This is a genomic window from Catellatospora sp. NPDC049133, assembly GCF_040648455.1.
Classification (GTDB): Bacteria; Actinomycetota; Actinomycetes; order Mycobacteriales; family Micromonosporaceae; genus Catellatospora; species Catellatospora aurea.
Genome location: NZ_JBEZDT010000001.1, coordinates 74,731 through 128,662, shown reverse-complemented (window position 1 = coordinate 128,662; position 53,932 = coordinate 74,731). Strand labels below are relative to the sequence as shown.

Annotated in this window: 58 protein-coding genes and 1 tRNA gene (1 of these 59 cut by a window edge); 29 read left to right on the top strand and 30 right to left on the bottom strand. The window is 72.9% G+C overall.

The annotated features are described in order from the left end of the window. Window positions 1–7 precede the first annotated feature (7 nt). Window positions 8–406: a hypothetical protein gene (locus AB0B35_RS00590; protein ID WP_361038939.1), complete on the top strand. Its 399-nt coding sequence runs from the start codon at window positions 8–10 to the stop codon at window positions 404–406. Window positions 407–451: 45 nt separating this feature from the next. Here the strand turns inward: AB0B35_RS00590 and AB0B35_RS00585 are convergent, their stop codons facing one another. The 5 genes from AB0B35_RS00585 to AB0B35_RS00565 form a co-directional block, all read right to left on the bottom strand. Continuing rightward, the gene (locus tag AB0B35_RS00585; RefSeq protein WP_361038937.1) at window positions 452–928 is read right to left on the bottom strand and encodes a hypothetical protein; all 477 of its coding nucleotides are present in this window, start codon (window positions 926–928) and stop codon (window positions 452–454) included. 15 nt (window positions 929–943) lie between these two features. Next, window positions 944–1,630, bottom strand: coding sequence for a nucleotidyltransferase domain-containing protein (locus AB0B35_RS00580; RefSeq protein ID WP_361038935.1), 687 nt, complete (start codon window positions 1,628–1,630; stop codon window positions 944–946). Window positions 1,631–2,076: 446 nt separating this feature from the next. Next, complete coding sequence (locus AB0B35_RS00575; RefSeq protein WP_361038933.1) at window positions 2,077–2,517, bottom strand: hypothetical protein; 441 nt, start codon at window positions 2,515–2,517, stop codon at window positions 2,077–2,079. A gap of 156 nt (window positions 2,518–2,673) precedes the next feature. Then, window positions 2,674–3,822: a glycosyltransferase gene (locus AB0B35_RS00570; RefSeq protein WP_361038931.1), complete on the bottom strand. Its 1,149-nt coding sequence runs from the start codon at window positions 3,820–3,822 to the stop codon at window positions 2,674–2,676. Further along, window positions 3,819–4,982 carry a glycosyltransferase family 1 protein gene (locus tag AB0B35_RS00565; protein WP_361038929.1) on the bottom strand — a complete coding sequence of 388 codons (1,164 nt, stop codon included), beginning with the start codon at window positions 4,980–4,982 and terminating at the stop codon, window positions 3,819–3,821. The genes AB0B35_RS00570 and AB0B35_RS00565 overlap by 4 nt, the downstream gene beginning before the upstream one ends. 147 nt (window positions 4,983–5,129) lie before the next feature. Between AB0B35_RS00565 and AB0B35_RS00560 the strand changes: the two genes are divergently transcribed. Then, entirely contained in the window at window positions 5,130–5,507 is a 378-nt protein-coding gene (locus AB0B35_RS00560) for a VOC family protein (protein ID WP_360530510.1), read from the top strand. A gap of 6 nt (window positions 5,508–5,513) precedes the next feature. Here the strand turns inward: AB0B35_RS00560 and AB0B35_RS00555 are convergent, their stop codons facing one another. Further along, entirely contained in the window at window positions 5,514–6,008 is a 495-nt protein-coding gene (locus AB0B35_RS00555; RefSeq protein ID WP_361038926.1) for a MarR family transcriptional regulator, read from the bottom strand. A 75-nt stretch (window positions 6,009–6,083) separates the two neighbouring features. On the opposite strand from AB0B35_RS00555, the gene AB0B35_RS00550 reads away from it, so the two are divergent. Together AB0B35_RS00550 and AB0B35_RS00545 are read left to right on the top strand one after the other, a co-directional pair. Continuing rightward, entirely contained in the window at window positions 6,084–6,560 is a 477-nt protein-coding gene (locus tag AB0B35_RS00550) for a cupin domain-containing protein (protein ID WP_361038924.1), read from the top strand. Between the two features lie 9 nt (window positions 6,561–6,569). After that, window positions 6,570–7,187, top strand: a complete 618-nt coding sequence (locus AB0B35_RS00545; protein WP_361038922.1) for a DsbA family protein — start codon at window positions 6,570–6,572, stop codon at window positions 7,185–7,187. 98 nt (window positions 7,188–7,285) lie between these two features. Here the strand turns inward: AB0B35_RS00545 and AB0B35_RS00540 are convergent, their stop codons facing one another. Then, window positions 7,286–7,426: a hypothetical protein gene (locus AB0B35_RS00540; protein WP_361038920.1), complete on the bottom strand. Its 141-nt coding sequence runs from the start codon at window positions 7,424–7,426 to the stop codon at window positions 7,286–7,288. 106 nt (window positions 7,427–7,532) lie between these two features. Continuing rightward, entirely contained in the window at window positions 7,533–8,057 is a 525-nt protein-coding gene (locus tag AB0B35_RS00535; RefSeq protein ID WP_361038918.1) for a DUF4142 domain-containing protein, read from the bottom strand. A 151-nt stretch (window positions 8,058–8,208) separates the two neighbouring features. Here AB0B35_RS00535 and AB0B35_RS00530 point away from each other — a divergent pair. The 3 genes from AB0B35_RS00530 to AB0B35_RS00520 all read left to right on the top strand — a co-directional run bounded on the left by AB0B35_RS00530 (window position 8,209) and on the right by AB0B35_RS00520 (window position 10,826). Continuing rightward, window positions 8,209–8,280 (top strand) — tRNA-OTHER (locus AB0B35_RS00530). A 36-nt stretch (window positions 8,281–8,316) separates the two neighbouring features. Further along, window positions 8,317–9,534: an ankyrin repeat domain-containing protein gene (locus tag AB0B35_RS00525; protein ID WP_361038915.1), complete on the top strand. Its 1,218-nt coding sequence runs from the start codon at window positions 8,317–8,319 to the stop codon at window positions 9,532–9,534. Between the two features lie 227 nt (window positions 9,535–9,761). Next, on the top strand, window positions 9,762–10,826 hold the full coding sequence (locus tag AB0B35_RS00520) for a LacI family DNA-binding transcriptional regulator (protein ID WP_361038912.1): 1,065 nt from the start codon (window positions 9,762–9,764) through the stop codon (window positions 10,824–10,826). On the opposite strand, the gene AB0B35_RS00515 is transcribed toward AB0B35_RS00520, so the two are convergent. From AB0B35_RS00515 to AB0B35_RS00505, 3 genes are read right to left on the bottom strand one after another with little or no spacing between them, the layout of a single operon-like run. After that, complete coding sequence (locus AB0B35_RS00515) at window positions 10,775–12,838, bottom strand: hypothetical protein (RefSeq protein ID WP_361038910.1); 2,064 nt, start codon at window positions 12,836–12,838, stop codon at window positions 10,775–10,777. The two genes, AB0B35_RS00520 and AB0B35_RS00515, sit on opposite strands and share 52 nt — an antisense overlap. Continuing rightward, entirely contained in the window at window positions 12,835–14,826 is a 1,992-nt protein-coding gene (locus tag AB0B35_RS00510) for a hypothetical protein (RefSeq protein ID WP_361038907.1), read from the bottom strand. The genes AB0B35_RS00515 and AB0B35_RS00510 overlap by 4 nt, the downstream gene beginning before the upstream one ends. Further along, window positions 14,823–16,613 (bottom strand): HSP90 family protein, encoded by a 1,791-nt coding sequence (locus tag AB0B35_RS00505; RefSeq protein WP_361038905.1) that lies wholly within the window; start codon window positions 16,611–16,613, stop codon window positions 14,823–14,825. Before AB0B35_RS00505 ends, AB0B35_RS00510 begins: the two co-directional genes overlap by 4 nt. Before the next feature lie 135 nt (window positions 16,614–16,748). On the opposite strand from AB0B35_RS00505, the gene AB0B35_RS00500 reads away from it, so the two are divergent. Then, window positions 16,749–19,163: a DUF4132 domain-containing protein gene (locus AB0B35_RS00500; protein WP_361038903.1), complete on the top strand. Its 2,415-nt coding sequence runs from the start codon at window positions 16,749–16,751 to the stop codon at window positions 19,161–19,163. Window positions 19,164–19,235: 72 nt separating this feature from the next. Here the strand turns inward: AB0B35_RS00500 and AB0B35_RS00495 are convergent, their stop codons facing one another. The 6 genes from AB0B35_RS00495 to AB0B35_RS00470 all read right to left on the bottom strand — a co-directional run bounded on the left by AB0B35_RS00495 (window position 19,236) and on the right by AB0B35_RS00470 (window position 24,151). Continuing rightward, on the bottom strand, window positions 19,236–19,700 hold the full coding sequence (locus AB0B35_RS00495) for a hypothetical protein (protein ID WP_361038900.1): 465 nt from the start codon (window positions 19,698–19,700) through the stop codon (window positions 19,236–19,238). Between the two features lie 201 nt (window positions 19,701–19,901). After that, entirely contained in the window at window positions 19,902–21,152 is a 1,251-nt protein-coding gene (locus AB0B35_RS00490) for a hypothetical protein (RefSeq protein ID WP_361038898.1), read from the bottom strand. An 84-nt stretch (window positions 21,153–21,236) separates the two neighbouring features. Continuing rightward, on the bottom strand, window positions 21,237–22,103 hold the full coding sequence (locus AB0B35_RS00485) for an AraC family transcriptional regulator (protein WP_361038896.1): 867 nt from the start codon (window positions 22,101–22,103) through the stop codon (window positions 21,237–21,239). A gap of 95 nt (window positions 22,104–22,198) precedes the next feature. After that, a complete protein-coding gene (locus AB0B35_RS00480) occupies window positions 22,199–23,113 on the bottom strand; it encodes a hypothetical protein (protein ID WP_361038894.1) in 915 nt (304 codons plus the stop codon). 130 nt (window positions 23,114–23,243) lie between these two features. Next, window positions 23,244–23,903 (bottom strand): flavodoxin domain-containing protein, encoded by a 660-nt coding sequence (locus AB0B35_RS00475; protein ID WP_361038891.1) that lies wholly within the window; start codon window positions 23,901–23,903, stop codon window positions 23,244–23,246. After that, complete coding sequence (locus AB0B35_RS00470; protein WP_360530562.1) at window positions 23,900–24,151, bottom strand: dsRBD fold-containing protein; 252 nt, start codon at window positions 24,149–24,151, stop codon at window positions 23,900–23,902. Before AB0B35_RS00470 ends, AB0B35_RS00475 begins: the two co-directional genes overlap by 4 nt. Before the next feature lie 372 nt (window positions 24,152–24,523). Between AB0B35_RS00470 and AB0B35_RS00465 the strand changes: the two genes are divergently transcribed. The 5 genes from AB0B35_RS00465 (at window position 24,524) to lexA (ending at window position 27,872) form a co-directional block, all read left to right on the top strand. Further along, window positions 24,524–24,997, top strand: coding sequence for a hypothetical protein (locus tag AB0B35_RS00465; RefSeq protein ID WP_361038888.1), 474 nt, complete (start codon window positions 24,524–24,526; stop codon window positions 24,995–24,997). Then, complete coding sequence (locus AB0B35_RS00460; RefSeq protein WP_361038885.1) at window positions 24,990–25,214, top strand: helix-turn-helix transcriptional regulator; 225 nt, start codon at window positions 24,990–24,992, stop codon at window positions 25,212–25,214. Before AB0B35_RS00465 ends, AB0B35_RS00460 begins: the two co-directional genes overlap by 8 nt. 51 nt (window positions 25,215–25,265) lie before the next feature. Then, entirely contained in the window at window positions 25,266–26,378 is a 1,113-nt protein-coding gene (locus tag AB0B35_RS00455; protein WP_361038883.1) for a beta-eliminating lyase-related protein, read from the top strand. 13 nt (window positions 26,379–26,391) lie between these two features. Continuing rightward, on the top strand, window positions 26,392–27,003 hold the full coding sequence (locus AB0B35_RS00450; RefSeq protein WP_361038881.1) for a nucleoside/nucleotide kinase family protein: 612 nt from the start codon (window positions 26,392–26,394) through the stop codon (window positions 27,001–27,003). Between the two features lie 239 nt (window positions 27,004–27,242). Beyond that, window positions 27,243–27,872, top strand: a complete 630-nt coding sequence (lexA, locus tag AB0B35_RS00445; RefSeq protein ID WP_361038879.1) for a transcriptional repressor LexA — start codon at window positions 27,243–27,245, stop codon at window positions 27,870–27,872. On the opposite strand, the gene AB0B35_RS00440 is transcribed toward lexA, so the two are convergent. Further along, window positions 27,873–28,667 (bottom strand): SHOCT domain-containing protein, encoded by a 795-nt coding sequence (locus AB0B35_RS00440; RefSeq protein WP_361038877.1) that lies wholly within the window; start codon window positions 28,665–28,667, stop codon window positions 27,873–27,875. Between the two features lie 95 nt (window positions 28,668–28,762). Here AB0B35_RS00440 and AB0B35_RS00435 point away from each other — a divergent pair, with 95 nt between their 5' ends. Further along, window positions 28,763–29,878 carry a sigma factor gene (locus AB0B35_RS00435; RefSeq protein WP_361038875.1) on the top strand — a complete coding sequence of 372 codons (1,116 nt, stop codon included), beginning with the start codon at window positions 28,763–28,765 and terminating at the stop codon, window positions 29,876–29,878. Between the two features lie 82 nt (window positions 29,879–29,960). On the opposite strand, the gene AB0B35_RS00430 is transcribed toward AB0B35_RS00435, so the two are convergent. Then, the gene (locus tag AB0B35_RS00430; RefSeq protein ID WP_361038872.1) at window positions 29,961–30,956 is read right to left on the bottom strand and encodes an ROK family protein; all 996 of its coding nucleotides are present in this window, start codon (window positions 30,954–30,956) and stop codon (window positions 29,961–29,963) included. Window positions 30,957–31,101: 145 nt separating this feature from the next. Here AB0B35_RS00430 and AB0B35_RS00425 point away from each other — a divergent pair, with 145 nt between their 5' ends. Beyond that, complete coding sequence (locus tag AB0B35_RS00425) at window positions 31,102–32,091, top strand: LacI family DNA-binding transcriptional regulator (RefSeq protein ID WP_361039648.1); 990 nt, start codon at window positions 31,102–31,104, stop codon at window positions 32,089–32,091. Between the two features lie 134 nt (window positions 32,092–32,225). Here the strand turns inward: AB0B35_RS00425 and AB0B35_RS00420 are convergent, their stop codons facing one another. Further along, window positions 32,226–33,491 carry a Clp protease N-terminal domain-containing protein gene (locus AB0B35_RS00420; RefSeq protein ID WP_361038869.1) on the bottom strand — a complete coding sequence of 422 codons (1,266 nt, stop codon included), beginning with the start codon at window positions 33,489–33,491 and terminating at the stop codon, window positions 32,226–32,228. Between the two features lie 115 nt (window positions 33,492–33,606). Beyond that, a complete protein-coding gene (locus tag AB0B35_RS00415) occupies window positions 33,607–34,410 on the bottom strand; it encodes an SGNH/GDSL hydrolase family protein (RefSeq protein ID WP_361038867.1) in 804 nt (267 codons plus the stop codon). 295 nt (window positions 34,411–34,705) lie between these two features. Between AB0B35_RS00415 and AB0B35_RS00410 the strand changes: the two genes are divergently transcribed. After that, complete coding sequence (locus AB0B35_RS00410; RefSeq protein ID WP_361038864.1) at window positions 34,706–35,050, top strand: cupin domain-containing protein; 345 nt, start codon at window positions 34,706–34,708, stop codon at window positions 35,048–35,050. Window positions 35,051–35,099: 49 nt separating this feature from the next. Beyond that, window positions 35,100–35,750, top strand: coding sequence for a hypothetical protein (locus tag AB0B35_RS00405; protein ID WP_361038861.1), 651 nt, complete (start codon window positions 35,100–35,102; stop codon window positions 35,748–35,750). Here AB0B35_RS00405 and AB0B35_RS00400 read toward each other — a convergent pair. Then, window positions 35,747–38,092: a hypothetical protein gene (locus AB0B35_RS00400; RefSeq protein WP_361038859.1), complete on the bottom strand. Its 2,346-nt coding sequence runs from the start codon at window positions 38,090–38,092 to the stop codon at window positions 35,747–35,749. The genes AB0B35_RS00405 and AB0B35_RS00400 overlap by 4 nt on opposite strands. Before the next feature lie 111 nt (window positions 38,093–38,203). Between AB0B35_RS00400 and AB0B35_RS00395 the strand changes: the two genes are divergently transcribed. Both AB0B35_RS00395 and AB0B35_RS00390 read left to right on the top strand, forming a co-directional pair. Next, entirely contained in the window at window positions 38,204–39,139 is a 936-nt protein-coding gene (locus tag AB0B35_RS00395) for a nucleoside hydrolase (RefSeq protein ID WP_361038856.1), read from the top strand. Window positions 39,140–39,168: 29 nt separating this feature from the next. Continuing rightward, the gene (locus tag AB0B35_RS00390) at window positions 39,169–39,354 is read left to right on the top strand and encodes a hypothetical protein (RefSeq protein ID WP_360530614.1); all 186 of its coding nucleotides are present in this window, start codon (window positions 39,169–39,171) and stop codon (window positions 39,352–39,354) included. A 3-nt stretch (window positions 39,355–39,357) separates the two neighbouring features. Here AB0B35_RS00390 and AB0B35_RS00385 read toward each other — a convergent pair whose 3' ends face one another. Then, the gene (locus tag AB0B35_RS00385) at window positions 39,358–40,386 is read right to left on the bottom strand and encodes a DNA polymerase IV (RefSeq protein WP_360530617.1); all 1,029 of its coding nucleotides are present in this window, start codon (window positions 40,384–40,386) and stop codon (window positions 39,358–39,360) included. A 79-nt stretch (window positions 40,387–40,465) separates the two neighbouring features. Here AB0B35_RS00385 and AB0B35_RS00380 point away from each other — a divergent pair, with 79 nt between their 5' ends. Continuing rightward, a complete protein-coding gene (locus AB0B35_RS00380) occupies window positions 40,466–40,690 on the top strand; it encodes a hypothetical protein (RefSeq protein ID WP_361038853.1) in 225 nt (74 codons plus the stop codon). Between the two features lie 134 nt (window positions 40,691–40,824). Then, window positions 40,825–41,550, top strand: coding sequence for a hypothetical protein (locus tag AB0B35_RS00375; protein WP_361038851.1), 726 nt, complete (start codon window positions 40,825–40,827; stop codon window positions 41,548–41,550). Here the strand turns inward: AB0B35_RS00375 and AB0B35_RS00370 are convergent. From AB0B35_RS00370 to AB0B35_RS00355, 4 genes are all read right to left on the bottom strand, one after another. Then, window positions 41,513–42,805 carry an MFS transporter gene (locus AB0B35_RS00370; protein ID WP_361038848.1) on the bottom strand — a complete coding sequence of 431 codons (1,293 nt, stop codon included), beginning with the start codon at window positions 42,803–42,805 and terminating at the stop codon, window positions 41,513–41,515. The two genes, AB0B35_RS00375 and AB0B35_RS00370, sit on opposite strands and share 38 nt — an antisense overlap. 73 nt (window positions 42,806–42,878) lie before the next feature. Then, window positions 42,879–43,484 carry a hypothetical protein gene (locus tag AB0B35_RS00365; protein WP_361038846.1) on the bottom strand — a complete coding sequence of 202 codons (606 nt, stop codon included), beginning with the start codon at window positions 43,482–43,484 and terminating at the stop codon, window positions 42,879–42,881. A 347-nt stretch (window positions 43,485–43,831) separates the two neighbouring features. Then, the gene (locus tag AB0B35_RS00360; RefSeq protein ID WP_361038844.1) at window positions 43,832–44,077 is read right to left on the bottom strand and encodes a hypothetical protein; all 246 of its coding nucleotides are present in this window, start codon (window positions 44,075–44,077) and stop codon (window positions 43,832–43,834) included. A 9-nt stretch (window positions 44,078–44,086) separates the two neighbouring features. Beyond that, window positions 44,087–44,752: a DUF3159 domain-containing protein gene (locus AB0B35_RS00355; RefSeq protein ID WP_361038842.1), complete on the bottom strand. Its 666-nt coding sequence runs from the start codon at window positions 44,750–44,752 to the stop codon at window positions 44,087–44,089. A gap of 110 nt (window positions 44,753–44,862) precedes the next feature. Between AB0B35_RS00355 and AB0B35_RS00350 the strand changes: the two genes are divergently transcribed. The 3 genes from AB0B35_RS00350 to AB0B35_RS00340 all read left to right on the top strand — a co-directional run bounded on the left by AB0B35_RS00350 (window position 44,863) and on the right by AB0B35_RS00340 (window position 47,108). Continuing rightward, on the top strand, window positions 44,863–46,170 hold the full coding sequence (locus tag AB0B35_RS00350) for a M20/M25/M40 family metallo-hydrolase (RefSeq protein WP_361038839.1): 1,308 nt from the start codon (window positions 44,863–44,865) through the stop codon (window positions 46,168–46,170). A 59-nt stretch (window positions 46,171–46,229) separates the two neighbouring features. After that, entirely contained in the window at window positions 46,230–46,880 is a 651-nt protein-coding gene (locus tag AB0B35_RS00345; protein WP_203693421.1) for a hypothetical protein, read from the top strand. A 78-nt stretch (window positions 46,881–46,958) separates the two neighbouring features. Next, entirely contained in the window at window positions 46,959–47,108 is a 150-nt protein-coding gene (locus AB0B35_RS00340) for a hypothetical protein (protein WP_361038836.1), read from the top strand. Between the two features lie 88 nt (window positions 47,109–47,196). On the opposite strand, the gene AB0B35_RS00335 is transcribed toward AB0B35_RS00340, so the two are convergent. Next, window positions 47,197–47,388 carry a DUF5703 family protein gene (locus tag AB0B35_RS00335; RefSeq protein ID WP_166384643.1) on the bottom strand — a complete coding sequence of 64 codons (192 nt, stop codon included), beginning with the start codon at window positions 47,386–47,388 and terminating at the stop codon, window positions 47,197–47,199. 255 nt (window positions 47,389–47,643) lie between these two features. Continuing rightward, window positions 47,644–48,612 carry an aldo/keto reductase gene (locus tag AB0B35_RS00330; protein ID WP_361038833.1) on the bottom strand — a complete coding sequence of 323 codons (969 nt, stop codon included), beginning with the start codon at window positions 48,610–48,612 and terminating at the stop codon, window positions 47,644–47,646. Window positions 48,613–48,777: 165 nt separating this feature from the next. Between AB0B35_RS00330 and AB0B35_RS00325 the strand changes: the two genes are divergently transcribed. From AB0B35_RS00325 to AB0B35_RS00310, 4 genes are all read left to right on the top strand, one after another. Continuing rightward, complete coding sequence (locus AB0B35_RS00325; RefSeq protein ID WP_361038830.1) at window positions 48,778–49,860, top strand: acyltransferase; 1,083 nt, start codon at window positions 48,778–48,780, stop codon at window positions 49,858–49,860. Window positions 49,861–49,945: 85 nt separating this feature from the next. Then, entirely contained in the window at window positions 49,946–50,998 is a 1,053-nt protein-coding gene (locus AB0B35_RS00320) for an LLM class F420-dependent oxidoreductase (RefSeq protein WP_361038827.1), read from the top strand. A gap of 6 nt (window positions 50,999–51,004) precedes the next feature. Then, window positions 51,005–51,835 (top strand): undecaprenyl-diphosphate phosphatase, encoded by an 831-nt coding sequence (locus tag AB0B35_RS00315; protein WP_361039645.1) that lies wholly within the window; start codon window positions 51,005–51,007, stop codon window positions 51,833–51,835. Window position 51,836: 1 nt separating this feature from the next. Further along, window positions 51,837–52,529 carry an MSMEG_4193 family putative phosphomutase gene (locus tag AB0B35_RS00310; protein WP_361039642.1) on the top strand — a complete coding sequence of 231 codons (693 nt, stop codon included), beginning with the start codon at window positions 51,837–51,839 and terminating at the stop codon, window positions 52,527–52,529. Between the two features lie 224 nt (window positions 52,530–52,753). On the opposite strand, the gene AB0B35_RS00305 is transcribed toward AB0B35_RS00310, so the two are convergent. Then, window positions 52,754–53,380 carry a helix-turn-helix domain-containing protein gene (locus AB0B35_RS00305; protein ID WP_361038824.1) on the bottom strand — a complete coding sequence of 209 codons (627 nt, stop codon included), beginning with the start codon at window positions 53,378–53,380 and terminating at the stop codon, window positions 52,754–52,756. 176 nt (window positions 53,381–53,556) lie between these two features. Between AB0B35_RS00305 and AB0B35_RS00300 the strand changes: the two genes are divergently transcribed. Beyond that, on the top strand, window positions 53,557–53,932 hold the 5' portion of the coding sequence (locus tag AB0B35_RS00300) for an LLM class flavin-dependent oxidoreductase (protein ID WP_361038821.1). The gene runs 611 nt beyond the window's last position; 376 of the gene's 987 nt are visible here — the first part of the coding sequence; the start codon lies at window positions 53,557–53,559; the stop codon falls past the right edge of the window.

Genomic DNA, 53,932 nt, shown 5'->3' with positions numbered 1-53,932 from the left:
AGGGGCTTTGTCTTCCGTCGGTTCCTGGGACGGCCCGAAGGTGAAGGCTGCGCTGTTCGCTGCCCTGATCACCATGCCACTTCTCTTCATCAGGTGGTGGTTGCTCGTCATCTGCTGTTTCGTGGTATGGCTGCAGGCAACCATGTTCGGACTGATGAAGAGACGTGCATCAGGAGGAGAAGCAGGCGATTTGCGGTTATATGCCCAAAGGGTGGTAGGGGCAGGTGTCGGCATGACCGCAGGTTTCCTCGTGCTTGCCCAGGTTGCTCTGGTGTTCCGGCGGGCGTTCGAATTCTGGCTCTATCCGATGCTTGGGATCGCCCTGCTGGCCATCACGCAAACGGGAATCGCCCTGGTGAGAAGCCATTATCGAAAAGCGGGGCACGACATGAGCGGGTTCGCCTGACGTCCTCATGGTCCAGTCTGGTAAGTCATCCGACGCCGCGGCACCTCACCGCACGACGACCGCCCAGATGGGGAAGGGCGCTTGCTGAACAGCCCCGTCGTCCGTCGAGCTGTCGGACCTGATCACGTCGTCGAAGGTCACCAGGCCAGGGGACGGGTCGGCAGCGGCGAGTGCGACGATCTCGGCGGCGTCGGATGTGACGCGATACGTCCCGCCGAACGGCAGCCGGTCAGGGGAGGCAGAGGTCAACGAGCATCTCAACTGCCCGGCCTGCCCGTCGTACCAGGCATAGAAGGTGCCGCGGCGCGGCTGGTCGGAGAGACGGCGGCCCAATCCCCGCCGGACGAATTCCAGCGCCTGCACGGTCGCCTCGACGTCGACCGGGCCGCCGTCGGGGCCGTACCCCCAGGTGTTCAGCCGGACCTCTAGTTCCGGAGCGTCGGGACGCAGTGCCACCTCGGGGTCGTCGAGATATGCGCGGACCATTTCGGCCAGTGTCCGGGCGCGGTCACCATCGTGCACCGTCGGCTCCCTGTCTCACGTTCGTCGCAGCAGGTCGAGTTCGCCGCCCCAGGCGTCGAGCACGTCGCCATGGCCGCGGTCGCGGGCGAGCCGCTCCAGGTCGGGAAAGAGGCCGGCCGGGTCGTCGGCGACGCGGACCGGCAGGGTGGCGGCGTCCCACGGCTCGCCGAGCGGGAACGTCTCCAGCTCCCAGCGCAGGTACTTGTTGTACGGGCGCACCCGGCCGTGCAGCGCGAACAGGGTGAACAGGAACCAGGAGACGCTCTCCATCTCCTCCAGCCGGGCCAGGTCGGCGCGGCCGTCGCGGTGGTTCTTCGCCGCGCGGTAGATGAAGTTGACGTACCCGTCGAGGTACTCCCGCGACCACTCGGCCGACTCCGCCGGGGTCGGCGTCGCCTGCGCGTGGGCCAGTTCCGTGATGAGCCCGTCGAGCCGGTCGAGCAGCACCTGCGCGCCCCGGTACACGTAGCGTTCCCAGATGTTCGACGTGTCGGCCAGCTCGTCGACCGTGCACACGATCTCGTCCATGTCGGACGTCTTCCGGGTATGCGTCCACTGCCCTGCGCGCTCGTCCACCACCACGATCACGTCATGGTCGGAGTGGACGGTGGCCATGCCGCGCGCCATCGAACCGGTCAGGATCACACCGCGAACGGCGGGATCGGCCTCGGCGCGGGCGAGGAGGTCCTCATACGCTCCCATCCGGCCAGCATCCCAGCGGTGGCAACCGGTTTCGGCGGGACGGCGGCACTCGGTCCGGCACGAACGTGCCGCGGCCGGGGAGCCGACCACCACGCCCCGGTCCCGGAGCAGCGTCATCACACGGGCGATGGTGGCGAAGTGGACGGAGTGCCGCCTGGTCAGCTCGACCGCGCACACGTCGTGCTGAGGATAGGGGCCTGTCCGAGGGGTTCTCGGCCAGGCCCCAACCTTGTACGGGTGTACGGCTGCGTGCGGCGAAAGTCGGGGTTCTGCGGGTCTTCGCGGGGAAGGCCGCGAGCCGCTGAGCGGCCTGAATCCCACCTCGGCAGCCGCACCGGGGCTGCCTGCGCGATCCCCGTCCCGGACTTTGCGCGATGCTGTGGCAACCGCCGGATCACCGTCCCCCGGGCCGATCACTCGCGCCAGGAGGGCGATGCGGGCAGGAGTCAGCGGTAGTAAGACCTCTCGTCCTCCGGGTACAGGTGCACCGTATTGCCGTACGCATCCACCTCTTCCGGCACGATGTCGACCCTGGTGATGGCCTGGTTGGCGGGATCGGTGCTCTGGCCGCCGGCGAGGGTGACCGGGTCAAGGTCGAACCACCTGTTGACACTGCCGGCGCACGTTGTGGGCACCCAGCCGTAATCCCAGAGGTAGTTGTTCGCGCTGTGCCCCTCGAAAGAGCCGCTAGCGCAGTATCCAGCACGCACGTAGAGGCGAACGTTGTTAAGTGATACCGACCGATTGTGCCACGTGAAGGTGCCTTCAATTCGGACGATCAGCGTCGCGCCGCCGCCGTGATAGTGGCTGACGGAGAACGATGCGGCGCTGGCCTGTGCCGGCGTCGCTGCGACTGCACTGGCTGCGAACGCGGTCATCAGGCTCACGGCGAATCCGAATAGCCGTCGCTTCAAGGAAACCTCCATAGCTAGGGATGATCGATATCTTAGGTATCGATCAGTGAGCCGTGTGCCCCGTCGACGGGCCGACAACCGCTGGCCGCGCTTTATGGTTGAGCACTGAGCCCCCGATGGCGCTGATTGCTACCGAGTCCGGCTCGCCACCGGTCCGGCGGCGCGGTCGAGGGCGGTGTGCACGGCGAGGAAGCCGCGCACGGCGGTGTCCCAGCCGAAGAGTTCGGCGCGGGTGCGGGCGGCGTCGCGGCGGCGGCGTTCGTCGCGGTCGAGCAGCCGCAGCACCCCGTCGGCGAGGTCCTCGCCCGCGACCGCGACCCCCGCGTCGCCGACCACGGCGGGCAGCGCGCTCGACGCGCTCACCACGGCCGGGGTGCCGCAGGCCATTGCCTCCAGCGCGGCCAGGCCGAACGTCTCCATCGGGCCGGGCGCGAGCACCAGATCCGCACTGGCCAGCAGCGCCGCCAGCCGTTCCCGATCACTGATCCACCCGGTGAACGCCACCGGCAGCCCCGACGACGCGGCCTGGAGCCGGGACCGCAGCGGCCCGTCGCCCGCGATCACGAGCCGGGCGCGCACGCCGCGGTCGAGCAGCGTGCGCAGCGTGGTCAGCGCACGTTCCGGCCGCTTCTCCGGCGACAGGCGTACGCAGCAGACCAGCAGCAGTTCGCCGCCGGGCACGTGTTCGCCGCGCACCAGCGGGTCGCGGCGGTCGGGGTGGAACAGGTCGAGGTCGACGCCGAGCGGCACCTGCGTGACGTTGTGCGCGCCGACGCCCGTGAACTCGCCCGCTGCCCAGGCGGTGGTGCAGACCACCTGGTCGTACGCGGCGGCGCTGGCGCGGTTGAGCCCGGCCGCCACCCGGGCGCGCACCGGGGCGGGCAGCTTCACGACGCCGAGCAGGCCGTCGACGCTCTCGTGCGACACCATCACCGACGGCACGCCGTGGCGGCGTGCCCAGGCCCCGGTCCAGCGCAGGGTGGTGCGGTCGGACACCTCGATCCGGTCCGGCGCCAGGTCCGCCAGCAGCCGGGCGAGCGGCGCGCGACGTACCAGCATCCGGTAGCCGCCGCCCAGACCGGGCGCGACCGGACCGGGCAGGGTGATGACGCGGCCCTGCTCGTTAGGCTCGTCGGTGTGCCGCGGTCCGGGCACGACGAGCACCGGCTCGTGCCCCGCCGCCGCGTATCCGCGGCCCAGTTCCCGCAGCGCGGTGCGCAGGCCGCCGGAGCTGGGCGTGACGAAGTTGGCCAGGCGCACGATGCGCAGGCCGGTCACGGGGCGGGCACCGGGACGGCGACGGGCGCGGCGAGCCGGCCGGGCGCGCGTACCGCGTCGGCCGCGGCGGCATAGTGGCCGATCAGCTCGTCGCCCAGCGCCGACCAGGTCCGGGTGCCCACAGCCGCCCGGCCGGCCTGCCCGTAGGCGCGGCGTACGGTGGGGTCGGCGAGCGTCCCGACCGCCGACGCGAACGCGGCGGGGTCGTCCGGGGTCACCAGCAGCCCGTCGACGCCGTGGCGGACCAGGTCGAGCGGGCCGCCGATCGCCGGGGCGACCACGGGCACGCCGCTGGCCTGGGCCTCCTGCACGGTCTGGCAGAACGTCTCGTGCGGTCCGGTGTGGACGAAGACGTCGAGGCTGGCGTACAGCCGGGCCAGGTCGGTGCCCCGGCGGGTGCCCAGGAAGGCCGCCTGCGGCACGGCGCGGCGCACCGCGTCGCGGGTCGGGCCGTCGCCGACCACGACGACGCGCACGCCGGGCAGCGCGGCGGTCTGCGCGAGCAGGTCGACCCGCTTCTCGCGGGCCAGCCGGCCGACGTAGCCGACGATCAGCTCGCCGCCGGGGGCGAGTTCGGCGCGCAGCGCCTCGTCACGGCGCGACGGGTGGAACAGGCCGGTGTCGACGCCGCGGCCCCACCGGCCGACGTTCGGCACGCCGTGCGCGACGAGTTCCGCGCCGGTCGTCGACGACGGGGCGAGGGTGAGCGCGGCGCGGCCGTGCACGTGCCGGATCCAGCGCCAGGCCAGCGCCTCCCCGGTGGCCACGCCGTACGCGCGGGCGTAGCCGGGCACGTCGGTCTGGTAGATCGCGACGACGGGCACACCGAGGTCGGCGGCGGCCTTCGCGCCCCACGCGCCGAGCACGAACGGGCTGGCCAGGTGCACGACGTCGGGCCGGTGCCCCGCGAGCGCCTCCCGGAGGCGGCGCGTGGGCCAGGCCAGGCGCACGTTGCCGTAGCCGGGCAATGGCAGTGAGCCCAGCCGGACCACGGGGTACGGCTTGCCGGTGACGGCCCGGCTCGCCCGCGGAGCCGGCTTCGGCGCGATCACCATCGGCTGGTGGCCGCGCGCGAGCAGATGGTCCGCGACGCGGGCGACGGAGTTCGCGACGCCGTTGACGTCCGGGGAGAACGACTCGGTGATGATCGCCACGCGCATGGCGGTGACGCTAGGTTCGCCGTCCGGACGCGGGGCGAAGAGCCGGAGTCGCGACGGCGAAGACCAGTGGAACGGTGGAGCCGCGGTGGCGGGTTCCGGGCGGTCGGCGGACGGTGGTGCGGGCATGGTCGGCCTAGGATCGGGGCCATGCTGGCTGAACTGCAGTGCGTGGTGCTGGACTGCCGTGACCCGAAGCGGCTCGCCGAGTTCTACCGGTCGCTGCTCGGCGGCGTCGTCGACCAGCCCGACCGGCGCTGGTCGCTCGGCGACGACTGGTCGACGCTGCACGCCCCGAACGGGCTGGTGCTCGCGTTCCAGCGGGTGGCCGAGTACCAGCCGCCGCAGTGGCCGGACCCCAGCAAGCCGCAGCAGTTCCACCTCGACTTCGGCGTGCCGGACCTGGACACCGCCGAGGAGGAGGTGCTGGCCTGCGGCGCCGCCGTGCTCGACGCGGGTTCGCCGGGCCAGAGCTGGCGGGTGTACGCCGACCCGGCCGGTCACCCGTTCTGCCTGGTCCGGCACTGAGCCGTGTCAGCGGGCGACGGCGGCGGCGAGTTCGCGCAGCAGGTCGCCCAGGCGGCGGGCGTCGGCGGGGTCCAGGCGGCTGAGCGCCTCGCGCTGCACCGCGAGCCCGGCCGCGACGGCTTCGTCGATCAGTTCCCGGCCGGCCGGGGTGAGCTGCGCGCGCAGTGAGCGCCGGTCGCCCGGATCGGGGGTACGCGTGATGAGCCCGGCCGTCTCCAGCTTGTCCAGCCGCCCGGTCATGCCGCCGGTGGTGAGCATCAGGGTGTCGGACAGCTGCTTGGGGGAGAGGTTGAACGGCTCCCCGGCGCGGCGCAGCGTGGCCAGCACGTCGAACTCCCCGCGTCCGATGCCGAGGCGCTGGTAGGTCCGCTCCATACGGTCGCCGATGGCGGCGGCGACCCGGTAGACGCGCCCGAAGACCTCCATGGGCAGCAGATCGTCGAGGTCGGGGCGCTCGTCGCGCCACTGGTCGATGATCACGTCGACGGCGTCCTTGGTCATGAGCAGATGGTAACTTGACGGAAACTAGCTTAGTGGTAAGTTACTTGTAAGCTAGTTGATGAGAGGGAGGCAGCCATGACGTACACCGGCGACCTCGGCGCGGTCAGCGCCGCGTACCACCCGTCCGGCGCGGCGGAGCAGGCGGTCATGGGCTCGGGCTCCACCGGGCGCTTCGTGGCCCCGGGCAGCGTCACCCAGGGACGCTTCGGCCTCTACGAGTGGCACATGCCGGCCGGGGCCGGCGGAGCCGACGCGCACTTCCACCGCACCTTCTCCGAGTCCTTCTACGTCATGACCGGCACGGTGCGGCTGTTCGACGGCGCGCGCTGGGTCGACGCCTCGGCCGGCGACTTCCTGCACGTGCCCGAGGGCGGCGTGCACGGCTTCCGCAACGACAGCGGCGCCGCCGCCTCGATGCTCATCCTGTTCGCTCCCGGCATCACCCGGGAGACCTACTTCCGCGAGCTCGCCGACATCGCCACGAGCGGGCGGCAGCTGTCCGAGGACGAGTGGACCGACCTGTTCGCCCGCCACGACCAGTACCGCGCCTGAGGAGGCCCGATGACGACGTACGCCGACATGTGGTTCGACCCGAAGTGCCCCTGGGCCTGGAACACCTCGCGCTGGCTGCTGGAGGTCGAGCAGGTCCGCGACGTGCGGGTGCGCTTCCATGTGATGAGCCTGTGGCTGCTCAACCACGGCCGCGAGGTCGACCCCTGGTATCGCGGCTGGCTGGCCGACACCCTGGGCCCGGTCCGCGTGGTCACCGCGGTGCAGCAGAAGTTCGGCGACGATGTCGTACGCGACTTCTACACCGCCCTCGGCGACCGGATCCACCGCGACAAGACCCCGATCGGCCCCGACCTCTACACCGCGGCCCTGTCCGACCTGGGCCTGCCCGCCGAACTCGCGGCCGCGGCCGACGTGCCCGACCACGACGAGGCCCTGCGCCGCAGCCACGACGCAGGGCTGCACCCGGTCGGCGAAGACCTCGGCACCCCCACGATCCACGTCCCCGGTCCCGACGGCACGCTCAACGCCTTCTTCGGCCCGGTCGTCACGCCGGTGCCCCGCGGCGAGGCCGCCGGCCGCCTCTGGGACGGCGTCCTGCTCGTCTCCGCCACCCCCGGCTTCTACGAACTCAAACGGGGCAACCGCCCCCGCCCGACCGTCTCCTGAACCCACCCGAGAGCAAGGAAGGGCACCTTCTTATCGCTCCGCGATAAGAAGGTGCCCTTCCTCTCCGGTGGCTGCTGTCTTCGCAGGACAGGGCGAGGTCAGTAGTCCTCGTCGTCGTCGTACGGCGCGAAGCCCTCGGCCGCGCTCAGGTCGATGGTGTCGTCCGCGGAGGCCACGAACTCCTCGAGCTCGTCGTCGTCGATCAGGTACGGGTTGTCTGCCTGCTGAGGTTCGCTCACGGTACGGCCTGCACTTTCACGGTCAGTGAACAGTGGTGACGCCCTCGATTAGAGCGCTGCCGTTCGGCCCGCGCGAGCTGACACTCCGTGCGTGGCCGCCGCGGGATCAGCCGGTCTGCACCTGCGCGTCGGCGCGGTTGAGCTCGGTGGTGTGCGCGATGAACATGTCGTCGGCCTGCCGGGCCAGCTCCTTGACCCGAGGGTCGAAGCCGAAGTTCAGCTCGGTGCGGGCCGCCTGCAGGCTGTCCCCCTGCGTCTGGATGTCCCGAGTGATCCACATCTGGTCGAAGGTGCCCCCGGCCGGCGTGGCCGCCAGCTCCTTGAGCGAGTCCAGCTGCTCCTGGGCGGGCTGCTTCGGCAGCGTCACCTTGACCTGGTCGGCGACCGCGACGACCGCCGCGTCGAACTTCGTGTGGTCGTCGACCATCATCTGGCCGAGCCGCCGTACCTCGTCAGACGTGCCCTTCTGCGCGGCGAGCGCGCCGGCCGCGATCTCGTACAGGTTCGCCTGGTGGATGCCGATCAGGAAGGAGGCGTCCTGCGGTGACGGCACCGCCGCCGCCGGGCTCGCCAGGCCGACGGCCAGCGCCGCCGCGGCGAGCAAAACGAACAGCCCTCTGCTCCGGTTCATGACCAAGCCTCCATCCCCCGGACCGCGCGGCGCAGCCTGATGCCGCGGGTGGCGCACGGCCGCCTGCGCCCTGGTCAGTACCCACGAACGCCGTCGCCGACACCTGCGGGCACCCGAGCGGCGATCTTCCTGCCTAGACTGCTGCGCGAGCGGGGCTGTAGCGCAGAAGTCGTCGCGCCCGCCGTCAAACGGGATGACGCCGGTGCGAATCCGGCCGGCCCCGCTCCCCATCCCCCGGCAACGCAGGAGGAGCCCCGCGATGGCCGACGCAGCACCGGCCCTGGGCGGCTGGTGGGTGCCGCTGCACCACCCGCACCCGGCCGTGGTCGCCGAGTGCACGCGCTTGCGGGAGGCCGGCGACTGGGCGGCAGCCTGCCGCGCTGCGGGGCTGATTCCTGACGTCGATCTCGCCGAGGTCGCGGCGACCTTCGGCGGGGACGTCGCCCGGCGTGTGCAGCACGACCTGCGGCAGTTCGCCCCGGATCTGCTGCGCACGTATCTACCCGACGCGCACACCGGCCATCGGTCGTGGCCGCAGATCATCGTCTTGACGGACCTGGCCGCGGTTCCCGCGGCAGGCGCGGTGCAGCCGCCGACGGAACACGTACTGGCGCTGACGTGCCTCCCGTCTGAACAGGGAGGGCCCGGCAAGGGCAGCTATCTGCGGGTGGTGACCCAGGACGCGTTGGGTGAGGTGACCCGGGGCGGGCGGTGGACGGTGATCCGGGACGACGAGCATTGGCTCAGCGACGCCCTCCTGGACGAGTTGCGGCTCAGCTACGCGGTGCTGCCCGCGTGGTGCTGGCGCGCCGACGCCCACGACGCGCGACGCGAGGCCTACCAGCGGGAGCATCCGCAGGCCGTCCGTGACCTCGTGGCCCTGCGCAACGGTGTGATGGCCCCACACCAGCTGCACCCGTTGGCCTTCGCCTCGCTGTACCCGGGCGAGGTGCAGGCGCCTTCCGTACCCGGCCAGGGGTTCCCCGCCGTACGCGTGCGCTGCGCGACCGTGTGGCACGAGGTGCAGGTCATCGACGGGAACCTGATCGCACGAGAGCACACCGAGCAGGAGGTTCGGCGCGAGCTGGCGCTGGGTGCGCTGGGCGGGCCGGTCAACGGCTGCACGGCGGTGCTGCGCACCTGGCGGACGGGTCGGGGGCGGCTGCCCAAGCGGCTGCGGTGGCAGCGGGAGTTCTTCTTCCGCTGCGCGCGGGAGGGGCGCGGTGACGTGGTGCTCGCGATGCTGGACGCCGGGTTCGATCCGGCGGTCGTGGACGGCAGCGGGGCGACGCTGCTGCACCTGCTGTCCGGGCTCGACCACGAGCGGGTGCTGCCGAAGCTGCTCGCGGCGGGCCTGCCGGTCGACGGCCGGGACAAGCTGGGCGGCACGCCGCTGCACCATGCGCGGCAGGCGGGCGCCGACGACGTGATCGCGGCCCTGCTGGCCGCCGGTGCGGACCCCGGCCCGGTGTCATGACGGCCCAGGCGTGACACCTTGTCGTCATCGGACGCGATCTGTATAACGTTATAAAGCGATCGTGGTAGATCGCCATCGGACCGGGACGGCCGCGGCCGCCGTCGTCATCGGCGACTTCCTCGGCGTCTGGCAGTGGTGCGGACGTGCCTGACCAGGCGGCGGCACCTGCGTTGACGGACCTGCCCCGGCGGTGGGGACAATGAGCGGTGAGTGGAGGAAACCCGCCGATGGCGGTCAGTCTCAAGGACATCGCCAGGCGGGCAGGCGTGTCGCAGGCGACGGTGTCCAATGTCGTCAACGGCTACCGGCCCGTCGGTGAGGCCACCCGGTCGCGGGTGCAGCAGGCCATCGACGAGCTGGGCTACACGCCCAACCTCAGCGCCCGCCACCTGCGCCGCGGCCGCACCGGCATCATCGCGCTGGCCATCCCGGAGCTGAACAACCCGTACTTCGCCGAGCTGGCCGACGCGGCGATCCGGGCGGCCACCGAACGCGGGTACACGCTGCTGCTCGACTACACCGACGGTGACCGGGACAAGGAACTCCTCGTCGCCGACGGGTTCCGGGCGCAGATCATCGACGGGCTGATCCTGTCGGCGGTGCACCTCAGCCGCGACGACGTCGCCAGCCGCACCAGCCAGACCCCGATGGTGCTGGTCGGCGAGGCGATCTACCACGCCCCGTACGACCATGTGGTCATCGACAACCTCGCCGCCAGCCGCGAGGCGATGCGGCACCTGATCGCCCTGGGACGGCGGCGGATCGCGTTCATCGGCGCGCACATCGAGGCCGACCGGGCCCCGTCGCTGCTGCGCCTGCGCGGCTACGCCGAGGCGCTGGAGGCGGCCGGGCTGCCGTTCGACCCCGACCTGACCGTCACCACCGAGGGCTTCGGCCGCGGCGACGGCGCGGCGGGCATGCGGGCGCTGCTGGCCCTGCCGGAGCCGCCGGACGCGGTGTTCGCGTTCAACGACCTGATCGCGCTGGGGGCGATCCGAGCGCTGCACGAGCACGGGCTGCGGGTTCCCGAGGACGTCTGCGTGATCGGCATCGACGACGTGGAGGAGGGCCGGTTCAGCATCCCGACCCTCACCACGATCTCGCCGGACAAGGAGATGATCGGCCGCCTCGCGGTGGAGAAGCTCCTCGACCGCATCGAGGGCCGCCCGGCCGGGCCGCCCGCGGAGTTCCAGCCGCCGTTCCGGCTGGTCGTCCGCGAGTCGGCCCCGGCGGCCCAGGCTCAGTCGTCCTCGTCCTCGTCCTCGTCGTCGGACTCGTCCTCCTCGTCGTAGCCGGCGTCCTCGTCCTCCAGCTCCCACGGCTCCAGGGCGTGCGTTTTGACCAGCGCGTTCGCGCCGGCCACATCGCCCTGGGCGCGCAGCGCCACGGCGATCACGGCGTACAACTGGCGGGTGTCGGTCTCATCGGCTCCGTCGAGGCCGCGGCGGGCGCGCTGCTCGGCCTCGGCCGGCCGCTTGCGGCGCAGCAGCCGCCAGCCGGTGAACACCGCCGCCTCACCCCGGACCACCCCGTCACCGCACTGCTCCGCCAGCTCGGCTCGGGCCATCGCCTCGTCGGCGCGGTTCTCGCTGTCGTACCACCAGGCGGCGATCAGGTTCAGCCGGCCGCACGCGGTCTCCCACTCCGCCGGATCGGCGTCGGCGGGCGGGGCCGCGGCCAGCGCGTCCGCTCGGGCCATCACCTGCTCCACGGGCTCCCAGTAGGCGACGCGGGCGCTGCTGACCGCGTCGCTCAGTGAGCACAGCTCGGCCAGCCGGTCACCGGCCTCGGCGTGCCGATCGGCGGCCAGCAGGCTGCGGTCGGCCCGCTCAGCGCCCCAGAACAGCCGGGCCGACTCGTCCAGCAGCCGGCCGTGGCCGGAGGCGGTCAGCGACGGCTCGGCCAGCAGCAGGTCGAGCACCTGCATCGCCTGGTCGCGGTGCTGTCCGCCGTCGCGGTAGAGCTGCCACAGCAGCTCCCGCGCCCGCCGCAGCGGCTCAGGCAGGCCCGCCCGCTCCAGGGCCAGCACCGCCTCCTCGGCGGCGCCGTAGCGGGTTTCGGCGTCGTTGTGCTCGCGCAGGAGCATCGCCGCGTCGAGCCGGGCCAGCGCGGCGGCGGCCACGTCGCCGGCGGCTGTATGCGCGGCGATGCGGTCCTGCACCTCGGCGAGCCGGTTGCGGGTGCGCCGCCCCGCGGTGTCCAGCACGCTCAGCGGCAGGCTGTCCACCAGTGGTGGCGCGGTCATCCGCTGCCGTGCCAGCTCGCCCTGGAACGTGGTGCCGTTGCGGGCGTCGAACCGGGCCGCGAGGTCGGTCACCAGCGCGGTCAGCTCGTCGCGAAGCGCGGTCACCGTCGTCGCCGGCCGCCGCCCGTCCGCGCCGGTCCGGCCCTGCACCGCGATGTCGCCGTGGCCACCGTCGGCCAGCCGGTTCAGCACGAGCACGGCGGGCGCGGCGAAGGCCAGCACGTCATGCGGGCTCACCGTGCCCTCCAGCCACGGCAGGTGCCGTTCCAGCAGCTCCAGGCCACGCAGCTCGTTGCCGCTGCGGCCCAGGAACGTCAGGTGCGTGCCCAGGGCCGGCAGGTGCAGCCGGTCGGTGCGCATCACCCGGTACGCGGCGCGGTGCAGCTCGGCGGCCTTGCGAAACGCGCCCGTGTGCAGGTGCGCCAGCATCAGGTTGGTGCGGATGCGCTCGGGCTGGGTGCGGCACCAGCTGTCGGCGAACGGCTTGGCGACCTCGATCGCATCGGCGTGCCGGTCCAGCATCATCAGATACCAGGCCTGCGCCGACGGCACGCACACCGAGCAGTTGGCCAGGCTGTCGCGCTTGGCGGTCACCATGTCGTGGTACGCCGCCGCAGCCTCGTCCAGGTCGCCGACGTGCAGGGCGATCTGCCAGCGGGCCTGGTGCACCGCGTGCAGGCTGTGCCCGCCGCGCAGGTAGCGGGCCCGCATGTCGTCCAGCACCGCGTACGTGCGGTCCAGCGGGATGTCGGGGAACTCCGGCAGCGCGTTCACGATCCACTTGAACTGCCAGAGGATCGACTCCTCGGTGTCCGGTCCGCCGATCTCCGGGTCGCGGTCGTAGGCGGCCAGCGACAGCGAGAACGCCAGGAACGCGCGCCGGTCGTCGCCGCCGAACACGAACTTCTCGATGGCCTCGTGCCGGAACTCGAACGTCAGCTTCGCGTCCCCGGCCGCGTCCGCGGCACGGATCACGGCGTCGAGCGCGCCGTGCTGCGCCGCGCCGTCCGGCATCGCCATGGCCGCCGCGAACTCGTTGCGCAACTGCTGTTCATTCATCGCCACAGCGTCTCCCCCTCCAGCTCGTCGAAGTCGTCCTCGTCAACGGACCAGTCCTCGGCGAGTTCGGCGAAATCGCGGCCGAGGGCGTGCAGCACGGCCGCATACAGCAGGGCGGTCTCCCACTGCTCGTCCTGCTCGAACGCGGCGCGGGCGAGCGGCTCGGCCGCCTCGGCCCGCCCGGCGCGCAGCAGTGCCAGCGTCTCGACCCGGGCCAGCCGCTCGCGCAGCGGGTCGCCGCTCGGGACGAGCCGCGCGCCGTCGCGGGCCTGCGCGGCCGCGTCGGCGAAGTGACCAGCCAGGTGCAGTCGCCGGGCGTCGGCCAGGGCCAGCCGGGCGCGGCGCGGACGCCAGTCGTCGTCGCCGACGGGTGCGGCGGCGGCGAGTTTGCGGGCCCGCTCCACCACGGCCTCGTCGACGATGCGGGTCACCGCCAGCAGGGCGTCGAAGGCCGCGCCGGGGTCGCCCGCCGACGCGAACCCGTCGGCCGCCGCCTGCACGCGGGCCGCGGCACGGTCCCGGTCGGGGTCCCCCTTCGCCGCGGCCAGCAGCAACGTGATCCGGCTCGGTGCGTCGGCGGGCAGCGCCGGTGCGGCGAGCGCCGCGTCGAGCGCTTCCAGCGCCTCGGGCCAGCGGTGCGCGTCGCGGTGCAGCTCCCACAGCAGCAGCCGGCAGCGCTGCACGTCTTCGTGCCGCCCGGCGCGCGAGAGCCGGCCCAGCGCCTCCTCGGCGCTGTCCAGCGCGTCCTGGGCACGGTTCGCACGCCGCTGCTCGTACGCCGCGTCCAGCAACGCCGTCGCGGCGGTGTCCGTGTCGCCCCGGGCGTCGGCTTCGCCCACCACGTCCATCAGCGCGGCGACCGCTGAGGTCATGCGCTCGCGCGGCCGGGTCGCCACACTCATCGACAGCCGGTCGGTCAGCGGATCGGCGGTCAGGTGCCCCTCGACCCGGGAGCTGACGTGCGAGTTGCCGTTGCGGGCGTCGAAGCGCGCGGCGATCTCACGGGCCAGTGCGGTCACCTCCGCGCCGACCTGCGCGACCGTGCTCGCGGCCGGGCCGCCCGGCACCGCGGCGACGGGCAGGTCGCCGTGCCCGGCCTCGGTCAGCCGCCGCAGCACCTGCCCGGCCGCGGCCGCGAACTCCATCGCCGTGTACGGCGACGACGGCGCGTCCAGCCAGCCCCGGTGCCGCTCGATCAGCTCCAGCCCGCGGGTCTCGTTGCCGGACAGCCCGCAGAACCGCAGGTGCGCGGCGATGTTGTCCAGGTGGTGCCGGTTGGCGCGCATACGCGGGTAACCGAAGCGGTGCGCGTCCACGGCGTCGGCGTGCCGCCCGGTGCGCAGGTACGGCAGCAGCAGCTCGGACAGCATCCAGTGCGGCTGCTCGGTGCAGCCGCCCCGGGAGAACGGGCGGCCCAGCTCGATGGCCTCCTCGTCCCGGCCGTGCGACACCAGGTGCCGGACCTGGCCCGACGGCACGCAGGCGGCGCAGTCCGACAGCCCGTCCCGGGGCGCGGTCACCAGCTTGTCGTACCAGTGGTCGGCCGCCGGGTCTCCGGTGTGGTGGGCGACCAGCCAGCGGTGCTGGTACACCGCGTGCAGGCTGTGTCCGCCGCGCCGGTAGCGCGCCTCCATGTCGTCGAGCACGGCCCGGGTGCGGTCCAGCGGGATCTCGGGGAACTGCGGCAGCGACCAGACCACCCACTTGAACCGCCAGAGCAGCGCGCGGTCGCCGTGTCCGTCCGTCGCCTCGGCATCGGTGTCGCAGACCTGCAGGCAGTGCGAGAACGCCAGGAACAGCCGCGCCGGGTCGCCGTGGTGGTGGAACTCGTTCATCGCCGACAGCCGCCACGCGAACGCCTCCCGGCGCATGCCCGCGGCGTCGGCGTGGCGCAGCGCGGCGTCGTACGCGGCGAACCGGGCGGGTCCGACCGGGAACCGGTGCGCCTCGTGCCACAGCTCGTGCACGGCCTGCTCGGTCATCGTCACGCGGCACCGCCGTGCATGGCGCGGCCGAGCAGGCCCAGGAACGACTGGTTGAGCGCGGCCGTGTCGACCGGGCGCAGCGGCTGGCGGCCCAGCAGCAGCGCCTGCACGTACAGGCCCTCCACGACCAGCACCGTCAGGTCCGGGTCGGTGACCGTGACGGCCTGGCGGATCAGCGGGTTGCGGTGGTTCAGCACGAGCTGCGGCCGGTCGGTGCGCCCGGCGGTGAACGAGCCCAGGATCGAGGCCCACACGTCGTCGACGTCCTCCTGGCCGCGCTTCAGGTCCAGGTGCAGCGCGGTGTCGCCGTCGAGCAGGTACAGCGCGGGCAGGCCGGCCGGGTCGAAGGCGCGGATCAGCACCTCGACGCCGAAGCGGTCCAGCGCCCGCTGCGCGCCGACCAGGAAGGCCCGCAGCCGCAGCTCGTCGTCCGGGGCGAGCTCCTCCAGCCGGGTGGACAGGTCGCTGGCCGACAGCGCCTCGGTGGTGATCTTCTCGTCGAGGGCGGGCAGCCGGGTCAGCAGCTCGGCGTCGTAGACGTAACCGGCGTTGACGACGGCCAGGCCCTGCGCCGAGGCGACGGCGGCGATCTGCCGGAACTCGTCCAGCGACGGCACGAAACGCACCACGCCGTAGGTGTCGCGGAACTGGGCCAGGGTCATCGGGCCTACCGTGGTCTCGTACGGCCACCACTGCTCGACCAGCCGCAGCATCTCGTCGTCGTGCACCGCGAGCGCCTTCACACCCAGGTGGTGGATGCGCAGGAACTGCTGCAGCTTCGCCTCGTCGACCGTGCCGAGCCGGGTCATCCAGCCGCGCAACTGGTCACCCAGCGACTCGCGGACCTGCGCCAGCAGCGTGTCGTCGTACAGCGCCTCGCGGCTGGCCGTCGGGCGCAGCTCGGTGGTGTCGATGACGCAGCGCACGAAGAACGCCCACTCGGGCAGCAGCCCCTCGACACCCTCGCTGAGCAGCATCTGCTTCAGGTACACCCGGTGCGCCACGCGGGCGGCCGGGTTGGACGGCATCGGCAGCACGAACGCCACGCCGCGCAGTCCGGCCTCGGCGACATCCAGGTCGATCACGTCGAACGGCGTGAACCCGAAGGCCTCCTCGGCGTACGACAGCAGCCGCGCCCGCCGCGCCACCTGCGCCTCACCCTCGCCCGTCTCCCACGGGGCCAGCCCGGTGGTGATCGGCTCACCGTCGACCTGGACCGTGATCGGCAGCATCGAGCCGTACAGTCCCGCCAGCTCGCGCACGGTCTGCGGCAGCAGCCACTCCTCCGCGCCGCGCCGCGGCCGCAGCGTCACGACAGTGCCCGGCGCGGCGAGCGCGTCGTCGCCGTCCAGCACCCGCACCTGGTAGCTGCCGTCCGAGGAGCCCAGCCACTCCACGGTCGGGTTGTCGCCGCACCGGGTACGCACCTGGATCGTGTCGGCGACCAGGAAGCACGACAGCAGGCCGATGCCGAACTGGCCCAGGAACTCGTGCCGGGCGAAGCCGAGATCGTCGCGCTTGGAGCTGCGGCCGATCGTGGCCAGCAGCTCGTGCACCTGGGGCTCGGTCAGCCCGATGCCGTTGTCGGTGATGGTCAGCGGCTGCCCGGCGGCCTTCGGGGCGCTGATCTCGATGGCGCCGGCGTGCTCGGGGTCGTTCACCCGCACCGCGGTGATCGCGTCGACGGCGTTCTGCATCAGCTCGCGGACGTACACCCGCGGGCTGGCGTAGAGGTGGTGGCTGAGCAGGTCGACGATGCCGCGCAGATCGACATGGAAGGTGTACGACACGAGGTTCCTCCGTGGTGGGGTGTACGCGGTCGCCGACCCTACCGTCCGTCACCGACGTTCGCGGACTGGTTTACCGCCGCGGCGGCTGTCGGTGTTCGCTGGCACCATGTCGCCCACGAGGGAGAGAGGTGGCTCGTGGAGCAGCTGATTCCGAAGCTGTCGGACGTCTGGCAGGAGCACCTGGACGCCGACAGCGAGGCGTCGGGCAGACGGCTGGGCAACGTGCTGGGCACGGCGTGGAAGGGCTGGGTCCGTGATCTCACGGCGCTGCCCGGCTGGGCGGCGGTGCAGGCGTGGCCGCCGCAGGACCGGCGCGGCCCGGCCATGCACCTGCACGCCCTGGCCTGCGCCGGACGGCTCGACTGGCCGACGCAGCGGGACCTGCTGCGCCACCTGGCCGCCGAGGACGCGCCGTGGACGAGCGCCCACCTGTCCTGGTGCCTGCGCCAGGTGGCCCGCAGCGTCGGGTGCGACGGCGAGCTGCTGCACCTGGAACTGCCGGCCGCCCTCGCCGCCCGGCTGCCCGGCGCGCAGCTGGTGGGCCACCAGCGCGCGCTGGAGGCGGTGCTGGCGATCGTCGAGGAGAACCCGCCGGACGACGTACGGCTCGAACGCCGGCTCAGCGCCGCGCTGAACGCCGGGATCAGGAAGGCCGGCAATCATGCGTTGCCGGTGTGGCTCGGGCAGTCCGCGGGCACGCTCGGCGCGGCCGTGCAGGACCGGCTCGGCGACGTGCTGCGCGGCACCGGCGTCGGCGACCTGCTCGACCACTGCTCGACCCTGGAGAAGCTCACGCCCGACGTCCGGTGGCGGCGGCGTGCCGAGCAGTTGCTGTCGGCCGCGGCCGGGGGCGACGACGTCGTACGCGGCATCCTCGGCTGCTTCGCCGAGCACACCTCGTATGTCTTCGAGGAGGCGGACCGGCTGCTGCGCGCGCTGGCCTGGCTGCTGGCCGCCGATCCGGGCCCCGCGGCGACCGCGCTGATGGCCCGGGTCACCGACGCCGCGGCCCTGTCGCCTCACGGGGACGGCCATCCCCGCGCGCCGCTGACCGCGAACGCGGCGGTCACGCTGCTGGCCAGGCGCGACGGCGACGTGCCGCTGACCACTCTGGCGCGGCTCAGCACCGCCGTGCGCAACAAGGGCCTGCAGAAGCGGGTGCGGGCCACACTCGCGCAGCTCGGCGAGGCGCGCGGCCGCACGTACGCCGAGATGCTGGAGCTGTGCGTGGCGACCCACGGCCTGGGCGCCGACGGGCGGCTCGTCGAGCCCGTCGGCGGCTACCAGGCGGTGGTGGCGCTCGTGGATGAGCGCGCGCGGCTGAGCTTCCGCGACGGCGACTCGGTCCTGCGCTCGGTGCCCGCCGCGGTGCGCGACGGCCACCCCGCCGACCTCAAACGGCTGCGCGAGCTGGTCAAGGAGATCGGCCGGACGGTGACCGCGGAGCGTCGGCGGGTCGAGTCCGTGCTGTCGGAGGAGCGCGACTGGGCGTACGCCGACTGGACCGCGCGTTATCTCGACCACGCCGTCACCGGCGTCTTCGGACGGTCGCTGATCTGGGAGACCGGCGACGGCGAAGGCTGGACGGCGGGCGTTCCGGTCCGCGACGGCGACGGCTGGGCCCTGCGCGGCCCGAACGGCGTCACCGTGCGCGGAACCCGGGTCCGGCTCTGGCACCCGGTGCGGGCCACGGCCGCCGAGGTGGCCCGATGGCGCGACCACGTGGCGGCCGGGGCGCTGCGCCAGCCGTTCAAGCAGGCGTTCCGCGAGGTCTACCGGCTCACCCCGGCCGAGGAGCAGACCGCGACGTACTCGAACAGGTTCGCCGCGCACATCCTTCGCTACCGGCAGGCCAACGCACTGATGCGGGCTCGCGGCTGGCACGCCGGTTTCCTCGGGCCGTGGGACGGCGGCTACCACAGCGAGGCGGTTCGCGAACTCGGCGGCGGCGGGTGGCGGGCCTCGTTCGACCACGCGCTGGCCGACGGCACCGACCGCCGCCACGGCGAGGCCCGTTACTGCACCACCGACCAGGTGCGGTTCGCCCGCCGGGACGGGCGCGGCTGGCGGGACGTGCCGCTGGCCGAGGTGCCCGTGCCGGTATTCAGCGAGGCGATGCGCGATGTGGACCTGTTCGTCGGCGTCACCTCGATCGCCGCCGACCCGCAGTGGGCCGATCACGGCGAGCGCCGGTTCGACGACTACTGGCGCAGTGCCGGGTTCGGCGAGCTGACGGCCACGGCGCAGATGCGCCGCGAGGCTCTGGAACGGCTGCTGCCGCGTACCCGGCTCGCGACCCGGACGTCACTCACCGAGCGCTGGCTGCGGGTTCAGAGCAGCCTGCGGGCGTATCGCATCCATCTGGGTTCAGGCAACGTCCTGATGGAACCCGACGACGCCTACCTGTGCATCGTGCCCGCCCGGTCGCCCGCGGTGCGGCTGCCGTTCGACGAGGACACCGTGCTGAACGCGATCGTGGCCAAGGCGTTCCTGCTGGCCGCCGATGAGAAGATCACCGACCCGTCGATCCTGCGGCAGCTCGGACGGTGAACCACAGCGGGCCGTGATCGCCGGTGCCCGCCTGCTGAGGGCTGCGGGCACCGGCCTTTCCGGCGTGCGGGCTTACTCGGCTGTCCCCGGCCGCTGCCCGGCCGCCGTCCGCCCGCCGACTGGCGGCAGCTTCTTGCCGGCGTAGCAGACGGTCACCGCGCAGCCCTTCGCGACGTGCAGGTCAGGGCGGTACAGGTCGAGGAACTCCTGGCGTGCGGCCGACGATTCGGCGGTGCGGCCGACGGCGTGGAGATCGAACTGAAGGGCGTACAGCGCCCAGATCAGCAGGTCGGTGGCGTGGTGGTCCTGGACGGGGTCGATCTGTCGAGCGTTCGCGACCGCCTCCTCGGCGAGCCGGAGCCGGGTGTCCGGCGAGTCCGTGACGCGCTCCAGGCGCAGGAGCGCGCTCACCAGGCGGGAGCGGTATCCGGGGGTGCGGGCGGCCAGCGTGCGGCAGGCCCATACCTCCGCCGCGAGGTCCGGTCCGGTGGACGAGAGGAGAACGGTCCGCGCGATGTGCTCAGCGTCGATCAACATGCCTCCGTGGCTCGGTGGACACAACGCGACGCCCACCGCGGGCGGCGGGCGTCGCGTGCCGGTTCCCGAGGGGCGCCACCTCGAAAACGGACACGAGCGGGAAGCTTAGGCAGCGTGCATCGCAGGTCGCGACGGTCGAACGGCCGAGTGAAGATCGCGCGGAACCGCCTTATGCTGATGGCGGTTCAACCTCCGGTGCGTTCAGACGGGCGGCCGCCGGGTGTCCGTCGAGGACTTCTTCAGCGAGAAGTCGGAGCAGCCCGGGTCGGTGATCTCGCCGCGGATGCTCTGCCCGGCCAGGGGTGAGAACGAGGCTTCGAGCCCGACCATGATGTAGTCGCCCGGCCGTTTGATCCAGTGGTCCGGCTCCAGCGTGAAGCCGGTCGCCGTGTACGAGCCCTCGACCACGTACGACCCGCGCGGCACGTTCGGGTTGCTCTTCACCGGGAAGAACTCGAAGGTCGCCTCGACCTCGTGGTCGTCGACCACGAAGATGACCAGCTTCAGCCCGGTCAGGCCCTGCCGGCAGCGGTAGGTGCCCTCCCACGTCCCGTTGAGATAGGCCCGCGCCGCTGTGAGCCGGTCCTCGGACGGAGTGGGCGAGGGCAGCGGCGAAGGGCTCGCCGTGGGGGTCGGCGCGACCACGAGGTTCGGTGCGGCCGGGCTGTCGGGCCGCTGGATCAGGTACCACGCGCCGCCGGCGACGAGCACGAGCGCCACCAGGGCGGCCACTCCGGCGAGCACCCAGGTGAGCGTCTGCGATCCGCCGGAGCGGGATGCCGTCGCGGGCGGCGACCACGGCGGCAGCGCCTCGGTGGGCGGCGGATACGCCCCCGGGGCCAGCGGCAGCGTGCCGGTCGTCGCGAACATCGGCGGCGCGAGGTCGTTGAGCAGCGCGTCCAGCCAGGTGCTGAGGGTGTGCACCCGACCCGACGGCGTGGCGGACAGCGCGTTGAGCAGCCGGTGCTGGAAGGCGGGGAACGCCGCGCACAGCGGGTTCGCGCGCAACAGGTCCGACAGCCGGACCAGGTCGATGCCCACTCGCGGGCCGGGCCCCTGGTGCGGCGGGTGGACCGGCGGGGGCGCGCCCAGCACGGCGTGCACGACGGTGGCGACGAACGCGTAACGGTCGGCGTCGGGGCTGGTCAGCGCGCCGGGCAGGAAGAGTTCCGGGGCGGCGTACGGGGTGCTGCGGGCGGCCACCAGGGAGCCGTCGACGGTCCACAGCTCGCCGAGGTCGGCGGGGCTGCTGGAGCCGTCGGGGCGGACCACGATGGTGGCCGGTTTGACGTCGCCGTGCGCGACCGGAACGCCGGTGCGGCGGCCCGAGTGCAGGTCGTCCAGGACGGCGGCGGTCCCGGCGAGCACGCGGATCCGCTGTGCCAGCCCTTCATACGGGTTGAGCGCGAGCCAGTCGAGATAGGACTGGTCGCCGAACCGGTTGTCGTACACAGCACCCCCTGTCTCGGGACAATATAGATGGCCGTGTCGCCAGGGCGGACCGCCCGCACCGGCACGGGTGCGGGCGGTCCAGGATCAGGCCGGGATCCGCTCGACCGGGATCCACAGCTGGGCGTCGACGTGCGTGCCGTCGGCCGAGATCCGGTTCTGCGACAGCTCCGGCCCGGGACGGCTGCGGTACGGGTTCGACGGAAACCACTGCGTGTACACGTCGCGCCAGAGGAACTGCACCGCCTCCGGGAACGCGCCGGAGGCCTCGAACACCGCCCACGTGCCCGCCGCGACCGGCAGCGCCTGCAGATCCGCGGGCGCGTCCGCGCCGGTGACCACGCCGTGCCAGTAGTCCAGCTCGACGCCGGAGGACCGGTCCTCGCCCAGGCCCGCGCTGACGTTCACGATGCCGCCCGGCTCCTGGTCGCTGAGCGCCTCGATGCGCGCGACCGTCTCCTTCGGGATGCCCTTCAGGAACGCGACGATCGCCGGGTTCATCCCTTCGTGCACCAGCGGGACCCGCGCCTTGAGGCCGACCAGCTGGAACTTCTCCTTCTCCACCACCCGATATCGCATGGTGCTGCTCCCTTCGACGATGAGCCGGAAGGACATCCGGGGGTACGCCCGCAGCGTCGCCCCGCCGCGGCGCGCCTCGCCCGGCCCGACGCCGTGCACGGCCTTGAACGCCCGCGCGAACGCCTCGCCCGAGCCGTAGCCGTAGCGCACCGCGATGTCGAGCAGCGTGCGCTCGCCGGCCAGCACCTCGGCCCCGGCGACCGTCATGCGCCGCCGCCGGACGTACTCCGACAGCGGCACCCCGGCCAGCGCCGAGAACATGCGCCGGAAGTGGTACTCCGACGTCATCGCGATCCGCGCCAGCTCGGCGATCTCGATCTCCCGATCGAGGTGCCGCTCGACGTGTTCCAGCGCCTGGTTGAGCTGCTCCAGCACCCCGGACTCCCTCCTGTTTCCGAACACCACGCTAGGGGGAGCGGGGCCTGCCCGACCCGACTTACGGTGCCCGCCGCGGTCGGGTGCTCCGCCGGTCAGAGTAGGTCGGACAGGGTGCGCAGCTGGGTGGCGACCGACTGGCCGATGGCGCGCCCGTGCGCCTCGCCGCCGGAGGAGTAGCGGGTCAGCACGGCCATGGTCCAGTCGTCGCCCAGCGCCAGGCAGTTGACGTTGTAGAAGCCGTACGGCGCGGGTCGCCACACCCAGCCGTTCTTGATGGCGATCCTGGACTGCTCCGCGGCCGGGAAGGCGCGCCGGATGCCGAAGTCGCCGGTGCCGCGCACCGCGCGCATCTCCCCGATGAGGTAGTCGGTCCAGGTCGGGCCGGCCGCCGCGCCGGTGCCGATGGCGTGGGCGATGCGGCAGGTGTCGCGCGCCGACAGCTTGGTCTTGCTCCAGTCGGGCCCGGCTTCGGAGTCGGTCAGCTTGCAGATCGAGATCAGCCGGGTGATCGTGTTGCGCCCGCCGAGTTCGTTCCACAGGAGCGTGGCCACGCCGTTGTCGCTGTCGCGGATCAGCTTGGTGATCTCGGCGAACCGGGCCGCACTCGGCGTCCGGCCCGCCTCGGTGGCGCGGCGCAGGTAGTCGGCGGCCAGCCAGGCCTTGATCATCGAGGCGGTCATGTTCGTCTCGTGCAGGTTCTTCGCGCCGACGATCTCGCCGGTGCCGCGGTTCATCAGCGCCCAGCTGTACCAGCCGCTGGTGGTGATTTTGATCAGGTCGCCGGCGTTCGCCGCGGTCAGCGTGCGGGCCCGCTCCACGCCCGGCGGACCGGGCTGGGCGGGCACGGCGACCGGCGCGGTGTCGGGCAGGGCGGCCGGTTCGTGCCAGACCGCCGCCGCGCCGGGGTCCGCGCCGCCGCGGCCGGCCAGCCAGAAACCGCCGGTGGCCAGCGCGGCCACGCCCGCGCCGCCGGCCAGCAGGGCGCGTCGACGGGTGTGCTCGGTCATGAGGGGGTGCTCCGGGGGGTGCGGAGTGGCGGCCGGCGGGCGGGGGTGCGCGTCGGCGGTTCAGTGCGGGGGTGAGGTCATCCCGTCGATGATGCCCCAAGCCGGGGCCTCGTGTGGTCCGCGAACCGGGTCAGTCCAGGCTGATCGTTCCGGTGATGGTGGTCGGGCCGGCCGCGGCGAGCGTCTCGGCGATGCCCTCGGCCCAGCCGCGGATCGCGTCCCAGTCCCGGAAGTCGCCCTCGGGCGCGCGCAGCGCCACGACCAGCGCCTGCTCGGCGATGCTCAGCCGGCTGTGCTCCAGCCGCCCGGCGAAGACCTTGTGCTCACGGGCGGCGGTGGCCTCGGCGATGGCGATGACGTCGACCGGGTCCTCGTCGGGCATCGGCGGGTCGCCGACCGGGCCGCTGGAGAACAGCCACACCGGCCGGGCCGACAGCACCGCCGCGTGGCTCTGCACGAACCAGCGGGCCGGTTGCAGCCAGTGCCCGGAGTACACCGCGCTGCCGATGACGAACGCGTCGAAGCCGTCGACCTGCACGGATGGGTCGATCTCGACCGCGTCGGCTTCGAAACCGCGCTCCCGGAGCACCTTGGCGATGGCGTTGGCGATCTCCGCCGTCGCCTCGTACTTCGACGCCGCGGCCACCAGCACGCGGCGCGGCGGGCCGGTCTGGCCGGTCAGCGCCTCGGGCAGCTCTTCCAGCTGCGCCATGACCAGGCGCTGCAGCGGCGGCTCCAGCAGCGGCGGTGCGGTGACGGGGGCGGTGGCGGGAGCGGGAGCCGTGGTCATGCCGGGGTCCGCTCCAGGTCGGCGTCCGCCTGCGCGAGCAGCCGCTGTCCCAGTTCCACCAGGGCCCGGCCGGCGGCCAGTTCGTCGCCGATCTCGGGCACCTCCTCGTCGAACCGGTTGCGGGCCGCGCTGCCGTCGCCGCGCAGCGCCGCCGCCGTGCCGCCGGTGTCGAGGCGGGCGTGTGCCTGCGTACGGCCGGAGCCGTCGTCGTCGATCGTGATGTCGACGGTCCAGTGCTTGGTGCTCATCGGCCCGGCCTCCCGGCAGTCACGCGCCGACACGCCGTCAGGTCGCGTGCCGCCCCTGCCATTGTCGCGCCCGTACCGCCCTGCTTGGGCCGGTTGGCCTGCACAAAGGCATTTCCGGCCGGATCGCGGCCGCCGCGCCCGGTGACGTGGTGACGGCGCGACGGGCCGCCGCTCACTATGGTGTGCGTGTGTCCAGCGAACAGGTGTACGCCGGTGTGTTCGGCACCGTGCTCGGAATCGCGCTGCTCATCGCCGCCATCAGGTGGATGTTCGGCAAGCGGTGATGTAAAAGATAGCTAACATGGTGTACGCTCCGGTGTGCCGGCGATGTCAAGAATTCTTTACATCACCGGCTGACCGAGAGGAGCCGCCATGACCTCCTGCAAGCCCGCGCCCGCCGCCGACACCGACCGCGTCCCGACCACCTACGAGGAACGCAACACCTGGTGCATGGCGATCCTGGTGCCCGTCACGTCCCTGGCGTACTTCGCCGTGGTCATCCCGCGCCTGTGGCGCCAGCCCGTGGCGGAGATCGCCTGGGTGACGCCGATGCTGTGGGCGATGGGAGCCACCGTCGTCGGCACCATCCTCGGCTCCATCGTGGCGGCCATGCTCGCCCGGGACGGCCATACCGAGTCCGACGTGCGCGACCGGGAGATCGTCCGGCACGGCGACCGCATCGCCCAGAACGTGCTGGGGTTCGGGGCCGCCGCCGTGCTGGTGCTGGCGATGGTGCGGGCAGACCAGTTCTGGATCGGCAACGTGCTGTTCCTGCTCGGGGCCGTCGGCACGACCTGGGGCGCCGTCGCGAGGATCCGGGCCTACCGCGGGGCGTTCCATGGTTAAACCGACCCGTGTCACCAACCGCATCCGGGTGCTGCGCGCCGAGCACGGCGAGATGACCCAGGCCGAGCTGGCCGAGCGGGTCGGCGTCACCCGGCAGACCGTCATCGCCATCGAGCAGGGACGCTACTCGCCGTCGCTGGAGATGGCGTTCCAGATCGCCCACGTGTTCAAGGTGCCCCTCGACGACGTGTTCCAGTACCCCGGGGACGCGGCCTGACGGGTGCCGGGGCTGCCCGCGGCCCGCGCCGGGTGGTGGCATCATGGCCCGATGGCTGCTGAGGATCCCGCGGAACGCCGCTGGCGGACGATGCGCGGCTGCGACCGGATCCTGTCCGGGCACCGCACGCCGTCCCTGCGTGAACGGCTCGCGGACCTCGCGGCCGTCGATTACGACGGGCTCGACGACCGGCCCGACTTCTACGGCGGCGGGCCGGTCGCGGCACTGGAGCGGCGGGTCGCCGGGCTGCTCGGCAAACCCGACGCCGTGTTCTTCCCGACCGGCACCATGGCCCAGCAGGTCGCGCTGCGCTGCTGGGCCGAGCGCACCGGCAACCGGGCCGTCGCGCTGCACCCGCTCGGGCACCTGGAGGTGCACGAGCGCAAGGCGTACCAGACGCTGACCGGGCTGCGCGGGGTCTGGCCGACGGCCGAGCCGCGCCAGCCCACCGCGCAGGAGGTGCGCGACCTCGACGAGCCGTTCGGCACGCTGCTGCTCGAACTGCCGCTGCGCGACGCGGGCTTCGTGCTGCCCACCTGGGACGAGCTGAACGCGGTGGTGGCCGCGGCCCGCTCGCGCGGAGCGAAGGTGCACTTCGACGGGGCCCGGCTGTGGGAGTCGGTGTTCCACCTGGGCCGGGACCTGCCGACCGTGGCGGGGCTCGCCGACAGCGTGTACGTCTCGCTGTACAAGACCCTCGGCGGGCTGTCCGGCGCGCTGCTGGCCGGGGCCGAGGACTTCACCGCGCAGGCGCGCGCCTGGCGGCACCGCTACGGCGGCCAGTTGTTCCAGCAGTGGCCCGCGGTGCTGGCCGCGCTGGCCGGCCTCGACCGGGAGCTGCCCCGCCTCGGCGAGTACGTCGCACACGCGAAGACCGTCGGCGCGGCGCTGGCCGCGCTGCCCGGCGCGCGGGTCTTCCCGCACGAGCCGCACACCCACCAGTTCCAGCTGTGGCTGCCCGGCCCGGCCGCGGCGCTCAACCAGGCCGTGCTGACCCTGGCCGAGCAGCAGAAGACCTGGTTCGCCAACGTGTTCACCGACCGGACCCCGGGCATGGCGATGACCGAGATCACGGTGGCCGCGCCGGCGCTGGAGTGGACCGCCGCCGACGTCACCGCGGCCGGGCTCGCCCTGCTGGAACTGGCCGCCGCGGCGCAGGGCTGAGAGACTGGCCGTGATGCTCACGACGCTGCTCGACGAGGTGGCCCGGCTGCGCGCGACCCGGCCGGGCCGCTTGCTGGTCGGCATCGCCGGCGCCCCCGGCGCGGGCAAGTCCACCCTGGCCCTGGAGCTGGCCGCGAAACTCGACCACGCCGCGGTCGTGCCGATGGACGGGTTCCACCTGGCCAACGTCGAGCTGCGGCGGCTCGGCCGGGCCGACCGCAAGGGCGCGCCGGACACCTTCGACGCGGCCGGCTACGCCGCGCTGCTGCGCCGCCTGCGCGAGGCGACCGGCGAGACGGTGTACGCGCCGACGTTCGACCACGTCCTCAACGAGCCCGTCGCCGGGTCGATCCCCGTCCCGCCGGACGTCGAGGTCGTCGTCACCGAGGGCAACTACCTGCTGCTGGACACCCCGCCGTGGGACCGCGTGCGGCAGCTGCTCGACCTCGCCGTCTACCTGTCCGCCGACGACGGCCCGCGGGTCGACGGCCTGCTTGCCCGCCAGCACGCCAAGGGCCTGGACCCCGCCGCCGCCCACGACTGGGTGCACCGCAGCGACGAGGCCAACGCCCGCGTCGTCAAGGCCACCGCGCACCGCGCCGACCTCCGCCTGCACCGCCCCTGACCGACCCCGTGCCCCGACCGTGCCGTGCCGCGGCGCGCTGCCTGCGCCGTGCCGCGGCGCGCTGCCTGCGCCGTGCCGCGGCGCGCTGCCTGCGCCGTGCCGCGGCGCGGTGCCAAGATCGTTCGACTTGCCTGGCACCTGTGCGTATCTTGAGGCCGAATACCCCCATGTGCCTGGCAAGTCGAGCGATCTTGCGGCGGTATGCGGCTTATGCGGAGTTCGTCCGTTAGCCTGCCAGGGTGCATTCGAAGCTCAGCGAGCGGCAGCGGCGCATCCTGGAGGTGATCCAGGACGGCGTGACCAGCCGCGGTTACCCGCCCACGCTGCGGGAGATCGGACGGGCGGTGGGCCTGGCCGCTTCCTCTTCGGTCGCGTACCACCTGCGCGAGCTGGAGGAGAAGGGCCTGCTGCGGCGCGACCGGGGCCGGCCGCGGGCGCTGAGCGTGCGGCTGCCGCTGGACGACGACGGCATCCCGCAGCAGCGCGGGGCGGCCACCGTGCAGGTGCCGCTGCTCGGCACGATCGCCGCGGGCGGGCCGATCCTGGCCGAGCAGTCCCTGGAGGAGACGCTGACGCTGTCGCGCGACCTGGTCGGCCACGGCACCCTGTTCTCGCTGCGGGTGCGCGGCGACTCGATGGTCGACGCGGCGATCTGCGACGGCGACGTGGTGGTGATCCGCCAGCAGCCGACCGCGCACAGCGGGGAGATCGTCGCGGCGATGATCGACGGCGAGGCGACCGTGAAGGTGTACCGGGTCAGCCGTGGGCACGTGGAACTGGTGCCGTGCAACCCGGCGTACGACCCGATCCCCGGCGACGACGCGGTCGTGCTGGGCAAGGTCGTGGCGGTCGTACGCCGGGTGCGGTGATCAGCTTTCGAGGCGGGCGCGCTCCGCGGCGTACTGCTCGTCGGTCAGTTCGCCCCGCTCGCGGCGGCGCTCCAGCGTGGCCAGCGCCTCCGCACGCTGCTCGAAGGTGAGCGACGCCTGCGGCTGGGCCGGGACCGGCTGGGCGGGGTAGCCGGGGGCGGGGTAGCCGGCCGGGTAGGCGTACGGGACGGGCGCGAAGCGGGGGGCACGGCGGAAGTAGGCGTTGGCCGGCGGTAGGGCCAGCAGCACCGCGACGGCGATCAGGGCCAGCATGCCGAAGCCGAACAGCGCCAGGCTGCCGTAGAAGTACCAGTCCGGGTAGCCCTGGGGCAGCCGCTGGGCGAAGGTGTGGATGCCCGAGCTGTCGCGGCTGTACGCGGTGAGGTAGCCGATGCTGCTGAACGCGGGCGTGCCCGCCGAGCCGAGCCCGCACACGTTGCAGAGCAGGGCGAACCCGACGGCGATCCAGGTGAGGATGCGCCCGACGAACGCGCCCCGGCCGACCGCCAGCGCGAGCAGCACCACCACGGCGGCCGCGACGACGCCGAACCCGGCCGACACCACCGGCAGCGCACCCGTGAGCCCGCTGATGAAGTCCCAGGCCCGGGGATCGACCCCGGATTCCTCCATGGCCGCACGCACCCGGGCGGGGTACTCCCCGGAGCCAGCCATGATCATGACGGCGTCGATCAGGTAGGCGGCGGCCACGGCGATCAGCAGCCACATCGCCGCGGTCACCCCGGCCGGGCGTTGCTTCGTCGTGGGCGCGGGGTGGGGCGCGGCGGCGTCGGTCATCTTGTTCCTCCCGTGGACAGGGCTGCGAGGTTAGCAGTCACCCACCAACCGGGACGACCTGCCGCCAGGTCACATCCATTGTGTTAACTGTCGGAATGCGGGCCTGGGAGGACGAGTATGCCGAGTTCGCCACCGCGCTGGCCCCGGCGCTGCGGCGGCAGGCGCGCCAGCGGTGCGGCGACTGGGCGGTGGCCGAGGAGTTGGTGCGGCGCACCCTGCTGCGGCTGTACCGGCGCTGGCCGTCGCTGGGCTACGAACCGCCCGAGGCGTACGCCCAGCGCCACCTGCTGCGGGCACTGCGCCACCACAAGCCCGGGGAGCCCGCCGAAGGTCCGGAGCCGCCGCTGGGCCTGTCCACGGCGGAGCTGGTGGGCGCCGGACGGCGGCTGCGCCGCCGCGACCTCGCGGTCAGCACGCTGCTCACCGTCGCGCTCGCGATGGGCATCGGGTTCGCGGTGATCATGCTGCGGCCCGATCCCGGCGGCACGCTGCCGCCCGAGGAGGTCGACTGCATGGCCGGGGTCCCCGGGCCGACACCCCTGCCCTCGCTGACCCGCTCGCCGGTGCCGCCCGCGCCGCCGCAGGCCGGAGGCCGGGCCGGGGTGGACCGGTTCGCGGTGCTGTCCGGCGCGCTGCCGCTGGCCCAGGCCGAGCCGGTCACCGCCGACGCGGCGCTGACCGAGCGCTACGCCTGCCTGATGGCCGAGCTGATCCTCACCCGGGTCAACCCCCTCGGCCTGCGCCGCAACGACCTGGGCCTGGCCGACGGCGGGGACACCCGCGAGCTGGCCCCGCTACCCGACCCGGCCCTCGCGCCCGGCGCGCTCACGGTGAGCCTGCAACTGGTCAACGGCAACGGCTACGGCACCCTGACCATCTCGGCCGCGCCCACCACGTACGTGCCCGACCTGAGCCACTGCGAGCGCCTGACCTGGTGCGGGTTCAGCGCCGAACTCGACAGCGGCGCGATCCTGGAGCAGTACGGCGTGCGCGAGCAGCCCGAGGACCGCCGCGCCGGCTTCGCCCTCGGCCCCGACGCCCAGCTCTGGACCGTCCTCGTCTACACCGGCCACACCCTGGTCATGGTCACCATCACCAATACCCCCGACCCCTTCGCCGCCCAACCCTCCAGCCAGCGCAACCCCGCCCTCGGCATGTCCGTCACCCAATTCGCCGCCGACCCCCGCCTGGCCCTCTTCGACCCGCCCTGAGACAGCGCCGAGGCGCGCCGAGGCGCGTTGATCATGAACTTATGGCACGGCTCGACGGTGTGTCGCTGCCATAACTTCATGATCAACGCATGGAGGGCGTGGGGGGCGTGGGGGGCGTGGCGGGCCAGTAGGGGTCGGGGGAGTGGATGAGGGCGGCGGCGCCGATCAGGCCGGCGTCGCCGGCGAGCTGGGCGGGGCTGACCGTGATGTGCTGGAGGAAGCCGAGGCGGCCGAAGCGGGCCAGGCCCTCCTTCAGCGGGGGGAAGAGCAGGTCGGCGGCGTTGGCGACGCCGCCGCCGATCACCACCTGGTCCAGGTCGCACATCGCGGCGGCCGAGACGATGCCCGCCGCCAGGGCGTCCGCGGCGCGGGCGAACGCGCGCAGCGCCACCGGATCGCCGGAGCGCGCGGCGTCGGCCAGGTCGCGGGCGGTGCCGTCGCCGGCTGACCGCCAGCCTTCGCGCAGCGCGTACCGGACCATGCTGGGTCCGCTGGCGATCGCCTCCACGCAGCCGCGCCCGCCGCACGGGCAGTCGTCCCCGTCGAGGTCGACGACCATGTGGCCGACGTGCCCGGCGTTGCCGGACTCGCCGGTGAAGGGGCGCCCACCGTGGACGAGCCCACCGCCGACGCCGGTCGACACCACGAGCACCAGCAGATCGTCGTGCCCGCGGCCCGCCCCGCGCCAGTGCTCGCCGATCGCCGCGCACACCCCGTCGCCGGCCAGTCGCACCGGCACGCCGGGCACCTGCGCGGCGAGCCGGTCGACCAGCGGGAAGCCCCGCCAGGCGGTGATGTTGACCGGGCTCACCGTGGCTCCGGCCAGGTCGAACGGTCCTGCGGTGCTCGTGCCGACCCCGACCACGGGGCGGTTTCCGGCTTCCTTGAGCAGGCCGTCGAGCATCGCCGACAACCCGGCCCACACCTGCTCGCCCGCGTCCGGGCCCGGCAGCGGACGCGGCGTGGGGATGCGGTCGGCGGCCAGCACGGTCCCGTCGGCGTCGACGAGTCCGGCGGCCATCTTGGTGCCGCCGATGTCGACGGCGAGGGCGAGCGGTCCGGCAGCGTGGTGCGGCATGGGGGCTCCTGGAGGTCGGGGCGTTGGAAGAGAGTATGACAACGTTGTCCGACCGTCGCCGCCCCGCCCTCGGCGACCGGGTACCGTTCCTGCCGTGACGAGCGAGCACAGCGAAGCCCCGGCCCGGGCCGGCCGCCGCCCCACCATGGTCGATGTGGCCCGGCTGGCCGGAGTCAGCCTCAAGACCGTGTCGCGGGTCGTCAACGGCGAACCGCACGTGCAGCGCGCCATGGCCGACCGGGTGCTCGCCGCCGTCGCCGAACTCGGCTTCCAGCGCAACCACATGGCAAGCGCGCTGCGCGCGGGCCGGGCCAGCGCCACCATCGGCCTGATCATCGAGGAGCTGGCGAACCCGTTCTACTCCACCATCGCCCACGTCACCGCCGAGATGGCCCGCGAGCGCGACACCCTGCTGCTGTCGGCGTCCTCCGAGGAGGACCCCGTACGCGAGGAGCGGCTGCTGCGCGACCTGTGCTCCCGTCGCGTCGACGGGCTGCTGGTGGTGCCCGCCGGCTGCGACCACTCGTTCCTCAACTCGCAGGTCGAGATGGGCATCCCGGTGGTGTTCCTGGACCGCCCCGGCACCAACATCGAAGCCGACGCGGTGCTGCTGGACAACCGCGGGGGCGCGCGCAACGGCGTACGCCGGCTCGTCGCCGAGGGCCACCGCCGCATCGGGGTGCTGCTCGACTCGGTCGACGTGCACACTATGCGCGAGCGCCTCGCCGGCGCGCAGGACGCTTTCGCTGACGCGGGGATCGGCTACGACGGCGCGCTGGTGCGCGGTGGCGTACGCGACCCAGGCACCGCCGCGGCCGCCGTCGCCGACATGCTCGCCCAGCCGAACCCGCCGACGGCGTTCCTCGCCCTGAACAACCGCATCACCGTCGGCGCGGTCCAGGAGCTGTGGCGGCGGGGCAGCGACGCCGCCCTGGTCGGCTTCGACGACTTCGAACTGTCGCACCTCATGCCGCGGCCGCTGACCGTCATCGGGTACGACACCCGCGAGCTGGCCCGTCGCGCCACGCAACTGCTGTTCGCGCGCATCGACGGCGACCGGTCGCGGCCGCGCACCGTCGTGCTGCCCACGGAACTGCTCGACCGGGGCCTGACCCCGGCCCGTACCCCCCGCTGACCGCCCCGGCCCGAAGGAAGGGCACCTTCACATCGCCATACGTTGTGGAAGGGCACCTTGCCATCCCTGCGGAGCGGGCGGGGCAGGTCAGGGGCCCGTGCGTCGGGCCCGAGGGTGCCGCGGCCCGGCGGCCGTCAGCCAGGCGTGGCGGCTTCGGTCGTCGGCGTCACCGCGGCGGCTCGGGCCAGTCTGGCCGCCGCGAGGCGCAGCGGCGGGCGGTAGAGCCGGGCGCACCACAGCCGCAACCGGCTGAACAGTCCGGACGGGACGTCCGCGCGCTGCCGGGACTCGTCGAGCCACGCCTGGGCCGCGTCCGCACCGGCCCAGCGGGCGGCCGCCGCATCGCAGGCGAACTCGGCGCACCAGCGGCTCACGACGTGCTGTGCCAGGCCGCCGATCAGCGCGATGGCCAGTGCCGGGGCGTTCCTGGCGACCAACCCGCAAGCGCACAGCAGCAGCCACAGCGAGGTGCCGACTATCCGGATCATGCGGTCGTTGCGCACCAGGTGGGCCGCCTCATGGGCGACCATGAACGGCAGGTACGGCTGGGCCGCGGTACTGGTGGTCACGCCGAGCCAGGTCCGCAGGTCGGTGCGCAGGCTGAACCCGTGCCAGTCGGCCGAGGCGCGCATCCGCACCTGGACGTCGCGCATGCCGTGGGCGGCCAGCATCGCGGCGAGCGGCGCAGGCAGGTGAGCCGGCGTCGGAGCCGGCACCGACGTGCGGACGAGGCGGCGCGGGCTGGGTCCGCTGAGCAGCGTGCCGAGGCAGACCGCGAAGACGGCCAGGAGCAGCAGGCTGCCCGCGGCGGCCCAGCCGGCGTCCGGCCAGGCGACGGCCGTCGTCACGAGGGCCAGCACGGCATACCAGGTCAGCGTGGCGACAAGGCGCAGGCCGAGACGGCGAGGTATCGACATCGACGTGTCGAAGGGCAGGGGTGCCGACGGCAGCGGCTCCTCCGCGTCGTCGTCGCCGGACTTCGCGAGCAGCGCGGCCCGCAGCGCCGCCGGTGTCGCGCCCGCCGCGGTCAGCGTCCTGCCGCCGACGCCGTCCGGCAGGCCGGCGACCGCCAGTAGCAGGTGAACCGTGGTCAGCGCGCTGTCCTGGCGGCTCAACGCCTCGCGTAGGGCGAGCTCCAGCAGCCGCTTGACCTCGCCGGTGAAGGGCAGATGGCGGATCGGGTGGTCACCGGGAACCGCTGGGCGCAGGGCAAGGTACGCCTCGCGCAGCACCTCGGTGTCGAGTTGTTCGGTCAGCACCGACGCGGCCACCGAGCCCTCGACGTCGAGCAGCCCGAACAGCAGGTGTCCGCTGTCGATCGTGTCGTGGCCGAGTGACAGCGCCACGGACTGCGCGGTGACGATCGCCCGGCGGGACTGTGCGGTGAGCCACTCGAACATGATCTCCCTCTCCGCCCCGGGATCATGCCATGACCGCGCTGCTCACGTGGTCCCGTGCGATGGGAAGGGCACCTTCTGCGACGCGGAGCGTCAAGAAGGTGCCCTTCCTTTGGTCTCAGGCGGCGGCGGTGCGGAAGACGGGGTAGTAGCCGCCGGAGTGGCCGGTCGCCATCGGGTGGTAGGAGATGCTCAGGCTGGCGAAGTTGAGGGCGTGCAGCCACTTGTCGCCGCTGCAGAGCTGGTGCCCGACGAAGATGGAGCGCACGTCGGCGAAGACGAAGCCGTGCCGGCCGGCGGCGGCCCGGGTGAGGTCGTCCACCAGGTTGATGCCTTCGTTGATCTTCGCGTGGGACGTGGCGCTGAGCCCGATGCACGTGGTGCCGAGCTGGTAGAAGACCGGGTAGCCGAGGACCACGACGCGGGCGTTGGGGGCGCGGGAGCGGATCGCGTTGTACACGTTGTCGAGCAGGCCCGGCAGGGACGCGCGGGCCTTGTCCTCGGCGGTCTGCACGGCGGCGACGCACTGCGTGGTGCCGTAGAGGGCGCAGGTCCTCATGATGTCGGCGAAGCCGACGTCGTTGCCGCCGACGGTGATGCTGACCAGCGTGGTGGTGCTGCTCAGAGCGGACAGCTGGGAGCTGCTGACGCTGGTGGTGGTCGCGCCGGAGCAGGCGACGAAGGCGTACGACGCGGGGGCGTTGGCGGCGGCCCACAGCGCCGGGTAGGCCTTGGTGCTGCGCTGGCAGGAGCCGCTTTCGGACGTGTAGCTGCCGGCGCCGACGCCGGAGGAGTAGGAGTCGCCGAGGGCGACGTAGCGGACGGTGGAAGCGGCCTGGGCGGGGGTGGCTACCAGGGCGACCAGCACGGTGAAGGCGGTGGCGAGGCTCGCCGTGAAGGTCAGCAGGCGCGATCGGGTCAAGTCGTCCTCCGGGTCAGGGGCGATCGATCGCATATAGATATCAGTTGAACCACCGCTTGTGAAGATCTCAATTCGCAAGTGTTGCAAGATGTTTCGGGGGTCTGGCGCGAATGCCGACGGTCGCCTACATTGGATCCGTTTGCCCAGGTGGTTCCGGCATCGGAGGCTGATCACGGGCGGTGCGCGGAGCCGTGCCGGATGTCGGTCGGTGGCCCGAACGGCGCTTCGTGGCGCACGCCGGCCGTCAACTTCTTGCAGGGCGCGACGAGCGCGACGGATGGTTAGGCTGGCCGCTATGCAGATCATCGAAGGGGCGGGACGGTGGACGCCGCCGCCGGCCGGCACGGCCAACGACTGGGTGGAGCACCTGAAGACGCCGGACCTGTCCGTGGGCACGTACTGCATCCCGGCGGGCGGGGTCGACGACCAGAGCCCGCACACCGAGGACGAGGTCTACGTGGTGACCGCGGGCCGGGCCCGGATCGTGACGCCCGGCGGCGAGGCCGCGGTCGGCCCCGGTGCGGTGATCTTCGTGGCGGCCGGCGAGGAGCACCGGTTCGTCGACGTCACCGAGGATCTGGCCCTGCTGGTGTTCTTCGGCCCGGCCTATGGATCACGCGCAGGTGCGGGCGCGGCCTGAAGCGCGGCACGGGACAGCGTCGCTTGCTCCGCTCTGATGTACTGCGCGCATGTCCCGGGGGCGCAGGATCTTCACCATCGTGCTCGTGGCGGTCCTCGTGGCCGCCGGTTACGGCGGCTACCGCTGGTGGCACGAGCGGCCGCCGTACGGGCCGGAAGTGCTGGAGTTCGCCGCGACGGCGGAGCAGTTGCCGCCCGGTGACGGACCGGAGATCGAGCACCACGGTGTGAAGGTCCTTGTCCCTGAGGGTGGGGCGGCCGTCGGCGGGCGGATCACGTGGCGGCCGCCGACGGGGCGCGGTTCCGACTGGGACGAAGACGGCTGGTTCATGATCTTTGTGGTGGACAAGCGCGTGGACCTCATGCCACCGCAGGTCTGGGGCACCTCCCCGAGCGGGCACGAGGTGTCGTCCGGCGGCGACGGCGTGCAGAACCGGATCGCGGAGAAGTACCCGTGGCTGCGGGGCGCGGGCGACATCAAGACCGATGAGAGCACGTGGCGTGACGGCGGCATGGCCCTGTCGATGACGCCCGCCGCCGGCGGCGTCGACTTCGTCGCGATCTTCCCGCCGATCCCGAACGGCGATCCGGAGCGGCGGTTCCTGGCCGCCGCCCCGGTCACCCTGTCCGACCTCATGATCGCCGTCGCGTTCGTCGGCCCCGACCGGCAGGTCTACTGGGCCGAGCGGGTGTACGGCTAGACCCCCACCTCGGTCTCGGTCACCGGCGGACCGGGCTGCACGGGCACCCGGGGTCCGGCGGCCAGCGCCGCGGCCAGCTCGTCGACCTCGCGCCACACCGCCGGGTCGTCCCAGTAGCCCGTGTGCCGCCGGGCCAGCGGCAGCGGCTGGCCGTAGATGTACCAGCAGGTCTCCGGGTCGGGCAGCAGCACGTCCACGGCGGACTCCGGCTGGGCGGCCAGCGCCGCGCCGCCGATGTAGTCGGTGTCGTAGTGGAAGTTGCGCCACGCGAGCAGCCGCGGCTCCAGCGAGCGCAGCACGCCGTCGGTGAAGTACGCCGGGAACGCCCATCCGTACAGCGTGCGCAGCGGCGAACCGAAGGTGACCAGTGCGTACTGGCCGTCGGCGGGCAGGTTGTCGCGCTGCAGCAGCGCCGCCGCGGCGATGACGCTGCCCTGGCTGTGCGCCGCGACGACGGCCTTGCCGCCGTTGCTGTGCAGCCGCCACAGCCGCCGCTGCACCTCAGGCACGGCCCGCTCGGCGTACGACGGCGGTGCCAGCGGGTGGAACGCGCGCGGCCAGAACGTGCACACGTCCCAGATGACGCCGATGCGGCGGCGGCTGGCCAGGTTGGTCCAGCCCCGGCGCAGCAGCAGCACGACCAGGATCGGCAGCGCCGCGGTGAGGTAGCTGCCCGCGGTGACCGTCCACTGGGTGCCCCAGGGCAGCTGGTGGAAGACCCAGTAGCGGATCTGGATCGCGATCAGCAGGATCACGCCGACGACCGCCATCGCGGTGAGCAGGCGGTCGATGTGGCGCGGCATCTTCGCGACCACCCGGGCCCGCACCACGCTCGCGATCCAGCGCCGCTGCCCGGCCGCGTTGTCGTACCAGTCGGGTTCGCCGTCGGGCTGGGGATAGCGGTCGACGGCGTAGTACTTCTCGGCGGTCGCGCGGGCCTTGCGGCTCGCGCCGGCGCGCCAGTACGCGACCAGCTCGAAGAGGCCGAACAGCACGATCAGGGCCAGCGGCACCAGGGTCAGGTACTGGTGCAGCGTGGCGATGATCGGGTACACGTACAGCTCGCCGGGCTCCGGCGCGACCACCGGGATCAGCGTCAGCGAGTTGACCTCGCCGAACAGGTCGGTGATGCGCAGCATCGCGCCCAGCATCACCGCGTTGAGCAGCGCGATGCTGACCGCGAGCACCACGAACGGCCCGAAGATGAAGAAGATGCCCCGCTTCCAGCCGCCCAGCAGTGTGGACACCAGCGTCAGCCCGAGCGCGCCGAAAATGCCGCCGAAGGCGATGTTGATGGTGTACCGCATGTTCGGCAGGTAACCCCAGGGCCGGCCCATCTCGGGCTGCGCCAGCAGGAACACGGCCGCGGCGGCCAGCGCGCCGACGGCCAGGGCGATCAGCAGCCCGGCCGCCCAGCGGCGGCATTCGTCCAGCGCGGTCACGATCAGCGCGCCGAGCACGGCGGCGCCGCCGAGGCCGATCGTGGCCAGCAGCGCCCACCGGGTCTCCATCGGCGGAAGGTCGCCGTCGTAGAACATGCCGTGGCCGGTGTAGCCCAGCGCCAGCGCGATGAACGCCAGGGCCGCCGCGACATGCGCGCAACCCAGGTCGAACGCGCTGCGGCGGCCGTCCCAGAAGGTGCGGTCGGCCAGGGTCAGCTTCGGCTGGGCGGCGCTGGTCGCGGCCCGCGCCGGCTTGTGGCCCACCTGGTACGGCGGGTCGACCTCCTCGTACCGGTTGATGCTGCGCAGGGTCAGCACCGCCAGGAAGGCGACGAACAGCACCGGCACGAGCGCGCCGATCAGCACCCGCCGCCCGGCGTACTCGGCCAGCAGGGGGCTGCGCAGCCAGCTGAGCAGCCAGTTGCCGCCGGCGCAGTCGTCGCGTCCGCCGCACTGGTAGGCCAGCAGTTCCATGGTGCCCATCGCCATGATCAGCACGACGTTCACGGTGATGCCGAGCGCGGCCCAGCGCACGAATGTGCGGTGCAGCCGGAAGCGCCAGCCGGAGCCGTGGGTCTTCGGCGTGCACATCCACCCGGCGAGGTTGGCCATCGCGAACGGCAGGAGCAGCAGCCACAGCACGCGCGAGCCGCTGCGCGAGGTCAGGCCGCCCCACGAGTACGCCTCGACGTGGCGGGTGGGCAGGTCCGCGGTGCGGTAGAAGCCGGCGATGCGGTCGCCGGAGACCTGCTGCGGGGCGAGGTCGCCGAGCAGGTCCTCCGCGGTGGTGCCGCCGACGCCGTGCAGGCGCAGCTCGGTCACCCCGGACAGGTCGACAGGGGGCGGGATGAGGCCGGACGGGCGGTCCACCGGCGCGGCGTCGTAGCGGGGCACGGGCATGGGGACACCTTGTTGCGGTGCAACGGGTCTGGCAACCGTCCGAATCGGCATACCGGGCGTCGCGAGCACGACAGGCGGCAACCGATCACCCGATGGGGGAGGATGGGCGACATGGCGCGCGCTGTGATGATCGACTGTGATCCGGGGATCGACGACATGATGGCCCTGCTCACCATCTGCGCCAGCCCCGAACTCGACCTGCGCGGTGTCACCAGCGTCGGCGGCAACGTCGGCATCGAGCTGACCACCCGCAACGCCAGATCCGTGCTCGCCCTGGCCGGGCGCGGCGACATCCCGGTCGCCGCGGGCGCGGCCCGCTCGCTGGTACGCGGACCCGCCGGCGACAAGGACGGCGCCCACGGCGACGGCGGGCTCGGCGGCATCGTGCTCCCCGAACCGCCGGGAAGCGCCGACGCCCGGCCCGCGGCCGAGTTCCTCGCCGCGACGGTGGCCGCCGCGTCCGATCCGGTCACCCTGTTCGCGGTCGGCCCGCTGACCAACGTCGCGCTGTTCTACGCGTTGCACCCGCAGGTCGCGGCCCGGCTCGAACGGCTGGTGGTGATGGGCGGGTCGATCGGCGCGGGCAACATGACCCCCGCGGCGGAGTTCAACGTGTGGTTCGACCCGGAGGCCGCGCACCGGGTGCTGACCGACCCCGGCGTGTCCGTGCCGACCACCCTGGTTCCGCTGGACGTGACCCGCCGCACCGGCCTCGGCGACGCCGACCTGGGCGTGCTCGCGAAGTCCGGCCGGATCGGCGCGCTCACCGCGCAGGCGCTGGGCGGCTACCGGCACGGCCTCGGCGCGGTCACCCCGGTGCACGACGCGGTCGCGGTGCTCGCGCTGCTGCATCCCGAACTGATGACGATGCGGCCCGCCCGGATCCACGTCGACACCGGCTACGGCCCCAGCCGGGGCAGCACCGTGGTGGACTTCGGTTCGGACGCCGGCGACGGGCCGGTGGTCGAGGTGGTCGTCGACGCCGACGTGCGCGCGGTGGCCGACGCGCTGCTCGATCGGGTGACCAGTCTCGACCTGCAGGTTTAGCGACGGCACCGGTGCGGTAGCCGTGGGTCATGGACGAGGAGCGCACCACTTCACGAGCCGAGAGACTGCTGCCCGAGGAGCTGGCCGTCGGCAGCGACGATCCGCAGGCCCAGGCGGAGGCGATCCTGGCCGAGTCGGACATCCGCACGCTGCGCGCCCAGCATGGCCCCGACCTGTACGCCGAACGCCGCACCTCCGAGGAGGCCGCCGAGTAGTGGTCACTCGTCCGGCGCGAACTCGGCCCGGACCCCGAGCAGGCGGACCGCGCGGTCCTGGCTGAACCCGGCGAGGGCGGCCAGGGCCGCGCGCTCGACGGCGGCCGGGTCGGTCGTGGGGGCGTCGAGCGGGTGGCCGTGGGTGCGGGTGGTGAACGGGACGTAGCGCACCTTCACCACCACCCGTCCCACCGCGCGATCCTGCGCCACCACCGCGTCGGCGACCTGCGCGGCCAGCACCAGCACCTCGCGGCGTACGTCGGCCCAGTCGTCGAGGTCGGTCTGGAACGTCGTCTCCTTGCTCAGCGAACGCGCGACGTGGGGCGCTCCGGTCACCGGGGTGTCGTCCTCGCCGTGCGCGAGCCGTACCAGCCACGGGCCGGTGGCCGGGCCGAACGCCGCGGCCAGCTCCTGCGGGTCGGCGGCGGCCAGCTCGGCGACGGTGTGCAGGCCGTGCGCGGCCAGCCGCTTCGCGGTCTTCGCGCCGACACCCCACAGCGCGTCGGTGGGCCGGCCGCCCATCACCTCGGCCCAGTTCGACCGGGTGAGCCGGTACACCCCGGCGGGCTTGCCGAAACCGGTGGCGAGCTTGGCGCGCGGCCGGTTGTCGCCGATGCCGACGGTGCAGTCGAGGCCGGTGGCCGCCCGCACCCGCCGCTGCACGTCGCGGGCGGCGGCCTCCGGGTCGTCGGTGTCCGGGGCGAGGAACGCCTCGTCCCAGCCGAGCACCTCCACCACCGCGCCGGTCTCCCGCAGCGCCGCCATGACCAGCGCCGACGCCTGCTCGTACGCGGTGAAGTCGACGGGCAGGAAGACCGCGTCCGGGCACTTGCGCGCGGCGACGCGCAACGGCTGGCCGGAGTGCACGCCGAAGGCGCGGGCTTCGTACGAGGCGGTGCTGACCACGCCGCGTTTGGCCGGGTCGCCGTCGCCGCCGACCACCACCGGCCGCCCGCGCAGCTCGGGCCGGCGCAGCACCTCGACCGCGGCCACGAACTGGTCCAGGTCCACGTGCAGCACCCAGCCGGTCACCGTCCCATCGTCGCCCGGACCCGCTGCCGACCAGGGCGAACCGGCGGATAATGGGGTGGAAGCATGATCATGGGGGTGAGTGTTGTCCCCGTCCGACGGCCGGACCCGACCGGTCCTGGCCCTGGGTGTCGTGGCGCTGTGCACGGCGGCGTTGCTGCAGAGCGGCGCAACCCCGGCCGGCCGGTCCGACGCGCGGCCGTGGCCGCCACCGAGGCCGGCTGTCGCGCAGGACGCGGCGCCGGACCGGCCGTGGCCGCCGCCGAAGCCGGCCGAGCCCGCCGCGCACGGGTACGGCCTGCTCTGAAGCGTGACGCGGGTCGGTGTGCCCGGCGCGCACGCCGGCTGTACGCATGCGGTCCACATCGTGTCCTGGTGCTAACGGTGATCCATGTTGGATACTGGCCAGCACCCAGATGATCTCCGATGGCAAGGCGTCACATGCCGCGACCGAAGGCCGCCGAATCCGACCGAGCACTACTCCGACTCGTGATCGACCTGGGCGACGCGCCCACGTCGCCGGAACTGATCGAAGCCGTACGCGCGCTGACCCATGTCTACGAGATCGGCATGCTCGCCGAAGCCGGCCGGTCCGGCTCGCGCTTCCGGGACGACGCGCTGACCCTGCTGCGGATCAGCGAGCGGGCCTGGGACGCGCCCGACCATGTCGGCACGGACGGCGACGCCGATCAGGAGCGGCTGCGCGACCTGGCCTGGCAGCGTTACGAGGACTCCGCCAACGCGATCGTCTGGGCCGTTCCACTGTGCGTGGCGACGATGACGCTGGACGGGCTGCTCGACCTGACGCTCACCCACGCCGCGCAGGAGCCGCCGTGGAGCGACTACGGCGACGCCGCGCTCGCGGGCGTGGGCGCGGCCGTGCGGGAGATCCAGGCCTTCGCGTCGTTCGTCGAGCGGCACCGGGCGTACCCGCCGCGGCAGGCCGCCAGGGACCGGGCCGAGTTCGCCCGCCCGGCCCGGCCGGAACCCGACCCGGGCCTGCGGCGCGAGCAGGAGGGATTCCTGCGAAGGCTGGCCTGCGACGGCTTCTTCCGTCCCTTCGGCAGGCAGACCGGCCGGCTCATCGCGCCCGAGGACCTCGACAAACTGGAGCGCTCGCTGGCCTACCTCAGCCGCCGCCGGGTGCGTCTCCACGACGGCGACTGACCGCGGCCGGGGTGCCCGCCGCGCTCGGTCGCCCCGGCGCTTCGCCCGGCCCGGGTGCGGCGGTGGGCGACACCGGTCTGCCCCGCAGCAGCGGCGTCGCGGCCAGCAGGGTGAGGGCCGCGGCGGTGCCGAGGACGAGCCGGTGATCGAGCAGTTCGACCGCGCCCGCGCCGAGCGCGATGGTCAGCGCTGTCGGCGCGAAGACCACGGTGTTCGCGGTCGCGGCGACCCGTCCGATCAGCTCCGCGGGCGTATGCCGCTGCACGGCCGTCATCGCCGCGATGACCGTCCACGGCAGACCGACCCCGATCAGCACCCGGGCCAGGGCCACCACCGGCGTGGACGGCACACACTGCAGCGCCAGGCCCAGCGCGGACAGCGCGGCGCCCCACCACGCCGCGGCGGGCTCACCGCGGCGGTCCAGCACCCGTCCGCACAGCAGCCCGCCCGCCACCGACCCGGCCCCCTGCGCGGCGGCCAGCACCCCGGCGAACTCGGGCACCCGCCCCAGGTCCCCGACGATGACCAGGTACGCCGCCGCATTGGACAGCCCCGACATGGCCACCGCCGCCGCACCGGTCCCGACCAGGCCGCGCAGCGTGGCATGCCGCCACAGGAAGCCCGTGCCCGCCCGGGTGTCCCGCAGCAGCGAGCGTCGGCCGCGCGTGGTCATCGGCAGCGGGCCGGGCCGGATCGCCGCGTAGCAGCCGGCGGCCAGCCCGAGCGCCAGCGCGGCCAGCCCGGCCACGGACGGGCCGCCGTGCAGGGTGAACAGTGCCGCCCCGGCCAGCGGCGCGACGAGCTTCATGCCCTCCTGCACGCTCATCCGCAGGCTGTTCACGCCGCCCAGCCGGTCGGCGGGCACCGCCGCCTGCAGGATCGCGGCCTCGCCCGCGTCGAGCAGCACGAAGGTGACGCCGTAGCCGAGCATCACCGCGAAGATCAGCCAGGTCTGGCCGGGTCCGCGTACGGCGAGCAGGGTGAGCAGGAGCGCGGCCATGGCCACGCTCGCCGTCACGAGCAGCCGCTGCCGGGGCAACCGGTCGACCAGGGCTCCCAGCACGGGCCCGGCCAGCGACGGCAGGTAGACGCACAGCCCGCACAGCGCGGCGAGGCTCGCGGAGCCGGTCAGCGTGAGCACCCAGACCGACGCGGCCAGCGACATCGCCGTGCTGCCGAACCCCGAGGTGAGGGTCACTCCGAGGAACAGCCGTGCGTTGCGGTCGCCGAGCACCGCTGCCATCCCGCCGCCCATGACGGTCCTCCCTGAAAGTTGAGCCGAAGTGGCTCATCATGGGTGGGGGCGGTCGGGCCTGTCAATGTGGACGTCAGGGTGCGCGGACACCCGGTCCGGGGTCCGGGGCGGCATCCCGGTACGCCTGGCGCAGCCGGGCCACGGCGACCCGCAGCAGCACCGGGCGGCTGTCCAGCTCGACCGCGGCCAGGTCGGCGACGGCGTGCCCCACCAGCGAATACAGCGCTCCCGCCGGGGCGTAGGCCGCGGCGGCGAGGCCGGTGCGCGCCAGCGCCGCGCGTGGCTGTACGCCGTCCCACGAGGGGTCCGCGGCCATCTGGTCGGCCGCGGCGCGGGCGGCGGAGCGCAGTTCGGCGACCGGCGCGATGTCAACGCAGTGTTGACAATCGGTGTCGTACGTCTGCTCGCCCAGCCGGGCCGCGCGCTGTTCGGCGGCCTGGCGGGAACGCAGGCCGAGCGCCGACGCGACCCGCGCCCAGCTCACTCCGCGGCGGCGGGCCGCGGCCAGCAGGTCCCGTTCCGCGTGGTCGATCGCGGCACGCAGTTCCCGCAGGTCGGACAGCGCGCCGACGATCCGGTCCGGGTCCCCGTCCGCCGCTGCCAGCACGCGGCGGTGCAGGTCGAGCCCGACCGCGCCGATGTGGTGACGATGCGGTCCGGCGGCGGGGGAGGAGGTCATGCGGTCATGGTCGGGGCCGGCCGAAGCGATGTCAACGCCGCGTTGACAGTCAGCGGGCCGACCGCTCGACCTCCTCGGTCGGCAGGCGGAACTCCGCCACGGCCGCCGCCCGGATGAGGGCTGGTGACGCCGCTCGTGGAACGTCGAGCCGACCAGCGCGTTGCGCAACGCGCGTGCCGGGCCGGGTCTGCCGTCCGGAGTGACTGCCGACGGCGGACCGGGCGATCGGCGCAGTCGGCTCGCCGTCCACAAAGCCCAGTGAAGCACTGTATGCGGTATCGCGCATACATCCGTATGGCTGGTATATGAACTTCGTGTTATCGATCAGTGGCGCTGAGTAGCCAGGGTCAGCGGTGCCGGACCCACACGTTGGGTTCGGCGCAGCACAGCGGCACCGCCCAGCCCGCCGCCACCGGCTCGTCGCCGTCGAGCAGCACCAGCTCCAGATCGCCGAACAGGTCGCGGACCCGTCCGATGTGCCGCTTGGTCTCCTGGTCGTGGAAGATGAACTCCGGCCAGCCGCCGCCGAACAGCCGCTCCAGCTGCTCCTGCGGGCGGGGGCGGGCGTGCATGGGCTCCGCGGTGAGATTCACCGGCCGAGGCTAGACCCCGGCGGGCGCCTTGTCGATCACGGGATGCCGCAGGCCGCGGTGGCCCGCCGGCAGCGACTTTCGCATCACGTACCAGCTGACGGCCAGGCATGCCGCGACCACCGGCCAGGTCAGCGCGATCGTGGCGACCGTCAGCGCCTCGGTCTGCCCCGCCCAGAACAGCGGCAGCCACACCGCGAGCCGGACGACGTACTGCATCACCCAGATCCAGCTGGCCCGGCTGTACGCGCGCAGCAGCGCGGGGTCGCGCCGCCAGGTGCCGCGCTGGCCGAGCACGCCGCCGACGACCACACCGAGCAGCGGCCACCGCAGTACGATGCTGACCGCCCAGGCCAGCGCGCTGGCGGCGTTGGTCGCGATGCGGATCAGGAAGAACGCCTCGGGGCGGTTGGTGTACAGCGCGATCAGTGCCGCTACGACCACGCCGAGCAGGCCGACCAGCACCGCGCCGAGCTTGTCGCCGCGCAGCAGCCGCCACACCCCGATTGCCGCGGTGACCGCGACCGCCGCGCCCACGCCCCACTCGATCGACCGGCCGCCGGCCACGAAGGCGATGCCGAACGCCAGCGGGCCCAGCGTGGCGTCGAGGGCGGCGCGACGTCCGCCGAGCAGCTCGGCGAAGGTCTCGCCGGCGGGGTCGGGCCGGGTGGCGGTCACGTGATCTCCAGCGTCGTCGGGTTAGGTGAGCCTAGCCTGTCCGGCATCGGCCGGGAAGCGCCCGCGTCCTGGGCTGGGACATTCCGGCCCGACCTGGTAGGAAGATCCTTATGCGTACGCCCGCCACTGACGAGGTTATCGACCTCTGCCGCGACCTGATCCGCATCGACACCACCAACACGGGTGATCTGGCCACCAGCGCCGGCGAGCGGGCCGCCGCCGAGTACGTCGCGACCAAGCTCAGCGAGGTCGGCCTCGACCCGCAGCTGCTGGAGAGCCGGCCGGGCCGCGCCAGCGTGGTCACCCGCATCCCGGGCGCGGACTCCTCGCGCGGCGCGCTGCTGGTGCACGGCCACCTGGACGTGGTGCCCGCCGACGCGAGCGAGTGGTCCGTCCATCCCTTCTCGGGTGAGATCAAGGACGACTTCATCTGGGGCCGGGGCGCCGTCGACATGAAGGACTTCGACGCGATGTCGCTGGCCGTGGTGCGCGACTGGCAGCGCACCGGCTACGTGCCGCCGCGCGACATCGTGCTCGCCTACACCGCCGACGAGGAGGCGGGCAGCGACTGGGGCGCGAAGTTCCTGGTCGAGGAGCACCCCGACCTGTTCGAGGGCTGCACCGAGGCCATCGGCGAGGTCGGCGGCTTCTCCTACACGGTCAGCAACGACCTGCGCCTTTACATGGTCCAGACGGCCGAGAAGGGCATCGACTGGCTGCGTGTGCACGCCACCGGCCGCCCGGGGCACGGCTCGTTCGTGCACGACGACAACGCCGTGACGGCCCTGGCCGAGGCGGTCGCCCGGGTGGGCCGCCACCGCTTCCCGGTCGTGGTGACCCCGACGGTGCGGGCCTTCCTGGAAGAGGTCGGCGAGGCGCTGCAGATCGAGATCGACCCGAACGACCCCGAGGCCGCCATCGCCAAGCTCGGCCCGATCGCCACCATGATCGGCGCGACGATCCGCAACACCGCCAACCCGACCCGCCTGAACGCCGGTTACAAGGACAACGTGATCCCGGGCCGGGCCAGCGCGACGATCGACTGCCGGACCCTGCCGGGGCAGTTCGAGCTGTTCCGCGAGCAGCTCGTGGAGGTGCTCGGGCCGGATCTGGAGATAGAGTCGATACACCGCCAGCCCGCGCTGGAGACCGGGTTCGACGGGGCGCTCGTCGATGCGATGGCGCTGGCTCTCAAGGCCGAGGACCCGGGCGCGCACGCGGTCCCGTACATGCTTTCGGGTGGCACCGACGCCAAGTCGTTCGCCCGGCTCGGCATCCGCTGCTTCGGCTTCGCGCCGCTGCGCCTGCCGCCCGATCTGAACTTCTCCGCGTTGTTCCATGGCATCGACGAGCGGGTGCCGGTGGAGGGACTACAGTTCGGCGTGCGGGTTCTGGACAGGTTCCTGCGGCAGAGTTAGGCCCGGTCGTGCGCGGCCGGGAACCGGCCTGTCTCGTCGTATGAAGGAGTAACCGAGTAATGAGCGACAACCACGCCGCCGTCGAGGCCGCGCTGGAAGAGATGATCACCGCCGCCCGGGCGCACCTGGCCGCTGTACGCGACGCCAAGGGCGAGGTCGACAGCGATGACGTCTGGCGTGCCTACGTGGCGTTCAACAACGCCGCCGTCACCTACGACGACGCCCTCTCGGAGACGTACGGCGAGCCGCTGCCCTGGGAGGTGGAGCCGATCGACCTGGAGAAGGCCGACCGGTTCATGGCCGACCTCGTCGCCGCCGAGCAGGCCCCGACCGACCCGCACCCGAAGGTGATCTCGGTCCGCCAGCGTCGCGACTACCTGATCCCGAGCGTCTCCGCGCTGATCAACGCCGCCGAGCTGGCCCGCCGTGAGGCCGGTCTCAGCGACGGGGACTCCGAGCCGGTGGCCTCGGTCGCCGACGCCGTGCTGGAGCTGCTGCAGAGCTCCGACGGCTCGCTCGCCGCGCTGGACATCCCGGAGCTGGAGCCGCTGGACGGCATCGTCACCGTCGCCGAGGTGGACAAGTCCCTGGAGCCCGACGACTTCGAGGAGACCGACGCCAACGGCCCGTTCACCCTGGGCGCGTCCGACAAGCTGGTCGCCCGCCTGGACGAGCACCTGAACGGCGACATCATGGAGGACCAGGACTGACGTCCTGATCTGACTACCGACGGCGCGCTCCCGGAAACGGGGCGCGCCGTCCGCGTTCCGGCGGCATACTCGGCGACCATGGGCGGAACCGGATGGTGTGTCCTCAGCCCGCTGCCCGCCGCGCGGATCGAGCCGGCGGTCGTGGCGGCGTTTCGGGCCGAGGGGCTGGTACGGCACTCCGCCCGGGTGCGCGACTGGTACGACGCCGCGGGGCGGCCCTACGCCTAGGCTGGTCGGGAGCGTGTCCAGTCGGCCGGTGGCGTGACGCGCACCGACACGGTCGCGCCGCCGGGCAGGGGCGCGCCCTTACGCCGCGTCAGACGGAGAGGCCGGGCAAGGGAAGGGCCCGCAGCGGCCGACGGAGCAGCACCTTGCGGGTGCCGTCCCTCATCAGCTGGACGCGGGCCAGTTCCCAGCCGCCGTACTCAGCCTGGATCGCGAGCCGCACCGCGGCGGTCAACCGATCGACATCCGGAGGTAACCGCAGCGGTGCGTATTCGTAGTCCATAGAGCGATGGTGCACCTCTGCCCCAGGTCAGGCAAGCAGGGCGGGCGCCCCATCTGGCGGTGTTACACCCGTTCAGTCCCTCAATGCGGCAGAACATCCGTATTCGCACGTGGGCCGCACCCGCTCCACGCTCAAGATCGCTCGACTTGCCAGGCAACCGGGCGAATGGCCGGTCAAGATACGAACAGGTGCCAGGCAAGTCGGACGATCATGGGCGCTGCGCGCCGCGCGCGGCACGGCAGTGGGGCGGGGTGGTCAGTCGAGTTCGGGGTAGCCGAGGGGGATGGCGGAGACGTCGTCGAGGGCGCGGGAGATCTCGGGGGGCAGGTCGATCTCCTCGACCTGGAGTGCCGCCACGAGCTGGCCGACGTTGCGGGCGCCGAGGATGGGCGCGGTCACGCCGGGACGGTCGCGCACCCAGGCCAGCGCGACCTCGGCGGCGGACACGCCCAGGCCGTCGGCGGCGGTCGCCACCGCCTCCACGATCGCCGAGCAGCGCGGCTGCAGGTACGGCAGCACCGAGCGCTCGAAGTGCGGCGACGCGGCCCGCGAGTCGGCCGGGCGGCCGTGGCGGTACTTGCCGGTCAGCACCCCGCGGCCCAGCGGCGACCACGGCAGCACGCCCAGGCCCAGCGCCGCCGCCGCGGGCAGCACCTCCCGTTCGATGCCGCGCTGCAGCAGCGAGTACTCCATCTGGGTCGCCACGATCGGGGCGCGGCCGGGCCAGGCCCGCTGCCAGGTCACGGCGCGGCCGGTCTGCCAGCCGGAGAAGTTCGACACACCGGCGTAGCGGGCCTTGCCGGAGCTGACCGCGTGGTCGAGCGCGGCCAGGGTCTCCTCCCACGGTGTGTCCGGGTCGTTTCCGTGCACCTGCCACAGGTCCACATACGACACACCGAGGCGGCGCAGCGTGGTGTCGAGGGTGCGCAGCAGGTGCCCGCGGGAGCCGTCGTGGCGGCGGCCGGCCCGTGCGCGCAGCCCCGCCTTGGCGACGATCAGCACGTCGTCGCGGGAGACCATGGCGTCCAGGAGTGTGCCCAGCACCGCTTCGGCCTCGCCGTCGGCGTACACGTCGGCGGTGTCGAGCAGCGTGCCGCCGGCGTCCACATACGCCTTGAGCTGCGCGCCCGCGTCGTCCGGATCGGTGTCCAGGCCCCAGGTCATGGTGCCCAGGGCCAGGCGGGAGACCACCAGCCCGCTACGGCCCAGCGGTCGTTGCTGCATGGGGTGAACTGTATTCGGCTTGACACGATGACGGGGATCGGTGGGTGACGCGCGCGACATGCGGCACAGAACCTGCTCCGGGAGCGGTTTACCGAGCTTGCTTTGAGGGAAGTGGGCTGTGGTTGAGGTGCACGGTCGACCCAGCCCCAGGAGCGCCGAACCATCATGTCGAGCAGTACGGCCGGTGACGGCCCGACTGAGCCCACCGCCCGTCCTCGCAGCCCTTACATCGACACCCTGCGCGCCGCTGCGATCGTGCGGGTGTTCCTGCAGCACACCGTGCCACTGGGCGTGCTCACGACGCTGCTTCCCGCGATGTGGGTGATGTTCGGCCTCGCCGGTTACCTGACCGCGGTGTCGCTGCGCCGGGGCGGCGCGGCGGCCACGGTGCGTTCGCGACTGCGCCGCCTGCTGCCGCCGCTGTGGATGCTGGGCGCGATCGGGGTGCCGCTGATGCTGCTGCACGGCTGGCACGCGTTCACCTGGACCGACCTCGTCCCGTGGGTGTTCCCACTGGTGAACCCGCCGGGCAGCGAGTGGGGCGCGGCGCTGGTCGTCGCGCTGTGGTATCTGCGGGTCTACCTGTGGTTCGTCCTGCTCTCCCCGGTGCTGCGCTGGCTGTTCGAGCGTGCGCCGGTGGCCACGCTGCTGGCCCCGCTCGGAGCGGCCGTGCTGCTGTCGACCGTGGTCAGGCTGCCGAGCAACGCGGTCACCGATGTGATCTGGAGCACCGCGGCGTACGGCACCGCCTGGGTGCTCGGGTACGCCCGTGAGTCCGGGCTGCTGGACCGGCTGGCCTGGCCCACCTGCCTGGCCGCCGCGGGGGCGCTGGGCGCGGCGGCGCTGCTGCGGGCCGCCGCCGATCGGGAGGGGCTGCACGACCAGCTGGTACCCGTGCTGTGGGGCACGGCTGTGGTGCTGGTGGCGCTGCGCGCCCGGCCGCGGCTGGACCGGCTGGCCGTGCCGCTGCGCCGGGCCGTGGCGCTGCTCAACGCGCGGGCGGTGACCGTCTACGTGTGGCAGCTGCCGATGGTGGCCGCCGGCCTGTGGCTGCTCGGGCCGCTGGCCGGGCCACCGGTGCGCACCGTCGCGGTCGCGGCCGTGCTGACGGCCGGTGCGGTGCTGTGCTTCGGCTGGGTCGAGGACCTCGCCGCGAAGCGGTCACCGGCGCTGCTGCCGGCCGTGCCCGCCGCCCGCCGCGCCGCCGTCGACGCGATACGCGTGCCGTCCCCCGTGACGCGGGGCTGAGACCGGGGTCATCCTTCCCATGATCCCTACCACTCGGTAACGTTGGCCCACCGCCGCCGACGCGGCCCGGCCAACGGAGGTCACCATGCGACTCGGTCTCAACATCGGCTATCTGACGCCGTGGTCCACGCCCGAAAACCTGCTGGCCCTGGCGCGGGAGGCCGACCGGCTCGGCTTCTCGGTGGTCTGGGCGGCCGAGGCGTACGGTTCGGACTCGCCGACCCTGCTCTCGTGGATCGCCGCGCAGACCGAGCGCATCGACATCGGCAGCGCCGTCATGCAGATCCCCGGCCGCACCCCCGCCGCCACCGCGATGACCGCCGCGACCCTCGACACGCTGTCGGGCGGCCGGTTCCGCCTGGGCCTGGGCGTGTCCGGTCCGCAGGTCTCCGAGGGCTGGCACGGCGTGCGCTTCGCCAAGCCGTTGGCGCGCACCCGTGAGTACGTCGACATCGTCAAGCTCGCCCTGTCGCGCAAGCAGGTCACGTACGACGGCGAGTTCCACACCCTGCCGCTGCCCGACGGCCCCGGTAAGGCGCTGCGCCTCAACTTCCACCCGCTGCGCACCGACATCCCGGTCTACCTCGCCGCGGTCGGCCCGAAGAACCTGGAACTGGCCGGCGAGATCGCCGACGGCTGGCTCGCCGTGTTCTACGCGCCCGAGTTCGCGACCGAGCAGCTCGGCCAGATCGCCGCCGGCCGGGCCAAGGCGGGCAAGACGATGGAGGGCTTCGACATCGTGCCCAGCGTGCCCGTCGTCGTCGGCGACGACGTCGAGATGTGCGCCGAACTCGTGCGCGCCTACGCCGCGCTGTACGTCGGCGGCATGGGCAGCCGCCAGCAGAACTTCTACAACCAGCTCGCCACCCGCATGGGCTACGGCGACGCGGCCGCGCAGGTCCAGGAGCTGTATCTGGCCGGGCGCCAGCGCGACGCCGCCGCGGCGATCCCGATGGAGTTCATCGACCGCACATCACTGCTGGGTCCCAAGGAGCGCATCGCACGACGCCTGCGTGACTTCGCCGAATCGGGCGTGACTACGCTGTCGCTGGCGCTGTTCGTCGCAGACGCCGACTCCGGCAAGGAGACCTTGCGTACGGTGGCCGAGGCGTACGCGGAGAGCGGACTGGGAGACTAAGTGGAGATCGAGATCTGGCAGGCGATCGTGCTGGGCATCGTGGAGGGGATCACCGAATTCCTCCCGATCTCCTCCACCGGACACCTGACCATCACCGAAAAGCTGATGGGCCTGCCGATCGACGATCCCGCAGTCACCGCCTTCACCGCCGTGATCCAGATCGGAGCGATCGCGGCGGTGCTGGTGTACTTCTTCAAGGACATCGCCCGCCTGGCCGGGGCCTGGTTCAAGGGCCTGTTCTCGGCCGAGGCGCGGCAGATCTTCGACTACAAGTTCGCCTGGTACGTCATCGCCGGCTCGATCCCGATCGGCATCGTCGGCTTCCTCGGCAAGGACCTCATCACCGGTCCGCTGCGCAGCATGTGGTTCGTGGCCGGGTCGCTGATCGTGTGGAGCGGCGTGATGGCCTTCGCGGAGTACGCCGCCACCCAGACCCGCGGCGAGAAGCAGCTGCGCCTGGTCGACACGCTCGTCATCGGCTTCGCCCAGTGTCTGGCCCTGATCCCGGGCGTGTCCCGGTCCGGCGCCACCATCACCACCGGTCTGCTGCGCGACATCGACCGGGTCACCGCCACCCGGCTGTCGTTCTTCCTGGGCGTGCCCGCGCTCGTCGCCGCCGGCATCTACGAGCTGCCCGAGGCCCTGGGCAGCCCCACCGTCACGGCCGCCTCGCTGATCGTCGGCACCGTGGTGAGCTTCCTCGTGGCGTACGCCTCGATCGCCTGGCTGCTCAAGTTCGTCGCACACCACTCGCTGATGGCTTTCGTGTGGTATCGGGTGATCCTGGGCGGCGCGATCATCGCATTGCTCGCCACGAACACCATCTCCGCCACCTAGGCTGGCGGGCGTGGCCACGCTACTGCTGCTGAGGCACGGACGCACCACCGCCAACGCCGACGGCATCCTCGCCGGGGACCTACCCGTCGAGCTGGACGAACTGGGCGTCGCCCAGGCCGAGCAGGCCCGGGGACGGCTGGCCGGGCTGCCGCTGGCCGTCGTCGTGACCAGCCCGCTGGTCCGCTGCCGGCAGACCCTGGAACTCGCCCTGCCCGGCGTCGCCCCGGTGGCCGACGAGGGACTGCGCGAATGCGGCTACGGGGAGTGGTCCGGGCGCTCGCTCAAGGAGCTGGCGGACAACCCGCTGTGGTCGACGGTGCAGCACCATCCTGCCGCGGTCGTGTTCCCGGGTGGGGAGGCGATGGCGGCGATGGCCAACCGCGCCGTCACCGCCGTACGCGCCTGGGACGCCCGGATCACCGAGTCCCATGGCCACGACGCGGTGTGGCTGGCGTGCAGCCACGGCGACGTGATCAAGGCGATCGTGGCGGACGCGCTGGGCATGCACCTGGACCTGTTCCAGCGCATCTCGGTCGAGCCGTCCTCGGTGACGGCGATCCGCTACACGCCGCAGCGGCCGTTCGTGCTCCGCGTCAACGACACCGGCACCCCGGTCTCCGCGCTGCTGCACAAGCACCGCCCTCCGGCCGAGGAGACCGCCGAGAGCGACGCCGTCCTCGGCGGCGGCGCCTGACCCGTCGCGCCCTGACGCGCTCCGTCTCGGCGGGTCGCGCGGCCTTGATCGTTCGACTTGCCTGGCACCTGTGCGTATCTTGACCCGCCATTCGCCCACTTGCCAGGCAAGTCGAACGATCTTGGTGAGGGATGCGACCGCGCTGATCGGCACTGGGCCGAGTCGCGGGGCGCGAGTCGCGGGGCGCGAGTCGCGGGGCGCGGGGCGCGGGGCGCGCGTGCGGCCTAGGCGTCGCCGGGCGGTCGGGCGGGGGCGGGCATGGACGTGGCCGCCGACGAGCGCAGGCCGTCCAGGGACACGTGGAGGATGCGGCGCCAGGCGGGTTCCGGTACCACCGGCGCGATCCGGCCGAGGGCGACGAGCAGCAGTGACACGTCCTCGGCGGTGAGGTCGGGACGCAGCTCGCCGGAGGCGTGGGCAGCGCGCACCAGTTCCGCGATCAGTGGGCCGACCTGCTGGCGGCAGTGCTGGCGGGCCGTGTTGCCGGCCTGGCCGGGCAGGGCCTGGCAGTACGCGTCGAGCAAACCCGGGGACGCCGTCTGGCGGGTGAGCGCGTCGCCGAGGAAACGGGCCAGGTCGTCCCAGGGCCGGCCGGTGAGAGCCGCCGTCGCCGCGTCGGCCCACGAGGTGAACACGTGCTCCAGCGCCGCGTCGAGCAGCGCCTCCTTGGTGGGGAAGTGCCGGTAGAGGGTGCCCATGCCGACCTCGGCGCGGCGAGCGATCTCGCGTACGTCGACGTCGCTGCCCCGTTCGGCGATCAGCCCGGCCGCGGCGTCGAGCAGCCGGCCGCGGTTGCGGGCGGCGTCGCTGCGCGTGGCGGCCGCGGGGATGGCGGCCGAGGGTGACGTCATACACACACCCTACCGGAGCGGCTGCTCCGTTTCGGTGCTACGGTCGGAGAGCAGGCGGAGCAAGTGCTCCGTTTCACGCCGGACCGGCTACACCGGCCGTGGTCGGCGAGATCGTGCCAGGTCTCGCCGACCCACCGGGCCGGCATGGTGCCCGTTCGAGTCAGAAGGACAGCCGTATGACGATCCCGCTCTCCATCCTCGACCTGGCCCGCATCGGCCCCGGCGAGACCGCGCGCGAGAGCATCGCGGCCAGCGTGGACCTCGCCCGTGCCGCGGAGGAGCACGGCTACCGGCGCGTCTGGTACGCCGAGCACCACAACATGCCCACGATCGCGTCCTCGGCCCCGGCCGTGCTGATCGCCCACGTCGGCACGTTCACCCGCGAGATCCGGCTCGGCGCGGGCGGCGTCATGCTGCCCAACCACACCCCGCTGACCATCGCCGAGCAGTACGGCACGCTCGACGCCATGTACCCGGGGCGCATCGACCTGGGTCTCGGCCGGGCTCCCGGCTCGGACCAGAACACCATGCGCGCCCTGCGCCGCGACGCGC

What these genes read in the sequence shown, in the direction of transcription:
- AB0B35_RS00580 (WP_361038935.1), bottom strand. Translation starts at nt 1,630, where the DNA reads ATGGGAGCGTATGAGGACCTCCTCGCCCGCGCCGAGGCCGATCCCGCC.
- AB0B35_RS00565 (WP_361038929.1), bottom strand. Translation starts at nt 4,982, where the DNA reads ATGCGCGTGGCGATCATCACCGAGTCGTTCTCCCCGGACGTCAACGGC.
- AB0B35_RS00560 (WP_360530510.1), top strand. Translation starts at nt 5,130, where the DNA reads ATGCTGGCTGAACTGCAGTGCGTGGTGCTGGACTGCCGTGACCCGAAG.
- AB0B35_RS00555 (WP_361038926.1), bottom strand. Translation starts at nt 6,008, where the DNA reads ATGACCAAGGACGCCGTCGACGTGATCATCGACCAGTGGCGCGACGAG.
- AB0B35_RS00550 (WP_361038924.1), top strand. Translation starts at nt 6,084, where the DNA reads ATGACGTACACCGGCGACCTCGGCGCGGTCAGCGCCGCGTACCACCCG.
- AB0B35_RS00545 (WP_361038922.1), top strand. Translation starts at nt 6,570, where the DNA reads ATGACGACGTACGCCGACATGTGGTTCGACCCGAAGTGCCCCTGGGCC.
- AB0B35_RS00535 (WP_361038918.1), bottom strand. Translation starts at nt 8,057, where the DNA reads ATGAACCGGAGCAGAGGGCTGTTCGTTTTGCTCGCCGCGGCGGCGCTG.
- AB0B35_RS00525 (WP_361038915.1), top strand. Translation starts at nt 8,317, where the DNA reads ATGGCCGACGCAGCACCGGCCCTGGGCGGCTGGTGGGTGCCGCTGCAC.
- AB0B35_RS00520 (WP_361038912.1), top strand. Translation starts at nt 9,762, where the DNA reads ATGGCGGTCAGTCTCAAGGACATCGCCAGGCGGGCAGGCGTGTCGCAG.
- AB0B35_RS00515 (WP_361038910.1), bottom strand. Translation starts at nt 12,838, where the DNA reads ATGAATGAACAGCAGTTGCGCAACGAGTTCGCGGCGGCCATGGCGATG.
- AB0B35_RS00495 (WP_361038900.1), bottom strand. Translation starts at nt 19,700, where the DNA reads ATGTTGATCGACGCTGAGCACATCGCGCGGACCGTTCTCCTCTCGTCC.
- AB0B35_RS00480 (WP_361038894.1), bottom strand. Translation starts at nt 23,113, where the DNA reads ATGACCGAGCACACCCGTCGACGCGCCCTGCTGGCCGGCGGCGCGGGC.
- AB0B35_RS00475 (WP_361038891.1), bottom strand. Translation starts at nt 23,903, where the DNA reads ATGACCACGGCTCCCGCTCCCGCCACCGCCCCCGTCACCGCACCGCCG.
- AB0B35_RS00470 (WP_360530562.1), bottom strand. Translation starts at nt 24,151, where the DNA reads ATGAGCACCAAGCACTGGACCGTCGACATCACGATCGACGACGACGGC.
- AB0B35_RS00465 (WP_361038888.1), top strand. Translation starts at nt 24,524, where the DNA reads ATGACCTCCTGCAAGCCCGCGCCCGCCGCCGACACCGACCGCGTCCCG.
- AB0B35_RS00460 (WP_361038885.1), top strand. Translation starts at nt 24,990, where the DNA reads ATGGTTAAACCGACCCGTGTCACCAACCGCATCCGGGTGCTGCGCGCC.
- AB0B35_RS00455 (WP_361038883.1), top strand. Translation starts at nt 25,266, where the DNA reads ATGGCTGCTGAGGATCCCGCGGAACGCCGCTGGCGGACGATGCGCGGC.
- AB0B35_RS00450 (WP_361038881.1), top strand. Translation starts at nt 26,392, where the DNA reads ATGCTCACGACGCTGCTCGACGAGGTGGCCCGGCTGCGCGCGACCCGG.
- AB0B35_RS00440 (WP_361038877.1), bottom strand. Translation starts at nt 28,667, where the DNA reads ATGACCGACGCCGCCGCGCCCCACCCCGCGCCCACGACGAAGCAACGC.
- AB0B35_RS00435 (WP_361038875.1), top strand. Translation starts at nt 28,763, where the DNA reads ATGCGGGCCTGGGAGGACGAGTATGCCGAGTTCGCCACCGCGCTGGCC.
- AB0B35_RS00430 (WP_361038872.1), bottom strand. Translation starts at nt 30,956, where the DNA reads ATGCCGCACCACGCTGCCGGACCGCTCGCCCTCGCCGTCGACATCGGC.
- AB0B35_RS00425 (WP_361039648.1), top strand. Translation starts at nt 31,102, where the DNA reads ATGGTCGATGTGGCCCGGCTGGCCGGAGTCAGCCTCAAGACCGTGTCG.
- AB0B35_RS00420 (WP_361038869.1), bottom strand. Translation starts at nt 33,491, where the DNA reads ATGTTCGAGTGGCTCACCGCACAGTCCCGCCGGGCGATCGTCACCGCG.
- AB0B35_RS00410 (WP_361038864.1), top strand. Translation starts at nt 34,706, where the DNA reads ATGCAGATCATCGAAGGGGCGGGACGGTGGACGCCGCCGCCGGCCGGC.
- AB0B35_RS00405 (WP_361038861.1), top strand. Translation starts at nt 35,100, where the DNA reads ATGTCCCGGGGGCGCAGGATCTTCACCATCGTGCTCGTGGCGGTCCTC.
- AB0B35_RS00400 (WP_361038859.1), bottom strand. Translation starts at nt 38,092, where the DNA reads ATGCCCGTGCCCCGCTACGACGCCGCGCCGGTGGACCGCCCGTCCGGC.
- AB0B35_RS00395 (WP_361038856.1), top strand. Translation starts at nt 38,204, where the DNA reads ATGGCGCGCGCTGTGATGATCGACTGTGATCCGGGGATCGACGACATG.
- AB0B35_RS00390 (WP_360530614.1), top strand. Translation starts at nt 39,169, where the DNA reads ATGGACGAGGAGCGCACCACTTCACGAGCCGAGAGACTGCTGCCCGAG.
- AB0B35_RS00375 (WP_361038851.1), top strand. Translation starts at nt 40,825, where the DNA reads ATGCCGCGACCGAAGGCCGCCGAATCCGACCGAGCACTACTCCGACTC.
- AB0B35_RS00370 (WP_361038848.1), bottom strand. Translation starts at nt 42,805, where the DNA reads ATGGGCGGCGGGATGGCAGCGGTGCTCGGCGACCGCAACGCACGGCTG.
- AB0B35_RS00365 (WP_361038846.1), bottom strand. Translation starts at nt 43,484, where the DNA reads ATGACCTCCTCCCCCGCCGCCGGACCGCATCGTCACCACATCGGCGCG.
- AB0B35_RS00350 (WP_361038839.1), top strand. Translation starts at nt 44,863, where the DNA reads ATGCGTACGCCCGCCACTGACGAGGTTATCGACCTCTGCCGCGACCTG.
- AB0B35_RS00345 (WP_203693421.1), top strand. Translation starts at nt 46,230, where the DNA reads ATGAGCGACAACCACGCCGCCGTCGAGGCCGCGCTGGAAGAGATGATC.
- AB0B35_RS00340 (WP_361038836.1), top strand. Translation starts at nt 46,959, where the DNA reads ATGGGCGGAACCGGATGGTGTGTCCTCAGCCCGCTGCCCGCCGCGCGG.
- AB0B35_RS00335 (WP_166384643.1), bottom strand. Translation starts at nt 47,388, where the DNA reads ATGGACTACGAATACGCACCGCTGCGGTTACCTCCGGATGTCGATCGG.
- AB0B35_RS00330 (WP_361038833.1), bottom strand. Translation starts at nt 48,612, where the DNA reads ATGCAGCAACGACCGCTGGGCCGTAGCGGGCTGGTGGTCTCCCGCCTG.
- AB0B35_RS00325 (WP_361038830.1), top strand. Translation starts at nt 48,778, where the DNA reads ATGTCGAGCAGTACGGCCGGTGACGGCCCGACTGAGCCCACCGCCCGT.
- AB0B35_RS00320 (WP_361038827.1), top strand. Translation starts at nt 49,946, where the DNA reads ATGCGACTCGGTCTCAACATCGGCTATCTGACGCCGTGGTCCACGCCC.
- AB0B35_RS00305 (WP_361038824.1), bottom strand. Translation starts at nt 53,380, where the DNA reads ATGACGTCACCCTCGGCCGCCATCCCCGCGGCCGCCACGCGCAGCGAC.